This window comes from Holdemanella porci, assembly GCF_009696075.1.
GTDB classification, from domain to species: domain Bacteria; phylum Bacillota_I; class Bacilli_A; order Erysipelotrichales; family Erysipelotrichaceae; genus Holdemanella; species Holdemanella porci.
In genome coordinates, this window is the sequence record NZ_VUMR01000004.1 from 1 (window position 1) to 57,671 (window position 57,671).

At 34.6% G+C, this 57,671-nt stretch carries 56 protein-coding genes, 6 tRNA genes, 1 other RNA gene and 1 other annotated feature (1 of these 64 running past the window's edge); of the genes, 54 read left to right on the forward strand and 9 right to left on the reverse strand.

Going from position 1 to position 57,671, the window contains the following annotated elements; translation table 11 throughout:
• Positions 1-315: 315 nt before the first annotated feature.
• Entirely contained in the window at positions 316-1,659 is a 1,344-nt protein-coding gene (locus FYJ55_RS01420; protein WP_154555320.1) for an RNA-guided endonuclease InsQ/TnpB family protein, read from the reverse strand.
• Positions 1,660-1,826: 167 nt separating this feature from the next.
• Here FYJ55_RS01420 and tnpA point away from each other — a divergent pair, with 167 nt between their 5' ends.
• From tnpA to FYJ55_RS01435, 3 genes are all read left to right on the forward strand, one after another.
• Entirely contained in the window at positions 1,827-2,267 is a 441-nt protein-coding gene (gene tnpA / locus FYJ55_RS01425) for an IS200/IS605 family transposase (RefSeq protein WP_154555321.1), read from the forward strand.
• A gap of 98 nt (positions 2,268-2,365) precedes the next feature.
• Positions 2,366-4,108, forward strand: coding sequence for an ABC-F family ATP-binding cassette domain-containing protein (locus FYJ55_RS01430; protein ID WP_154555322.1), 1,743 nt, complete (start codon positions 2,366-2,368; stop codon positions 4,106-4,108).
• Between the two features lie 13 nt (positions 4,109-4,121).
• On the forward strand, positions 4,122-5,042 hold the full coding sequence (locus FYJ55_RS01435; protein WP_154555323.1) for a DMT family transporter: 921 nt from the start codon (positions 4,122-4,124) through the stop codon (positions 5,040-5,042).
• A gap of 37 nt (positions 5,043-5,079) precedes the next feature.
• Here FYJ55_RS01435 and FYJ55_RS01440 read toward each other — a convergent pair whose 3' ends face one another.
• Genes FYJ55_RS01440 through serC form a run of 3 tightly spaced genes read right to left on the reverse strand, consistent with a single transcriptional unit; the run spans position 5,080 to position 8,097 of the window.
• The gene (locus FYJ55_RS01440; RefSeq protein WP_154555324.1) at positions 5,080-5,856 is read right to left on the reverse strand and encodes a histidinol-phosphatase HisJ family protein; all 777 of its coding nucleotides are present in this window, start codon (positions 5,854-5,856) and stop codon (positions 5,080-5,082) included.
• A gap of 14 nt (positions 5,857-5,870) precedes the next feature.
• Positions 5,871-7,019, reverse strand: a complete 1,149-nt coding sequence (locus FYJ55_RS01445) for a 3-phosphoglycerate dehydrogenase family protein (protein WP_154555325.1) — start codon at positions 7,017-7,019, stop codon at positions 5,871-5,873.
• Positions 7,012-8,097, reverse strand: coding sequence for a 3-phosphoserine/phosphohydroxythreonine transaminase (serC, locus tag FYJ55_RS01450; protein WP_154555326.1), 1,086 nt, complete (start codon positions 8,095-8,097; stop codon positions 7,012-7,014). Before serC ends, FYJ55_RS01445 begins: the two co-directional genes overlap by 8 nt.
• A 219-nt stretch (positions 8,098-8,316) precedes the next feature.
• Between serC and FYJ55_RS01455 the strand changes: the two genes are divergently transcribed.
• The 5 genes from FYJ55_RS01455 (at position 8,317) to phoU (ending at position 12,447) form a co-directional block, all read left to right on the forward strand.
• Positions 8,317-9,192 carry a phosphate ABC transporter substrate-binding protein gene (locus FYJ55_RS01455; RefSeq protein WP_154555327.1) on the forward strand — a complete coding sequence of 292 codons (876 nt, stop codon included), beginning with the start codon at positions 8,317-8,319 and terminating at the stop codon, positions 9,190-9,192.
• Between the two features lie 63 nt (positions 9,193-9,255).
• Positions 9,256-10,149 (forward strand): phosphate ABC transporter permease subunit PstC, encoded by an 894-nt coding sequence (pstC, locus tag FYJ55_RS01460; protein ID WP_154555328.1) that lies wholly within the window; start codon positions 9,256-9,258, stop codon positions 10,147-10,149.
• A gap of 2 nt (positions 10,150-10,151) precedes the next feature.
• Complete coding sequence (pstA, locus tag FYJ55_RS01465) at positions 10,152-11,030, forward strand: phosphate ABC transporter permease PstA (RefSeq protein WP_154555329.1); 879 nt, start codon at positions 10,152-10,154, stop codon at positions 11,028-11,030.
• A gap of 11 nt (positions 11,031-11,041) precedes the next feature.
• Positions 11,042-11,794: a phosphate ABC transporter ATP-binding protein PstB gene (gene pstB, locus FYJ55_RS01470; protein ID WP_154555330.1), complete on the forward strand. Its 753-nt coding sequence runs from the start codon at positions 11,042-11,044 to the stop codon at positions 11,792-11,794.
• Positions 11,794-12,447 (forward strand): phosphate signaling complex protein PhoU, encoded by a 654-nt coding sequence (phoU, locus tag FYJ55_RS01475; RefSeq protein ID WP_154555331.1) that lies wholly within the window; start codon positions 11,794-11,796, stop codon positions 12,445-12,447. The genes pstB and phoU overlap by 1 nt, the downstream gene beginning before the upstream one ends.
• A 45-nt stretch (positions 12,448-12,492) precedes the next feature.
• Here the strand turns inward: phoU and FYJ55_RS01480 are convergent.
• Positions 12,493-12,568, reverse strand: a tRNA-Ala gene (locus FYJ55_RS01480).
• A gap of 64 nt (positions 12,569-12,632) precedes the next feature.
• Between FYJ55_RS01480 and FYJ55_RS01485 the strand changes: the two genes are divergently transcribed.
• The 10 genes from FYJ55_RS01485 (at position 12,633) to FYJ55_RS01530 (ending at position 18,618) form a co-directional block, all read left to right on the forward strand.
• On the forward strand, positions 12,633-13,811 hold the full coding sequence (locus FYJ55_RS01485; RefSeq protein WP_154555332.1) for a CapA family protein: 1,179 nt from the start codon (positions 12,633-12,635) through the stop codon (positions 13,809-13,811).
• The gene (smpB, locus tag FYJ55_RS01490) at positions 13,808-14,266 is read left to right on the forward strand and encodes an SsrA-binding protein SmpB (RefSeq protein ID WP_117571648.1); all 459 of its coding nucleotides are present in this window, start codon (positions 13,808-13,810) and stop codon (positions 14,264-14,266) included. Before FYJ55_RS01485 ends, smpB begins: the two co-directional genes overlap by 4 nt.
• 21 nt (positions 14,267-14,287) lie before the next feature.
• Positions 14,288-14,678: a transfer-messenger RNA gene (gene ssrA, locus FYJ55_RS01495) on the forward strand.
• 86 nt (positions 14,679-14,764) lie between these two features.
• The gene (locus FYJ55_RS01500) at positions 14,765-15,139 is read left to right on the forward strand and encodes a NifB/NifX family molybdenum-iron cluster-binding protein (protein ID WP_154555333.1); all 375 of its coding nucleotides are present in this window, start codon (positions 14,765-14,767) and stop codon (positions 15,137-15,139) included.
• 49 nt (positions 15,140-15,188) lie between these two features.
• Positions 15,189-15,392 (forward strand) — a binding site (T-box leader).
• A 40-nt stretch (positions 15,393-15,432) separates the two neighbouring features.
• The gene (gene thrS / locus FYJ55_RS01505; protein ID WP_154555334.1) at positions 15,433-17,181 is read left to right on the forward strand and encodes a threonine--tRNA ligase; all 1,749 of its coding nucleotides are present in this window, start codon (positions 15,433-15,435) and stop codon (positions 17,179-17,181) included.
• A gap of 147 nt (positions 17,182-17,328) precedes the next feature.
• A tRNA-Ser gene (locus FYJ55_RS01510) sits at positions 17,329-17,419 on the forward strand.
• Positions 17,420-17,439: 20 nt separating this feature from the next.
• A tRNA-Asp gene (locus tag FYJ55_RS01515) sits at positions 17,440-17,515 on the forward strand.
• Between the two features lie 5 nt (positions 17,516-17,520).
• Positions 17,521-17,594 (forward strand) — tRNA-Gly (locus FYJ55_RS01520).
• A 16-nt stretch (positions 17,595-17,610) separates the two neighbouring features.
• A tRNA-Asp gene (locus tag FYJ55_RS01525) sits at positions 17,611-17,686 on the forward strand.
• Between the two features lie 77 nt (positions 17,687-17,763).
• The gene (locus tag FYJ55_RS01530; RefSeq protein WP_154555335.1) at positions 17,764-18,618 is read left to right on the forward strand and encodes a DUF1848 family protein; all 855 of its coding nucleotides are present in this window, start codon (positions 17,764-17,766) and stop codon (positions 18,616-18,618) included.
• Positions 18,619-18,634: 16 nt separating this feature from the next.
• On the opposite strand, the gene FYJ55_RS01535 is transcribed toward FYJ55_RS01530, so the two are convergent.
• Together FYJ55_RS01535 and FYJ55_RS01540 are read right to left on the reverse strand one after the other, a co-directional pair.
• Entirely contained in the window at positions 18,635-19,204 is a 570-nt protein-coding gene (locus tag FYJ55_RS01535; protein WP_154555336.1) for a thioredoxin family protein, read from the reverse strand.
• 73 nt (positions 19,205-19,277) lie between these two features.
• A tRNA-His gene (locus FYJ55_RS01540) sits at positions 19,278-19,354 on the reverse strand.
• Between the two features lie 119 nt (positions 19,355-19,473).
• On the opposite strand from FYJ55_RS01540, the gene radC reads away from it, so the two are divergent.
• The 12 genes from radC (at position 19,474) to FYJ55_RS01600 (ending at position 33,276) form a co-directional block, all read left to right on the forward strand.
• Entirely contained in the window at positions 19,474-20,133 is a 660-nt protein-coding gene (gene radC / locus FYJ55_RS01545) for a RadC family protein (RefSeq protein ID WP_195836632.1), read from the forward strand.
• 47 nt (positions 20,134-20,180) lie between these two features.
• Positions 20,181-21,017: a rod shape-determining protein MreC gene (gene mreC, locus FYJ55_RS01550; protein ID WP_154555338.1), complete on the forward strand. Its 837-nt coding sequence runs from the start codon at positions 20,181-20,183 to the stop codon at positions 21,015-21,017.
• Positions 21,014-21,580: a hypothetical protein gene (locus tag FYJ55_RS01555; protein ID WP_154555339.1), complete on the forward strand. Its 567-nt coding sequence runs from the start codon at positions 21,014-21,016 to the stop codon at positions 21,578-21,580. The genes mreC and FYJ55_RS01555 overlap by 4 nt, the downstream gene beginning before the upstream one ends.
• 59 nt (positions 21,581-21,639) lie before the next feature.
• Entirely contained in the window at positions 21,640-24,216 is a 2,577-nt protein-coding gene (polA, locus tag FYJ55_RS01560; protein WP_154555340.1) for a DNA polymerase I, read from the forward strand.
• Positions 24,216-25,037 (forward strand): DNA-formamidopyrimidine glycosylase, encoded by an 822-nt coding sequence (gene mutM / locus FYJ55_RS01565; protein ID WP_154555341.1) that lies wholly within the window; start codon positions 24,216-24,218, stop codon positions 25,035-25,037. Before polA ends, mutM begins: the two co-directional genes overlap by 1 nt.
• Positions 25,010-25,615, forward strand: coding sequence for a dephospho-CoA kinase (coaE, locus tag FYJ55_RS01570; protein WP_117925056.1), 606 nt, complete (start codon positions 25,010-25,012; stop codon positions 25,613-25,615). Before mutM ends, coaE begins: the two co-directional genes overlap by 28 nt.
• The gene (locus FYJ55_RS01575; RefSeq protein WP_154555342.1) at positions 25,605-26,738 is read left to right on the forward strand and encodes a DnaD domain protein; all 1,134 of its coding nucleotides are present in this window, start codon (positions 25,605-25,607) and stop codon (positions 26,736-26,738) included. Before coaE ends, FYJ55_RS01575 begins: the two co-directional genes overlap by 11 nt.
• A complete protein-coding gene (locus FYJ55_RS01580) occupies positions 26,738-27,640 on the forward strand; it encodes an ATP-binding protein (RefSeq protein ID WP_287717763.1) in 903 nt (300 codons plus the stop codon). Before FYJ55_RS01575 ends, FYJ55_RS01580 begins: the two co-directional genes overlap by 1 nt.
• Positions 27,641-27,718: 78 nt before the next feature.
• Positions 27,719-28,588 (forward strand): class II fructose-1,6-bisphosphate aldolase, encoded by an 870-nt coding sequence (fba, locus tag FYJ55_RS01585; protein WP_117925061.1) that lies wholly within the window; start codon positions 27,719-27,721, stop codon positions 28,586-28,588.
• 62 nt (positions 28,589-28,650) lie between these two features.
• The gene (locus tag FYJ55_RS01590) at positions 28,651-30,504 is read left to right on the forward strand and encodes an alpha/beta hydrolase family protein (protein ID WP_154555343.1); all 1,854 of its coding nucleotides are present in this window, start codon (positions 28,651-28,653) and stop codon (positions 30,502-30,504) included.
• A 90-nt stretch (positions 30,505-30,594) separates the two neighbouring features.
• Positions 30,595-31,863, forward strand: coding sequence for a UDP-N-acetylglucosamine 1-carboxyvinyltransferase (locus FYJ55_RS01595; protein WP_154555344.1), 1,269 nt, complete (start codon positions 30,595-30,597; stop codon positions 31,861-31,863).
• A 45-nt stretch (positions 31,864-31,908) separates the two neighbouring features.
• Positions 31,909-33,276 (forward strand): MATE family efflux transporter, encoded by a 1,368-nt coding sequence (locus tag FYJ55_RS01600; RefSeq protein WP_154555345.1) that lies wholly within the window; start codon positions 31,909-31,911, stop codon positions 33,274-33,276.
• A gap of 30 nt (positions 33,277-33,306) precedes the next feature.
• Here FYJ55_RS01600 and FYJ55_RS01605 read toward each other — a convergent pair whose 3' ends face one another.
• On the reverse strand, positions 33,307-33,531 hold the full coding sequence (locus FYJ55_RS01605) for a Lar family restriction alleviation protein (protein ID WP_117571665.1): 225 nt from the start codon (positions 33,529-33,531) through the stop codon (positions 33,307-33,309).
• Positions 33,532-33,657: 126 nt separating this feature from the next.
• Between FYJ55_RS01605 and FYJ55_RS01610 the strand changes: the two genes are divergently transcribed.
• The 3 genes from FYJ55_RS01610 to FYJ55_RS01620 all read left to right on the forward strand — a co-directional run bounded on the left by FYJ55_RS01610 (position 33,658) and on the right by FYJ55_RS01620 (position 38,087).
• Positions 33,658-33,879: a DUF3955 domain-containing protein gene (locus tag FYJ55_RS01610; RefSeq protein WP_154555346.1), complete on the forward strand. Its 222-nt coding sequence runs from the start codon at positions 33,658-33,660 to the stop codon at positions 33,877-33,879.
• Positions 33,880-33,928: 49 nt separating this feature from the next.
• The gene (locus FYJ55_RS01615; RefSeq protein ID WP_154555347.1) at positions 33,929-37,003 is read left to right on the forward strand and encodes an ATP-binding protein; all 3,075 of its coding nucleotides are present in this window, start codon (positions 33,929-33,931) and stop codon (positions 37,001-37,003) included.
• A gap of 124 nt (positions 37,004-37,127) precedes the next feature.
• Positions 37,128-38,087 (forward strand): helix-turn-helix domain-containing protein, encoded by a 960-nt coding sequence (locus FYJ55_RS01620; protein ID WP_154555348.1) that lies wholly within the window; start codon positions 37,128-37,130, stop codon positions 38,085-38,087.
• Positions 38,088-38,117: 30 nt separating this feature from the next.
• Here the strand turns inward: FYJ55_RS01620 and FYJ55_RS01625 are convergent, their stop codons facing one another.
• A complete protein-coding gene (locus tag FYJ55_RS01625; protein ID WP_154555349.1) occupies positions 38,118-39,353 on the reverse strand; it encodes an MFS transporter in 1,236 nt (411 codons plus the stop codon).
• 210 nt (positions 39,354-39,563) lie between these two features.
• Here FYJ55_RS01625 and FYJ55_RS01630 point away from each other — a divergent pair, with 210 nt between their 5' ends.
• The 21 genes from FYJ55_RS01630 to atpD form a co-directional block, all read left to right on the forward strand.
• Positions 39,564-42,482, forward strand: a complete 2,919-nt coding sequence (locus FYJ55_RS01630) for an acyl-CoA dehydratase activase (RefSeq protein ID WP_195836633.1) — start codon at positions 39,564-39,566, stop codon at positions 42,480-42,482.
• A 2-nt stretch (positions 42,483-42,484) separates the two neighbouring features.
• Positions 42,485-43,741, forward strand: a complete 1,257-nt coding sequence (locus FYJ55_RS11240; RefSeq protein WP_268234124.1) for a 2-hydroxyacyl-CoA dehydratase — start codon at positions 42,485-42,487, stop codon at positions 43,739-43,741.
• Positions 43,738-44,961, forward strand: a complete 1,224-nt coding sequence (locus FYJ55_RS01640; RefSeq protein WP_154555351.1) for a putative ABC transporter permease — start codon at positions 43,738-43,740, stop codon at positions 44,959-44,961. Before FYJ55_RS11240 ends, FYJ55_RS01640 begins: the two co-directional genes overlap by 4 nt.
• A 105-nt stretch (positions 44,962-45,066) precedes the next feature.
• Positions 45,067-45,360 (forward strand): 30S ribosomal protein S6, encoded by a 294-nt coding sequence (rpsF, locus tag FYJ55_RS01645; protein ID WP_117572080.1) that lies wholly within the window; start codon positions 45,067-45,069, stop codon positions 45,358-45,360.
• Between the two features lie 16 nt (positions 45,361-45,376).
• Complete coding sequence (ssb, locus tag FYJ55_RS01650; RefSeq protein WP_154555352.1) at positions 45,377-45,895, forward strand: single-stranded DNA-binding protein; 519 nt, start codon at positions 45,377-45,379, stop codon at positions 45,893-45,895.
• Positions 45,896-45,912: 17 nt separating this feature from the next.
• On the forward strand, positions 45,913-46,143 hold the full coding sequence (gene rpsR / locus FYJ55_RS01655) for a 30S ribosomal protein S18 (RefSeq protein ID WP_003864783.1): 231 nt from the start codon (positions 45,913-45,915) through the stop codon (positions 46,141-46,143).
• Between the two features lie 49 nt (positions 46,144-46,192).
• Positions 46,193-47,047: a YybS family protein gene (locus tag FYJ55_RS01660; RefSeq protein WP_154555353.1), complete on the forward strand. Its 855-nt coding sequence runs from the start codon at positions 46,193-46,195 to the stop codon at positions 47,045-47,047.
• A gap of 11 nt (positions 47,048-47,058) precedes the next feature.
• Positions 47,059-49,029: a GGDEF domain-containing protein gene (locus FYJ55_RS01665; RefSeq protein WP_229771024.1), complete on the forward strand. Its 1,971-nt coding sequence runs from the start codon at positions 47,059-47,061 to the stop codon at positions 49,027-49,029.
• Positions 49,010-49,459: a 50S ribosomal protein L9 gene (rplI, locus tag FYJ55_RS01670; RefSeq protein ID WP_154555354.1), complete on the forward strand. Its 450-nt coding sequence runs from the start codon at positions 49,010-49,012 to the stop codon at positions 49,457-49,459. The genes FYJ55_RS01665 and rplI overlap by 20 nt, the downstream gene beginning before the upstream one ends.
• Before the next feature lies 1 nt (position 49,460).
• The gene (gene dnaB / locus FYJ55_RS01675; protein WP_154555355.1) at positions 49,461-50,807 is read left to right on the forward strand and encodes a replicative DNA helicase; all 1,347 of its coding nucleotides are present in this window, start codon (positions 49,461-49,463) and stop codon (positions 50,805-50,807) included.
• Complete coding sequence (locus tag FYJ55_RS01680) at positions 50,797-51,537, forward strand: MBL fold metallo-hydrolase (RefSeq protein ID WP_154555356.1); 741 nt, start codon at positions 50,797-50,799, stop codon at positions 51,535-51,537. Before dnaB ends, FYJ55_RS01680 begins: the two co-directional genes overlap by 11 nt.
• 132 nt (positions 51,538-51,669) lie before the next feature.
• The gene (upp, locus tag FYJ55_RS01685; protein ID WP_154555357.1) at positions 51,670-52,290 is read left to right on the forward strand and encodes a uracil phosphoribosyltransferase; all 621 of its coding nucleotides are present in this window, start codon (positions 51,670-51,672) and stop codon (positions 52,288-52,290) included.
• A gap of 27 nt (positions 52,291-52,317) precedes the next feature.
• Positions 52,318-52,461, forward strand: a complete 144-nt coding sequence (locus FYJ55_RS01690; protein WP_268234125.1) for an AtpZ/AtpI family protein — start codon at positions 52,318-52,320, stop codon at positions 52,459-52,461.
• A 4-nt stretch (positions 52,462-52,465) separates the two neighbouring features.
• Entirely contained in the window at positions 52,466-52,834 is a 369-nt protein-coding gene (locus FYJ55_RS01695) for a hypothetical protein (RefSeq protein ID WP_195836634.1), read from the forward strand.
• The gene (gene atpB / locus FYJ55_RS01700; RefSeq protein ID WP_154555360.1) at positions 52,827-53,534 is read left to right on the forward strand and encodes a F0F1 ATP synthase subunit A; all 708 of its coding nucleotides are present in this window, start codon (positions 52,827-52,829) and stop codon (positions 53,532-53,534) included. The genes FYJ55_RS01695 and atpB overlap by 8 nt, the downstream gene beginning before the upstream one ends.
• A gap of 19 nt (positions 53,535-53,553) precedes the next feature.
• The gene (gene atpE / locus FYJ55_RS01705; RefSeq protein ID WP_003864774.1) at positions 53,554-53,796 is read left to right on the forward strand and encodes an ATP synthase F0 subunit C; all 243 of its coding nucleotides are present in this window, start codon (positions 53,554-53,556) and stop codon (positions 53,794-53,796) included.
• Positions 53,797-53,814: 18 nt separating this feature from the next.
• Positions 53,815-54,330 carry a F0F1 ATP synthase subunit B gene (atpF, locus tag FYJ55_RS01710; RefSeq protein WP_118114297.1) on the forward strand — a complete coding sequence of 172 codons (516 nt, stop codon included), beginning with the start codon at positions 53,815-53,817 and terminating at the stop codon, positions 54,328-54,330.
• Complete coding sequence (atpH, locus tag FYJ55_RS01715) at positions 54,324-54,851, forward strand: ATP synthase F1 subunit delta (protein ID WP_154555361.1); 528 nt, start codon at positions 54,324-54,326, stop codon at positions 54,849-54,851. Before atpF ends, atpH begins: the two co-directional genes overlap by 7 nt.
• 12 nt (positions 54,852-54,863) lie before the next feature.
• Positions 54,864-56,399: a F0F1 ATP synthase subunit alpha gene (gene atpA, locus FYJ55_RS01720; RefSeq protein ID WP_154555362.1), complete on the forward strand. Its 1,536-nt coding sequence runs from the start codon at positions 54,864-54,866 to the stop codon at positions 56,397-56,399.
• Positions 56,386-57,234 (forward strand): ATP synthase F1 subunit gamma, encoded by an 849-nt coding sequence (atpG, locus tag FYJ55_RS01725; protein WP_118114295.1) that lies wholly within the window; start codon positions 56,386-56,388, stop codon positions 57,232-57,234. Before atpA ends, atpG begins: the two co-directional genes overlap by 14 nt.
• A 12-nt stretch (positions 57,235-57,246) precedes the next feature.
• Positions 57,247-57,671: the start of a F0F1 ATP synthase subunit beta gene (atpD, locus tag FYJ55_RS01730; RefSeq protein WP_117926255.1), read on the forward strand. 976 nt of this gene lie beyond the right edge of the window; only the first 425 of its 1,401 coding nucleotides appear in the window; it begins with the start codon at positions 57,247-57,249; its stop codon lies beyond the right edge, outside the window.

The window sequence follows — 57,671 nt, forward strand, 5'->3', positions numbered from 1 at the left end:
GGTTTAAATATTTTGAAGTTCTTGTCATAAGTGTAGTCTCTCTTTCGTTTACACCTATACAATAAATCTTAAATAGACATCATTAATGTCAGTTATATTAACAAATCACCAATGTATCTGTTAAGCCATGTTTTTTATAAGTTTCATACGTGTCACCTCAAAAAGTATTATATAATGAACTACCGATGCATACAAATAAATCAATATACGTGGTTTCTTATATAGTGTTCTGAGATCAGAATACCTATAAAAGCCTGTCCACAAGGCTTCTATCCGATTGCTTTATACAAGCTATTCGGAATACGTATTTTTTATTTATGCAGCTATCGTAATTTTATGAACATTCTGCAAGCTTTTCGCTGTAAAAGGCGTTTCATCAAAGTGCTTACGATATATATTTGCAGCACCATTGACATCTGCATTCAACAATGTACCATCAGCTGAGTTATACAATCCTCGATGGATACGTTTCCCTGAAAACGAATACTTCTTGTTTTCTTCTTCAGGATTGTAAGTAGGAATCGCATCTTTATCTAGGTAGCTTGCTTTTGAAGTATAACTTTCTTCCTGAAGAATAACTTGAATACCTTCAGCCTCAGCTTTGTACTGAATCAAGTTATACAAACGATTGTGAGGTATCTGAACAAAGTTTTGCGCATTAGTTTTACCAATATTACATTCTTGTTTCCAACCATTGTTAGAGCCTAGAACCAGTATTCCAATTTTGTGTTCGACACAGTAATTGATGATGTATCTAGATACTTTATGTAGATAATCCAGCATCCATAACGAGCGCTTCTTCCAAAGGGTTGTTAGCTGCTTTGAATCCTCATGCTTGGAAGTCTTGTACATCTTGTCAAGATGACTGTTAAGTTGGGAAGCTCGTTTATTGAACCATTGATTCTTGGATTTGATAATTCTGCCATTGATAACCAGACTTTCGTCTTCGGTTACTAGAGTTACAAGATTGTCGACACCTGGATCAATGGATGCTACCTTTGTTAAGGTATGTGGTTTTTCTTTGGTAAACTGTTCATAAACAATTTCCAGTTTGTACGTGTCGTAAAAAGGTACAATACGGACTTCTTTCAGCTTTTTAAAATCAGCTGGAAGATAAGGAACATCCAACAGAATTCCATCTTTTCTTGTGATATAAGGAAGTTTCAGTTTGTATGTTTCATCTGTTTGTTTATATAGCACACATCCCTGATTTGTCAGTACAAATGTCTTTCTATCTGCTTTACAATACTTTGTAAGCTTTGGCTTTCCTGTAAAGGCAGACGGATTCTCTTTGTACTGTTTTAGACTTTCGAAATAGGACTTAATATCATGAACCACAGCCTTTAAACAATGCTGAACACTCTGGTTAGGGAGATTTCTTTTGTAAAGTTCAGATTTGTGCTTACGAATGATTTTTTCAAGCTTGGCATATCCCACAGTCATCTGTGTTCTAGGAATCATCTCGCGAGTCAAAGAGCGCACTTCTTTTTCATTCTCAGAGTACATTCCTTCTGATTTGCCAGATGAAGAAACAAGCTGGCGTTCAATGAACAAGGCTGAGTTGTAAATAGCCTTCGATGTTAGACTCCATTCGTCAAAATAAGAACAGATTACACTTTGTTTCTTTCTATTTAGGATTACGCTTTGGGTTCTATACATTTGATTTCACCTCCTTCTTTACACCTAGATAATTCATCTTAAATTGACGCTATAAATGTCTATTATATTGATTTGTTTGGTAAAATAAACAAAGATACCATATTTACGATATATACATAAGATTTTTAATATATAATATAGTTGGTATAAACACATATATTGAAGAGGTGATAACCATTACTCCTAAAGTCAATGGAATGTACAGAAGCTCATACTCTGTATATCTTCTTCAATATCACATTGTGACAAAATACAGAAATCCTGTATTGCAAGGAAGCGTAAAAACAAGTGTGTACAAAACAATCGAAGATATGCTTGAAATGTTTAATTGCATAATCAAAGAAGTCAATGGAAAAGAAGATTGCATGTATCTGCTTATTGAAACTCTATCAGACATCAAATTACACAGGCTGATACAAACATTAAAAACAAGAAGTGCTCGCTTTGCACGAAGAGATTACCCTGATACAGTAGATAAATACTACTGGAAAAGCTACTTCTGGAACAACGCATATTTTGTTTCAACCGTATCCGAAAATACATTAGCGAACTTCGAAACTTATATACGTAAACAGGGAATGAAAAGCAAAAACAGATTAATTAAATAAAAGGCATTCACCATTAGATATGTAAGCTTTTGCGGAGTAGTCTTATGTTCACATATCTGGTGTACTCTGCCTTAATTCATAGAACACAAGGAGATTTTATGTTAATTTCAACAGAAAGCTTAAAAAAGAATATAAATGACAAATGCATTTTAAAAGATGTGAGTTTTACAATAGAAGATACGGATAAAATTGCGTTGATTGGAGTCAATGGTACAGGTAAAAGTACTTTATTAAAGATACTTGCAGGTATTGAAAATTATGATTCAGGAATCATTATTAAAAAGAATGGAATCAAGATTCATTATTTACCTCAAAATCCAGAATTTAAAACAGATTGTGTATGGGATGAAATTCAATTGGTCAATTCTAAAAATGAGCATCCTGTAGCAGAGTTTGAATTAAAATCGATTCTAACGAAACTGGGTATTACAGATTATCAAAGCGCCATGTCAAATATGTCAGGTGGACAAAGAAAAAGAGTGGCTCTTGCCTTAGCACTATGCACAAGTTGTGATTTGTTGCTTTTGGATGAACCGACAAACCATTTGGATAACGATATGGTTGAATGGTTGGAAAATTATTTGATTCGTTCAAAGAGTGCAATATTTATGGTCACACACGATCGTTATTTTTTAGATCGTGTTTGTACAAAAATGATTGAATTGGATCAAGGCGACTTATATATTCATAATGGAAATTATGAAGTGTATTTAGAAAATAAGGAAACACGTATTGAACAAGAAAAATTAGCAGCCCATAAACACAAGAACTTATATAAAAAGGAATTAGAGTGGGTTAGAGCGGGCGTACAGGCGCGTGGTACAAAATCGAATAGCCGACTTCAAAGGTTTGAAGAATTGCGTCAGAAACGTTTTAAACAGCAAGAAGAGTCATTAAAAATAAATGCGACTATGCAACGATTGGGGAATAAAACAATTGAATGTATGAATTTAGGATTTAATTATCCAGAAAAGTCATTATTTCATGATTTTAACTATGTATTATTACGACAAGACCGAATAGGTATCATTGGAGAGAATGGATGTGGAAAATCTACATTGTTAGATGTTATTGCAGGGTTGAAACAACCAACCTATGGAACCATTGAATATGGAACCACAGTTAAAATTGGATATTTCAGACAAGCGGATCAAGGTGTCGATCTAAATATGCGTGTTATTGATTATATTGAAGAAGTTTCTAAAGTCATTGAATACGATCGTATGACACTAAGCGCTTCGCAAATGCTTGAAAGATTTTTATTTCCAAGAAATATGCACTATACCACGCTATCAAGATTATCCGGTGGAGAAAGAAGAAGACTATATCTATTAAGAGTTTTGATGCAAGAACCAAATATCCTGTTATTGGATGAGCCAACAAATGATTTGGATATTTTGACATTAGACGTATTAGAAGATTATTTAGATGATTTTCAAGGAGCCATTATTACTGTAAGCCATGACCGATATTTTTTGGATCGTGTTGTGGATAAAGTGTTTGTCCATCAAGAAGATGGTACTTTTAAACAGTATAGTGGTGGATATAGTGATTATTTAGTGAAATCAAAAGATGAGAATAAGAAGGTTGTTGTTCAAAAGCCGATTGAAAAGAAGAAAAAATCTCAATTATCTTATATGGAAAAAAAGGAATTGGAGCAACTACCTGAGAAAATGGAATTATTAGAAAGTGAAATGGAAGCTTTAGACCATCAGATGAATGAGTGTCAAAGTGATTTTGCGAAATTAAAAGAATTAAGTGATTTGAGAACGCAGAAAGAAGAAGAACTTGAAACTTTAACAAATCGTTGGATGGAATTAGAGGAAAAAAGGGAAGGATAAGTTTTAATTGGACATGGAGAACAGGGAATTTTTTAAAAAGCCATTACATGTATTTTTACTAGCCATGCTATGTTGTACACTATGGGGAAGTGCGGCTCCCTTTATTAAATGGGGATATCAATTATTTAACATTAAAGGCGTACCAAGCATATTGATGTTTGCGGGCATTCGCTTTGCGTTAGCCGGACTTTTAGTCATATTATTTGGCTCTTTCTTACAGAAAAAAGTATTAGTCGCAAAAAAAGAAAACATGCAAGGCATATGTACATTAGCTGTATTTCAAACGGCTGGACAATACTTTTTCTACTATATAGGACTTTCACATACATCGGGCGTAAATGGTTCGATTATTACCGGTACCAGTGCCTTTATATCTTTATTAGTAGCCAGTTTGATCTTTCATTATGAAAAGCTGACACTAAGGAAAACATTGGGATGTTTTATCGGATTCTTAGGTATTTTATTTATGAATATGAGTGGGGCTAGTGCAAACTTTTCATTTATAGGTGAAGGCTTTGTGTTGATGTCACAATTTTGTGGATCTATATCGGCTGCCTTTATTAAGAAGTTCACACAACATCAAAATGCCGTCCTGTTAAGTGGATATCAATTCTCTCTAGGAGGTATTCTCTTAGCTATAATAGGCTATTTAATGGGAGGGCACATTACATTTGGATTTAATCTAGGCCTTCTTGTATTGATTCACTTAGCTCTTGTATCTGCTATCGCCTATACGATTTGGGGATTGTTATTATCTGTAAATCCTGTTAGTAAGATTGGTGTCTATATGTGCGTAACACCTATCATCGGTGTGATTTTATCAAGTGTTGTATTACATGAATCCAATCAGGCATTCCAACCATCAAGTTTAATTGCATTGTTACTTGTAAGTTTAAGTGTATTTTTAGTCAATAAAGAAACACAGACAGATTAAGTTCTGTCTTTTTCTTTGCCTAAAAAAGATCCTAGGCTTATCTAGGATCTAATAATTCAAAGCAGCGCCCCACATCGTTAGGATAATGAGCATCACTTGCAGTAACAATTTGTACATTATTTTCTTTTAGGATATTTCTAAAATCAGCATTTAAGCCAATATCAGGATGATGATATGAATAATGAGCTTTAGTGTTGTCTTCCATTTTAATGTTGTATTCATTTGCCAGACGAGCGATATGATGGTAGGTAGGATGTAAATCGTAGCCTGGAACAATCGAATACAATTTGATCACATCTGGATGACCCACTTGATCAAAGAGATTGGATTGGATTAGTTTTTCAATAGCGTCATAATAGGACTTATAAATATTAGAAGGATCATTTTTGTTCCAAAGTAATTCTTTAGAAAAGGCATCCATATCATATAGATAACCATCTACAGAGTGCACACTGCCAACTAGAAAGTCAAAATGGTAGTTTTTAAGAATGGAGGATAATAGACTTTCTGTTTCAGGCGTATAACAAACTTCAAGGCCAAAACGTACATCGATGTCAAAAGTTTCCTTTTTTAATGCTTCAATTAATTTTAAATAATCATCTATGGAGTTTTTTTGTTTCTTTAAAAACCACTCTTCTTGTAATTTAGATACTTCACAAACTCTTTTATAACAGTCTTTAAATTCAAAGAATCTATGTGTGTGATCTAATATTTGAAGATGAGTAATCCCTTTTTCTTTGGCAGCATCAATAAACTTATGAACATATTCAATGCTTAAATCACCATTTTCTAAATGTGTATGTGCATCAATCATAGTACCATCCCATCCTATTTCTTATAAGTAGATACTCTAATCATACCATTGATTTTTTCGATTGGAGAAACATCAACTTCTGAATCTAAATCAATAATTGTATACGCAATATCTTTTTTAGATTTATTCATTAAGTTTTCAATATTAGCATCCTTCAAAATATCTGTGATTTGAGAAATCATTTTAGGCTTATTTTCATGAATACAAGTGATTCTAAATGGTGAATTCATATCCATCTTCGCATTTGGTAAATTGACAGAATTTGAAATATTTCCATAAGTTAAATAATCCATCAGTTCCTGAGCGGCTTTTACAGCACAATTCTCTTCACTCTCTTCGGTTGAAGCACCTAAGTGAGGAATTGCGATGACTTTATCATTTTGAATAACTTTTAAACTTGGAAAATCAGTCACATAAGATTCAACTTTGTTGCCATCTAATGCCACCAATAGAGCATCTTCATCAACTAGGCCACCACGAGCAAAGTTTAATAATTTGACGCCATCTTTCATCTTGTCAAAACTGTCTTTATTGATAAAGTTTTTAGTTCCATCATTTAAAGGCACATGAATCGTAATAAAATCACATTGACGATATAAATCATCAATATTTGTGACATGATTTACATATCGAGATAAGTTCCATGCGGCATCGACTGACATATATGGATCATATCCATAAACTTTCATACCAAATCGTAAGGCTAGATTGGCAACCTGGATACCAATGGCACCACAACCGATGACACCTAGTGATTTACCGGTTAATTCATGTCCAGCATATTTCTTTTTTTGTTTTTCAACATCTTTTGCGATGTTCTCATTTTCTTTTTGCGTTTGGATCCATTCAATACCATGATAAATATCACGACTTGCAAGTAACATACCCGCAAATACAAGTTCTTTTACGGCATTACTATTTGCGCCTGGAGTATTGAATACGGCAATCCCTTTTTTAGTACAAGTATCAATATCAATGTTGTTGACACCAGCACCTGCACGAGCGATGGCTTTAAGGTTGGCATTATATTCAATATCATGAAGATTGGCACTACGAACTAAAATGGCATCTTCGTCTTCCATGTTTTCGTTTACTTCATAATCTGGCGTAAACTGATCTAAACCAATTTGCGCAATATTATTGTAGAGTTTTATTTTAGGCATTATAATTCTCCTCTTCAAATTTCTTCATAAATGCAATTAGGGCTTCTACACCTTCAAGTGGCATGGCATTATAAATACTTGCACGCATACCACCAACGGTTCTGTGACCTTTAATATTTACAATTCCTGCTTCTTTTGCTTCTTTAACAAATTTAGTATCTAGATCTTTATCACCAGTCACAAAAGGAACATTTGTATAAGAACGATCTTCAGGCACAACAGGATTTGAATAGAGTTTAGAAGCATCGATATAGTCATATAATAATTTAGCTTTTTGACGATTGATCTTTTCCATGTTTTCCAATCCACCAATTTGTGTTTCTAGCCATTCAAGTACTAAACCACAAATATAGATGGCATAAGTAGGTGGCGTATTGAACATAGAATCATTGTCAGCATATGTTTTGTAGTTTAACATGCTTGGTGTTTTTTCATCAGCTAAACCAATCAAGTCTTTTTTTATGATAACCACAGTTAAACCTGCAGGCCCCATATTCTTTTGGGCACCGGCAAAAATTAAATCATATTTAGAAACATCCGTTCTTTCACTTAAAATACAACTTGATAAATCTGCAACTAATAACTTTCCTTCATGTGGAGGAAGTTCTTTATATTTAGTTCCATAGATTGTGTTGTTCTCACAAATATATACATAATCAGAATCTTCACTTAAATCTTCTTGTTTAATTTTAGGAATATACGTAAAGTTATCTTCTTCACTTGACGCGACTACATTTACTTTTCCAAATTTTTCATGTTCTTTTAAAGCTTTTTTTGTCCATTGACCCGTATTGATCAAATCTACGTTATGTTTTTCTAAATTCAAAGGAATCATAGTAAATTGTAAAGAAGCACCTCCTTGTAAGAATAAAATTTCATATTCATCAGGAATGTTCATCAATCTTTTTAATCTTGCTTTACAAGTATCTATAATATCCTGGAATTCACTGGAACGGTGGGACATCTCCATAACACTCATTCCACTATTATGAGCATCTAACATTTCGCTTGCAGCTTTTTTTAAGACCCATTCTGGTAAGCATGCGGGACCGGCACTAAAGTTATATACACGTGTCATTTTGTTACCTCGGTGAAAATATTTCCACCTTTCCTTTCTTTATGTTTCATGATTATACATTTATTTACATTATATTTCAAGAAATATGTTCATAAATTGAATTCAGGTGTGCTTAAAATTAAAACAAATCATTTAACAAAATCTTAACAGAACCATTTTTTTCGTTTAACAAACATGCATTATGATATGTGTGTCGAAAGAAAAGAGGACAAGGAAAATATGAATAAGTTTTTAAAAGGTGCAATGATCGTAGGATTATCTGTAGCTATGGTAGGATGTAGTTCAAATGTTGCATCCGATGACAGTGATTCAAAAAATGAAAGTTTAAGCGGAACAATTACAGCCGCAGGCTCAAGTGCATTGAAACCATTGGTTGATGTTGCAGCCGAACAGTTTTCAAACGAAAACCCAGATGTTTCAATTACAGTAGATGCTGGTGGTTCAGGAGAAGGTTTAAAACAGGTAGCTGATAAAACAGTTTCACTAGGAAACTCCGATGTGGCAGCTGAAGAAAAATTAGATAAGGATCAAGCTAAAGATTTAGTTGATCACCAAGTTTGTGTTGTAACAATGGCTCCAATCGTAAATAAAGATGTTGGTGTTAAAGATTTAACCAAACAACAATTGATTGATATCTTCACAGGCAAAACAACGAACTGGAAAGATGTTGGTGGACCAAATGAAGACATTGTCTTAGTTACTCGTCCAACTTCATCAGGAACAAGAGCCACATTCCAAAAATATGCATTAGAAGGAAATGAAGAGGCAAGCAACGCTTCAATGGAAACAGATGATTCTGGTGTATTGTTACAAAATGTAACAGATACAAAAGGTGCAATCGGTTATGTGGCATTATCTTACTTAGTAGACAATGACGATGTAGATACAGTCGCAATTGATGGCATTGAACCAACATTAGAAAACACATATAGAGGTGACTATAAAGTTTGGACATTTGAGCACATGTATACAAATGGAGAGCCAGATAAAGCTACAAAAGCATTCTTAGATTACATCATGGGTGAAAAATTCGGTAAGAAAATGGAATCATTAGGCTATGGTGTTTCTAGCAAAATGGAAAAAACAGATCACTAATTGCGAGTTCTTTAACGGACATTGAAATATATGTCCGTTATTCATTTAGTTTGGAGGAATTTGATGAGTCGTAAAAGCATGTTTTGTAAAGAATATTTTTGGCAGATTCTCGTTACAATTGGTGGTCTGTTCGTGATATTTGTAACTCTATTAATTGGAGCTTTTCTAGTTTATAAAGGTTCTGATACATTTTTAAAATTTCAACATACTCTACAAGAGTTTCTTGGCAGTGCAAATTGGGCACCAATGGATAATGCCAGTTCAAAAGGACATGTAGGAGCCTTGATCTTTATTGTTGGATCGCTATGTGTTTGTGGATTAGCCTTATTGATTGCCACACCATTTGCGTTAGGATCATCTATTTTTATGACAGAAATCTCACCTAAGTTTGGTGAAAAATTCTATCGTCCTATGGTAGAAATTTTTGCCGGAATTCCTAGTGTTGTCTATGGATGGGTTGGATTAACGGTCTTGATTCCGTTCTTAAAGAAAGTATTTGATTTGCAGGTAGGACACTCCATACTTGCAGCAAGTCTTGTTTTATCCATTATGATATTTCCATCGATTTCCAGTGTTGCTAGTGATGCGATTCGAGCTGTTTCAAAAGAAACACGAATGGCTGCTTATGGACTTGGCTCAACGCGTTGGCAAACGATATATCGTGTCGTAATTCCTGCTGCATTGCCTGGAGTCATTTCAGGAATTGTATTAGGACTTGCAAGAGCGTTTGGTGAAGCTTTAGCTGTTGCGATGGTTATTGGGCAAACAACAGCTTTGCCTAAGAGTATTTTTTCTACTTCAAAAACACTAACAACGGAAATTGCAGCTCAAATGGGAAATGCGATGGAAGGTGGAGAAATGAAGGCAGCCCTATGGACAATGGCTTTATTGTTGTTCTTGATTTCGCTATTGTTTATTACTGTTATTCATAAGTTTTCAAAACCGAAAGGAGAATAGAGATGGATTCTAGAATTAAAAGAGCAAAAATGATAGATCAATTCATGACAATCGTCTTCTATGGTATCGCCTTATTCTTCTTTTTACTTCTTGTAGGTTTTGCCGGTAAAGTTATTATTGGCGGCTTGCTAGGGGCTAAACCAGAAATGTTTGGCTTTACTCGATCTGGTAGCATTGGAAACCAAGTTTTTAATACGATTTACTTAGTATTTATTTCTTTGTTGGTTTCGGTTCCAATTGGAATATTAGCAGGCATTTATTTGGCGATGTACGCAAAACCAGGGCTTGTAACACACTTTTTAAGAACTTGTATTGAAACATTGTCTTCTTTACCAAGTATTGTTGTAGGCCTATTTGGATATTTGATTTTCTTAGTTGTCATTGGATTATCAAAAAGTTTATTAGCAGGTGCCCTGTCTATATCAATTCTAAGTTTACCTTTGATTACAACAACCACAGAAGATGCTATAAAAGGTTTGCCTGAAGGCTATTATCACGGAAGTATGGGACTTGGAGCAACAAAGTGGCAAACCATATTCCATGTACTATTGCCAGCATGCCTATCACGTATTATGACCGGTGTTATTTTAGCGGCTGGTCGTGGATTTGGTGAAGCTGCTGTATTACTTTATACAACTGGTTCAGGAAGCGATTTGCGTTGGAATAATTTTAGCTTTACTTCTCCAACATCGCCAATTAATGTATTAAGACCTGCTGAAACATTATCCATCCAAATCTGGAACTTACAAACCAATGGACAAGATCGAGCATTGGCTAATTTATCCAGTGCTGTGTTGATGATTTTAGTATTGGCATTTAGTATTGGAGCCAATGTCTGGTCAAGACACATTTCCAAAAAACAAGCTGGATTAGAGAAATAGAAAGGTTACGTATGAATAATAAATTTACAGTGAATGATCTGAATTTATATTATGGTGATTTTCATGCCTTAAAAAATATAAATTTGGATATCAAAGAAAAAGAAATTACAGCATTCATTGGTCCTAGTGGATGTGGTAAATCAACATTTTTAAAAACATTGAATCGAATGAATGACTTGGTGGAAAGTACTAAAATCACAGGTGATATTTGTCTAGATGGAATGGATATCTACAAAAATATGGATGCGATTGAATTAAGACGTAGAGTTGGGATGGTATTTCAACAACCCAATCCATTCCCAAAAAGTATTTATGACAATATTGCGTATGGCCCTAGAATTTTTGGAATCAAAAAGAAAAGTGAATTGGATGAAATTGTTGAAAGAAGTTTAAGACAAGCTGCCATATGGGATGAAGTGAAGGATCGTCTACATAAATCAGCTTTAGGAATGTCTGGTGGCCAACAACAACGCTTATGTATCGCAAGAGCCTTGGCTATGCAGCCGGAAGTATTGTTGATGGACGAACCTACAAGTGCTCTAGATCCAATTTCAACTAGTAAGATTGAAGAGTTAACTTTAGAATTGAAAAAAGACTATACAATTGTTATTGTTACTCACAATATGCAACAAGCTATGCGTATTAGTGATAAAACAGCCTTCTTCTTATTGGGGGATTTAATTGAGTATAGTGATACAGAAACATTGTTCTCTACGCCAAAAGAAAAGAAAACAGAAGACTATATTACAGGGAGGTTTGGATAATGGTTTTACCTACAAAGTTTTTAAAACAAACAAGACAGTTAGAACTGACTATGACACAAATGTCTCAAGACTGTTTAAAAGGATTGTGGTTTTGCAAGCACGCTATTTTAGATGGAAACAAAACTTTAGTTCAAGATGTTTCGCAAATGCATGAAGAAGTGAGTGAACAAGGAAGAGAAGCTGAACAAATTTGTATGAAGATTCTTCTTCTTCAACATCCGGTTGCGAAAGACTTAAGACGTATTACTGTAGCTACAAATACAATTCGTGATCTAACACGTATCATGGATCAGGAAAAAGAAGTTTCAGAACTGATTTGTGCTTTGAATATGGAAGATTTAGTTGTGGATGATAGTATTCAACAACAATTTATCATCGCAAAAGAAATGATTACACTTGCGATTGAAGGTTTTATTCAGAAAGACGAAAAAGCAGCAGATCAAGTTATTAAAATGGATGATCAAGCGGATGCACAATATGAAAAGGCTAAAGAGGTCTATGTTGATTTATTAGCCAGAAAAGAGCATGATACAGGGACTCTAGTGGATGTGTTACTTGTCGGTAAGTACTTAGAAAGAATTTGTGATCATTGTGTAAATATTGGGAAATGGGTTCTTTATCAAAAGTCTGGTATTTTTGAAGCAATTGATTAAAACAAAAAAGCTGTAAGCAAATTTGCTTACAGCGTATTTTTTACTTGGTGGAGCGTATCGGGATCGAACCGATGACCCCCTGCGTGCAAGGCAGGTGCTCTCCCAGCTGAGCTAACACCCCAAGTACCTTTTAATATTACCTAATAATTTTGGAAAATGCAAGCTTTTTTTGGTAAAATTAAATTATGAAAAAGAAATGGACATGGATCATTATATTATGTATATTCAATTTCAGCTTAATGGGCTTTATTTTAACACACCCCACACCAAATTCGAAAGAAGCAACAAAGGTTGTAAAACATGTTTCTACAAAAAAACAGGAAAATAAAAAATCATTTACGTTTGTAGGTGTAGGTGACAACTTGTATCATGGTGCGATGTATTGGTACCCATACCAAAGAGATGGATATTACAATTTTGATTCCTATTATGAAATGACAAATAAATATACGCAAAATGCAGATTTGGCATATATCAATTTTGAAACGTTATGCATTGGAGAAGAGTATGAATTGAGTGGATACCCTACTTTTAATGGGCCTATAGAAATTCTGTCTTCTGTCAATAAGGCTGGCTTTGATTGGTGGAGTTTAAGTTCAAATCACTCTATGGATCGAGGGGCTGAGGGTTTATTAACACAGATTGATTTGGTTCGAAAGAATTATCCAGATGTTATTACGACGGGTTCGCATACGTCTCAAAAGGATAAAAAGCGTACATTAGTAAAAGAAATCAATGGAATCAAAGTAGGATTTCTTGGATATACCTATGGCTTGAATGGATTTAATGTGCCTGAAGATAAGCCATGGCTTGTGGATTTGATTGATAAGGATCAAATGAAAAAAGATATGGAAGCTTTAAGTAAAGTGAGCGATGTCCAATTGGTTTCTATGCATTGGGGTGAAGAATATCAGATGGAGCCGACTGAAGAGCAGGAAGATTTGGCAAATTATTTAAATGAACTAGGTGCCGAGGTTGTGATTGGTTCACACCCACATGTTATTGAACCGGCAAAGGTTATTAAAGGAAAGAAGCAAGATACACTTGTGTATTATTCATTAGGAAATTATACAAGTGCCCAGGATATGGATATTACTATGGTTGGTGGAATGGCGAGCTTTACACTGAACTATGATCCAGATACAAAAAAGACTTCTTTTACAGATACTAAATTTATTCCATTGATTACATGGTTTGATGTAGGGTATAATGCATGGAAGACTTACCCAATCGAAGATTACAATGATTCGCTTGCACAAACACATAACTTAGCTTCGAATTATGATCTTTCAAAAGAGTGGGTGCAACAATTTGTCCAGTCTGTAATGCAAGATTGTGATGGAGTAGAGGTGGTTTTAGAATGAGTCAAAATCAAAAGACAATAGCCGAAAATCGTAAAGCAAGACATGAATATGAGTTGTATGATCGTTTTGAAGCAGGTTTAGTGCTTCAGGGAACAGAAATTAAAAGTATTCGAAGAGGAAAAGTTCAATTAAAGGACAGCTATATCAGTTTTCAAAAAGGGGAAGCTTTTATTAAAGGTATGCATATTTCTCCTTATGAATTTGGAAACCGATTTAATCATGATGAAACGCGTGATCGCAAACTCTTAATGCATAAGCAGGAAATTCAAAAATTGGAGCAATCTGCGCGTGTTAAAGGGTATACGGTTGTACCTGTGAGAATTTATTTGTATAAAGGTTTGGCAAAGTTAGAAATTGCTTTGGCGAAAGGTAAAAATCTTCATGATAAGCGTGAGTCTCAAAAGGCGAAGGATGCGCAAAGAGAGATTCAAAAGGCCTTGAAAAATCAGTATTAATAGATTATACTGATGTTCCTTGGGGATGTTCAGGCATTCGATGAGTAAATGTTTGGATTCAGCCACAGCCACGAAGGATACGTGTAATAACCAACTAAAATTAATTGCTAAAAATAAACTTGCTAATGTATTTGGTATGAACCAAAGCATGGCTTTCGCTGCTTAATTTTATTGCCTACGTTTGGCTTCGCAGCCCCTTTCTGAAATTTCGCTTTCTTATTTCAGACTGAGTGTTAAAGAAAAGAAGATAGAAATAAGCATTGGCTAGCTGCTTATTTTGAATCAACTATAGCTAACCCAAAAGAATTTTTGTTTCCATCCAAAACTTTTGGATAACTAGATGGAAAAAGCTGTAAACGCTGTCTCGTGGGACTTTGCTTAGACAGGAGTTCGATTCTCCTCATCTCCACCAAAGACAATCAACGCCCTTATTTAAAGGGCGTTTTAATTTGTCGTGATGTATTTTTGAAGTATAATAAATAAGAAAGAAGGTATAGTATGAGAATTGCAGTCAGTTATAAAGATGGAGAAGTGTTCCAACATTTTGGGCATAGCTCAGAATTTAAAATCTATGAAACTGATCATAATGAAATTATGAAGAGTGAAGTGATTACAGTCGAAGGACATGGACATGTTAGTGTTTCGAATGCTCTAAAAGAACAAAATGTAAACATTGTACTTTGTGGTGGTATTGGACAAGGGGCTAAAACTGCATTGGCTAGTTTTGGAATTCATTCTTTTGGTGGAGTAACCGGAAATGCGGATGAGGCTGTTAAAAAATATTTAAGTGGGCAACTAGAATTCACAACGGATGTGACTTGTACAAAACATGAATCTGGCGAAAGTCATTCGTGTGGTGGACATTGTCATTAATTCTTGAGTTTTTCTTTTGACACACCTCGTATTTCGGTCTATAATCTAGGCAACAATAGTGATAAGGATATGAATGCATTCTATTCAAATGTAGAGAGAGTGTGGTTGGTGAAAACACTTTGCGAATGTATGTGTTTACTCCCTTTGAATTGCCCTTGAAAAAGTGTGCCGTAATTCTTGCGTTAAAAGGTTTGAGGTGTATACAGTAATTGTATAAACAAAGGTGGTACCGCGTGCGACAGACGTCCTTTGATGGCTGTCGCTTTTTATATGGAAAAATGGAGGAAAGTAAAATGGAATTAGTGAACGTATTAGAAAATGAACATTTATCTATGTTGAACCACTCATGTGCTCATATGATGGCTCAAGCTGTTAAGCGTTTATATCCAAATGCTAAATTCTGGGTAGGACCTGTTATTTCTGAAGGTTTCTACTACGATATGGATTTAGGAGATGTAAAATTAAAAGAAGAGGATTTGGCAAAAATCGAAAAAGAAATGAAGAAAATTGCCAAAGACGGAAAGAGAATTGTTCGTGAAGAAATCTCTAAAGAAGATGCTTTAGAAATGTTCAAGGATGATCCTTATAAAATTGATTTGATCAACGGATTAGAAGATGGAAATATCACAATCTATCGTCAAGGTGAATTTGCGGACTTATGTCGTGGACCTCACGTTGAGACTGTTAAGATGTGTAAAAACTTTAAATTGTTGAAACATTCTGGTGCTTACTGGAAAGGTGATGCAAACAATAAAATGCTTCAACGTGTTTATGGTATTTGTTTCGATACAAAAGAAGAATTGGAAGCTCACTTAGAAGCTTTAGAAGAAGCTAAAAAACGTGACCACAAGAAATTAGGGAAAGAAATGGGCTTGTTCACAATTAGTGAATTTGCGCCAGGTATGCCTATCTTCTTGCCAGATGGAATGATTTTACGTAATATTTTGGAACAATACTGGTATCAAGAACATACAAAAGAAGGATATCAATTCATTAAGACTCCAATTATGATGTCAAAAGAATTATGGGAGTTGAGTGGACACTGGGATCACTATAAAGACAATATGTACACTTCAATGGTCGATGATCGTGAATTCGCAATCAAACCAATGAATTGTCCGGGTGCATTATTAGTATATAACTCAACTTTGCACTCATATAAAGATTTACCATTGCGTTTAGGGGAATTAGGACAAGTACACCGTCATGAAGCAAGTGGTGCATTAAACGGATTGTTCCGTGTGCGTACATTCACACAAGATGATGCGCACTTATTTGTAACTCCTGATCAATTGGAAGAAGAAGTTAAAAAAGTATTACAATTGGTAGATCGTATTTATTCTGTATTTGGTTTACCATATGAAATTGAATTATCAACTCGTCCAGAAAGTGGATATATTGGATCTGAAGAAATCTGGGATGCTTCAGAAAAAGCATTGGCACAAGCTTGTGTTCATGCAGGTAAAGAATATAAAGTAAATCCTGGAGATGGTGCATTCTATGGACCTAAATTGGATATCCATATCAAAGATAGCTTAGGACGTGTATGGCAATGTGGTACTGTACAGTTGGATATGAACTTGCCTGAAAGATTCGAATGTAAATATGTAGATGCGGATGGAACAAAGAAAACTCCAATTATGTTACACCGTGTAGTTTATGGATCAGTTGAACGTTTCATTGGCATCTTAATCGAACACTTTGGTGGACACTTCCCATTATGGTTAGCTCCACGTCAATTTGTTGTAATTCCAGTACACCACGAAAAACATGTAGAATACGCAAATAAAGTATGTGATGCATTAACAGCATTAGGAATGCGTGCAACAGTAGATTCTCGTAACGAAAAATTGGGTTATCGTGTTCGTGAGGCACAGCTACAAAAGGTTACTTACCAAATCGTAGTTGGTGATGGAGAGCAAGAAAACAATACAGTTACAATTCGTCAGAGTGGTAAAAAGGATAGTGTTACATTATCTTTAGATGAAGCTTTAGCTAAATTTAAAGCTGAAGTAGACAACAAAACATTGTTTGGAAAGTAAGAGTTTAGAGGTCAAAAATTGGCCTCTAAATTTTTTTGTCTTTTTTTGAAAAATTTGCTTGCAATAAGTTTTTATCCATGTTATTATAAACGGGCGTTACGGATAACGCAGGTGTTCTAAAAAAATAAGTATTCTGGAAATATTCTTGGAGAAGTACTCAAGTGGCTGAAGAGGTGCCCCTGCTAAGGGTATAGGTCGGGAAACTGGCGCGAGAGTTCAAATCTCTCCTTCTCCGCCATCTTATTTTTGGAAAATTATGGTCCAGTGGTGTAGTGGTTAACATGCCTCCCTGTCACGGAGGAGATCGTGGGTTCGAGTCCCATCTGGACCGCCATTCATGCAGATGTAGTTCAATGGTAGAACACAGCCTTGCCAAGGCTGATACGGGGGTTCAATTCCCCTCATCTGCTCCATTTAAAATTAAATATTGGTCCAGTGGTGTAGTGGTTAACATGCCTCCCTGTCACGGAGGAGATCGTGGGTTCGAGTCCCATCTGGACCGCCATTTAGAAATTTAAGTCATCTTAGGATGACTTTTTTCTTTATATTGACTATTATTTTGTTTCTTAGTTTAATAAAACTATGATTATTAATGCGAGTGGAAGAACAGATATTGTAGCATATTATATGAATTGGTTTGTGAACCGCTGGAATGAAGGATATTTTGATGTAAGAAACCCTTTTAATCCAAAACTTGTCAGTCGTATCTTTGTATCTGATGTAGATATGATTGTATTTTGTACAAAAAATCCATTGCCATTGCTTGATACAATACATTTGTTTTCTGTACCCATTCAGCTACAAGTTACCATCACAGGATACTTTAAAGATATGGAACCTCAAGTACCTGATAAAGGAGAAATCATTGCGTGTGTTCAAAAACTGTCTTCTTATCTTGGAAAAGAAAATGTATGTGTGCGATATGATCCAATCCTTTTGAATTCCAAATATAATGTTGATTATCATATTCGTGCCTTTAATAAATTATGTACAATATTAAAAGGATATGTATCTAAAGTGATTGTCTCTTTTGTGGATGATTATAAAAATGTTCGAAATAATCATTTGGATTATCATGAACCCTCTAATGAGGAATATCTTAAGTTAAAAGAAACTTTTGAAAAGAATGATATGAAGATTGTTAGTTGTATGGAAAATAAATATCAAATTGGTGATGAAAAAGATTGCTGCATCAGCATTAAATATGCCTTTGAAAGAACGGGCAAGCTTTTTAAAGAGTGGAAGGCAAGGGATTGTCATTGCGTGAATATGGTGGATGTTGGTGCTTATAATTCATGTTTACACGGATGCAAATATTGCTACGCCAATTTTGATCCCAAAAAAATTGTGTCAAACTATAAGATGCATGATGTGAACTCTAGTTTATTGATTGGACATTTGAATTTGGATGATCAAGTCAAAATACGAAGAAAATAAAATGAGTGAAGCTAGTTTATTTTGCTTCACTCATTAATTTTATATAGATTTTTGTTAGTTGCTCTTTTTCATCGTTTGTCATTTTTCTTTCGGTCGCATCATGACTTTCTAATGTTCCTTCATGTCCATCAATGACTTTTCCATTCTTTATAACCAACACTAGAGGAACATATAAGGTTAGAACACCTTCATCGTTATTTGACATATAATCTTGGATATATGGTTCAATAATCGCTTTTTGCTCATCTGTATAAAGACGATTCTTTTCTTCATCTCTTACTTTTACATATTGGATGTCGATTCCATTATCTTTTGCGACTTTCTTTAAAATGGGTTTAGCTTCTTTGCACCAAGGACAACTTGAAAATCCGAAATATAAAACACCCGATTTTTCTTGAGTGAAGTATTGAATGGCTTCATCAAAGTTAATTTCATTAAAATTTGTTTTAGTATTGTCTTTTTTGCTGCACTTTTCTTCTTCGCTTGTTACATCACAAGCTTTTTTTGAAGTCGAAGTTGTACTCTTTGTTGGTGCTTGACACGCACATAATGTAAGACTTAAAAGTATGAGTAATAATTTTTTCATGTTCCTAATATACAAATAAATTTAAAAAATGTAAATAAAAAAGCTTCGATTTCTCGAAGCTTAAAAATCTTAGTGGGGCGGCTGACGCGATTCGAACGCGCGCGTGACGGAGCCACAATCCGCTGTGTTAACCAACTTCACCACAACCGCCATGTTTGCTTAACGCTTAAATAATATACCATGTGATTCTGTACTTTGCAAGCAAAAAAGTAAAATAAATTAAAAAAAAGTGTATTTTTTTCGTATAAGAGTATATGAAGGTAAAAGAGATGGAAGTGGAACAGCGCCCACGAGAAAAAGCGCTACGCTATGGCTTAGAATCTTTGAGCGATTTAGAGTTGGTTGCCTTGATTCTTCAAAGCGGGAATAAAAATCGTTCCGTATTCGAAATTGCATCCGATGTATTGAAAGAAAGTGAAGGTTTATCAAAATTAATGTCAATGCATGCAAATACATTGATGCAGATTCAAGGAATACGAGAAGTTAAAGCTTTACAGCTTTTGGCAAGTGTGGAACTCAGTAAACGTGTCATTAGATCAAAGGTGTATCATGCCTCCATTATGAGACCTGAAGATGTGATTGAATGGTTTGAATTTGAGTATGGCTCTTTGCCACAAGAATGTTTTATTGCTCTGTATTTAGATACAAAAAGTAAACTCATTTCTCATCGTGTTTTGTTTAAGGGAACGTTGAATGAAAGTGTAGTACATCCTAGAGAAGTGTTTAAAGAGGCTTTTCTTCAAAACGCAAACTCCGTTTTGATTGCCCATAATCATCCTTCTGGCGATTGTACACCATCCAAAGCAGATTTTGAGGTAACCTATAAAATGGTTCATGTCGCAATGACAATGGGAGTGAATTTAATTGATCACATTATTGTAGGACAAAATCAATATTATTCGTTTAAAGAGCATAAATATCTCGATTGAAAGAAGGAGGGTTTGTCGCTATAATATAAGTTAGTTTGGGGGATATTATGCGCAAATTTACTCGAATTCAAAAAAGATTACTTACGACAATTGTCGTTTTATGTATACTAGCATGTGCAATGTTTGGCTTAAGACAAAACTCCATCACGAATATTGGATATAGCGTATGGACATACTTAAAATATGGATTAATTCAATATCCGCTGTCTTCAATTGGAAATGCAGTTAATGATTTTGCGAATCTTTGGCATGCTTATGATGATAATGAATATTTGTCAAAACAATTGGCAGAACAAAAGAATTATCAGACGGCATATGAAGATGAAAGAAATAAAAATAAACAACTAGAAGGGTTGCTTGAAATGAAAGGCGGATTTGGGGATGCTAAAACAATTAGTGTATCAGTTTTAGAACGTTCAAGTGATTCGTGGTTGCAGACAGTGACAATTTCAGCTGGCAAAAAACAAGGGGTAGAAAAGAATATGCTTGTGGCAACAAGTGATGGTGCCATTGGCTTGGTTGAAAGTGTTCAAACAATGACGAGCATTGTACAATTGTTGACAAGCCAGCATTTAAGTAATGATATTGCGATAAAGATGTCTTTGGAAGATGGTACAAGTGTAGAAGGTGTTTTACAATCGTATGATACAGAAAAAAAGGCATATCGAGTATCTTTATTTGACAATGATGCGATTGTCACAAAAGGGCAAAAAGTTGCGACAAGTGGTAAGGGTGGAAACTATCCGAGTGGAATTTTGATAGGTGAAGTAAAAGATGTATCTTTAAATGATGACTCTATTATTTCAACTGTCTATGTATCACCTGTATCCAATATGAAAAGTTTTGACTATTGTCTTGTGATTGGAAAAGAGGAGAGTAAATGATAAATAAGGAACGTTATTCATTTATTTTCTTAGCCATTCTAGCTATGTTAGATCAATTGATTGCTTCTTTGTTTGGCGTTGATTTTACATATTCCTCACTATCTTTAGTTAGCCATCTATGTTTTTGTGGATGTCTATTAGTCGTGGTTCATGAAAGAAGTTTAAATCGGTTTCTATATGCTTGTTTATGTGGCCTTTGTGTGGGAATGTTTTTTACTTCAGACTGGCTTGTTAAGATGCTTTTGTTTGGCTTGTTTGGCTGGGCTATTGGCTTTTTTCAAGAAGCGATGGATCAAGATCACTGGGTACAATTTGGTATTGTATTCCTAATGATGTTTGCGAGTGATTTAATTTGTTTTTTTGGCGCAAAGATCTTCGGATATCTCACAATGAGCTTTGTGAAATGGTTTATTCACGTTGAAGCTTTGACATTGATTTTTAATGGTGTGGCTATATTCGTGTTGATCTATATTATTACAGTATTCATGCGATATGCGACAATCAAAGATATTCGATTTAAGCGGATGGAGAAGTTGAAAATGCAAAATATTCGAAGGAAATGAGTCAGGGATTCGTTTCCTTCTTTTCATATATGTTAAAATAGAAGAAAAGAGGTACGCGTATGAAAAAACTATTATTATTAGATGGAAACTCCATGCTATTTCGTGCATATTATGCAACGTTATATACACATAGAATGACTACATCCAATGGCATTCCAACCAATGCGGTTTATGGCTTTGTGATGATGTTAAACAAGGCAATTGACATTATTGAACCAGATAAGATTTTAGTGGCTTGGGATGCAGGAAAACCTACGTTTAGACACAAACAATTTGAAGCGTATAAAGGAACGCGGAAACCATTGGATGAAGAATTGATTGTTCAATTTCCAATTGTTAGAGAATACTTGGATGCGGCTGGAATCAAACGTTATGAACAAGAAGGTTATGAAGCTGATGACATTATTGGAAGTATGGCCAAATGCTGCAAAGATGTTCAAACTACAATTCTGACTAGTGATCGTGATTTATTACAGTTGATTGATTCAAGTACACATGTTCTTTTGATGAAAAAGGGCCTAAGTGAAATGGATCTAATGGACGAACAAAATTTAATGGATACGTATGGAATTACTCCAAGGCAAGTTATTGATATGAAAGGATTAATGGGTGATACAGCCGATAATATTCCAGGCGTAGCCGGTGTTGGTGAAAAGACAGCCTTGCGTTTATTGAATCAATATTCCACTGTAGAAAATGTTTATGCTCATATTGATGAAGTAAAAGGAAAATTAAAAGAAAAGCTAGAAAAAGATAAAGATAATGCCTTCATGTCTTTAGAATTGGCTACTATTTATACAAAGATGGAATTGCCATTTGAATTATGCGATTGTGAGTTTACAGGAATTCAAGATAATGTGAATGCATTCTATGAAAAATATGAAATGCGATCATTGGTAAATCGTACTAAACAGACTAAAGAGGAAAAATGGCCTTTAAAAGAAGTGGACCATTTTGAATTTGAAAATATGGATGACGTTATGGTTATGCCAGTATGTACTCAAGAGCCTTATTTAGATCAAAAATTGTATGGTTTTATGATTCCAAAAGATAAAACTGTTTATTATATTTCAGTAGAAAACGCATTAGAGGATACAAACTTTAAAACATTGTTGGAAACAAAAGAAATGAGTACATGGGATACAAAGGAAATGATGCATCTATTAGATCGCTATGGATTTAAATGGAATACTTTTAGTAATGACTTACATATTGCAGGATTCTTATTGAATTCTACCGCAACAGATAGTGATGCAGTCTTAGAAGCACTTCAAATTCATCTTCCAGAATCTTTCCATGATGTATCTAAGAAGACAAAAGAGGGGCCTGCTTATAGTTTGGAAAGAGAAAAGGCGATCTATCATAGTTTGACTCAGCAACTATGTGAAAAAAAGGATAAGCTTCGTGCTTCTTTAAAAGAAGAAAATGTATTGTCTTTGTATGAAGATATTGAAATGCCATTAACACATGTCTTGTTTTCGATGGAACAAGAAGGTATTTCGATTCAAGAAAGTTTTTTAGATGAGTATGGAGCTTTATTAAACGAGAAATTGGATGCTCTTGCTCAAAAAATCTACTCACATGCAGGTATGATTTTTAATATCAATTCACCAAAACAATTGGCGAATGTCTTATTTGATGAGTTGAACTTAAGTTCAGGTGGAAAAAAACGTTCAACATCCGCAGATGTATTAGAGAAGCTTCGTGGAAAACATCCAATCATTGATGATATTCTTGAATATCGAAAAATTGCGAAGGTATCCAGTACATATATTGATGGTTTGAAAAAACATATTCGTTCGGATCAAAAGATTCATACTTCTTTTAATCAGACAATGACGCAAACTGGAAGACTTTCAAGCAGTGAACCAAACTTACAAAATATTAGTATTCGGGATGACTTAGGTAAAGAAATTCGTAAGGCGTTTGTCGCCGAAGATGGATATCACTTATTGTCTGCTGATTATTCGCAGATTGAATTAAGAATGTTGGCACATATGGCCAATGAGGATCACATGATAAAAGCGTTTAATGAAGGTTTGGATATTCATACAAAAACGGCAACTTTAATTTTTGGGTGTTCACCAGAAGAGGTAGATGAACATAAAAGAAGAATTGCCAAGACAGTTAACTTTGGCATTGTATATGGACAAACTGAATTTGGTTTATCTTCACAATTAAATATCACACGAAAAGAAGCGGGTGAATTTATGAAGATGTACTTTGAAAGTTATCCTCAGATTCACGAATATATGAATCAATTGATTGATTTCTGTAAAGAACATGGATATGTCGAAACATTATTCCACAGAAGAAGAGAGATTCCTGAAATCAACGATAAGAATTTTATGACACGAGAATTTGGTAAGCGAGCTGCCATGAATGCACCAATTCAAGGTAGTGCAGCTGATTTGATCAAGATTGCGATGTTGAAAATGGATCAAGCTTTAAAAGATGCCAATGTAAAATCAAAAATGCTTCTTCAAATCCATGATGAATTGATTTTCTTAGTGCCAGATGAAGAATTGGACTTGATGCAAAAACTTGTCAAAGAAACAATGGAAAGTGCAATGGAATTAAAGGTTCCATTAAAGGCAAGTATTAGTGTTGGAAAGTCATGGTATGAGGCAAAATAATGCCGGAAGCACCAGAAGTACAAACCGTATTAAGTACGTTGGAAACACAAATTAAAAATGTTTCAATTGAAGATGTATTGATATATTATCCTAAGATTATAGATAATGTAGAAGTAGAAACTTTTAAAAATCAATTAATTGGGCAAACATTCCATTCATTTAATCGACTTGGGAAATATTTGATTTTTGGTCTGGATGACTATGATCTAGTTGTTCACTTAAGAATGGAAGGTAAATTTTATCTTTATAATATGCTTTGTGAGAATAAACATATTCATATAGTATTTAAATTAAATAGTGGAACCTATATGTCGTATCATGATACAAGAAAATTTGGAAGAATGTATTTGTATCCTAAAAAAGAAGATATTCATGCATATCCGTGTTTTAAAAATGTTGGATATGATTATATGGATGAAAGAGTGAATGGAATGTATTTCTATACCTGTGTTCATTCGTTAAAACGAAATTTGAAATCCTGCCTGTTAGATCAATCGATTATGGCAGGTGTTGGAAATATTTATGCGGATGAGATATGTTTTGCCTCAGGATTAGATCCTAGAAGCCGTGCCTCAAAGCTTTCAAAGAAAGATTGTGAGAAAATAGTTTTTCAGACAAAGCGAATCTTGCAGGGAGCTACACGTTTTGGTGGAACAACCATCCGTTCTTATACTTCAAGTTTAGGGGTAACGGGACGTTTTCAACTCTATTTGAATGTACATGATCAAACACAATGTAAAGTGTGTCATCATGCTATTAAAAAATTAACTGTATCACAAAGGGGGACTTATCTATGTCCAAATTGTCAAAAAAGAAAGTAATAGGAATCACTGGATCTATGGGTTCAGGAAAGAGTGAGATTTCTCGATATTTAAGAAAAAAATATCCTGTTTTAGATTGTGATCAGGTCAATGCGGATTTATTAAAAAAGGGAAATTTGGGTTATCAGAAATTAAATGATTTACGTATTGTTGAATTGGATTCAAATGGACAGATCATTAAGGAAAGTTTAGCTTCATATATGTTTTCTAAGGCAGAACATAGAAAACAAGTGGAAGCCATCTTGCATCCTTTGATTTTTGAACAGATGCATAAATGGATTTATGAACAAGAGAGTTCGATTGTCTTTGTGGAAATGCCAATTTTATTTGAGATTTCTGCACAAGATCATTTTGACTCAATATGGTGCGTTGTGGCTGATTTAGATGTAGCCTTATCGCGTTTACAAACCTATCGCAATTTTACTAGGGAACAAGCTTTGGCAAGGCTTGTATCACAGATGAATCCGGAAGAGAAGATGGCAAAAAGTGATATTGTACTGCAAAATAATGGTACAGTAGAACAGTTGCATAAACAAATAGAAGAAGCATTAAAAGAGGAGAAGGTACATGGCGATTGAAGTGCGTTGCATAGAACATTTATCTGTTGAACAAAGACAATCTTTGCATTTGTTGTATGGTCCTTTGATGGGTAAAAGTTCAATTTGTCTATATGAATTTTTAGGCTCTATTCAAAATTCTGTTGAATTAGAAGACGTATATTTACTGTTGAATATAAATGCTTCACAATTTGATAAGGCACGAAATTATTTAGAGCAATATCATTTAATTGAAACCTATGTTCATGAAGATGACATGTTGATTTTATTGTATGCTCCATTATTACCAGATAAATTTTTATGTCACGATACCTATTCAAGATTGTATTTGGCAAGTGTAGGATCAAAGTGTTTTGATAAAATAAAGGCAATGCTTCATAAAGATAAGACGATTTCTTCTGTATATACCAAAGTAGAAAGTCCTTTGGATGTTTCAATTTTAGATTCGTGGAACGAATCTAAAGAGATTGCGTACGAAAAGGTGAAACCGACAATCAAACAAAAATATGATTTTGATTTTGCAACACTCTTCAAAGGGATGGATCGTGTTTTTCCGGCACGTTATCGAACTAATGAAAATTTAGATCGTATTGCACAGATGGCACAAATATATGGAATTGATGCCAAAGATATGCGTAGATACGTGCAAAGAAGTATTAATCCTTCAACACATGTATTTGATTTGGACAAATTAAAAGAGATGGTTATGCGTAATCGTAAGGTTATGGAAACAAGTAAAGATCCATATCAGATGCCACCTGTTAAATTTTTGCAGAATAAGCAAAATGGAATTCCTGTTGTGAAATCGGATCAGGCATTGATTGAACGTTTATGCACACAATTCCAGCTTTCAGTTGAAGTTGTGAATACTTTGATTGAATATACTTTGCAGCAAACACATCAACAATTTTCTAGAAATTACGTTGAAAAAGTTGCGGCAAGCTGGGTTCGTCTGGGCGTGGATTCTAGGAAGAAAGCATTGGAAATTATCAACCAAGCGCCAACAGAAAATAAAAGAGAGAAAAAAGAAGAAAAGGTTGTACTTGATGAGAAGTTCTATACGCAAAAGGAAGAAAAATCAGATACGCAAATCCAACAGGAGATGTTAGAACTTCAAAAGATGTTGAAAGAAGGTAAGTTGTAGTGAATTTAAATATTAAACTTTCAGAAGAGCAGATGATGGAAAGACAACAGAATATTGCTCGTTTAAAAGAAAATGAATGGATTCAAATATTTCTTGAACAGAATCATTTAGATGCATCTTTTGTAGAAGAAAATAGTGGCGTTTTGTTGCAGTGGATCAAGAGTGTGAGCGCATGTAGAAACTGTAAGGGATTGGATTATTGTGTACAGAAGATTCGTGGGAAGGCTACAAAATTAAAAATTGACGATTCTGGTTTCTTGAATGAATATTACGCTTCTTGTCAGTATGAACAAAAAAGAGATCAACAATTGGCTCATCAAAGTAAATTTCGCTTTTCTCATATGTCTTTAAATGATTATTTAATCGATCTAAATGATGCTTGCTTTTTAAGTGCTGCCAAAGAAAAAGATTATATGGCAGCTTATACCCAAAGTGTGAGTAGCATACCGCTAAATCAAGGTGTGTATTTATATGGAAATCCAGGGACTGGAAAGTCTTATTTAATGAAGGGAATCTGTAATTACTATGCGAAAAATAATAAGAGTGTTTCTTTTGTACAGGTTCCATTATTGATTCAGGAATTGAAACAGTTTATGACAGATAATGATTATCGTCAAAGAGTGATGAACCATTTACGCTACAGTGATGTTTTGGTTTTAGATGATATTGGAGCTGAAAGTATTACGCAATGGACGCGAGATGAAATCTTACTTCCTGTTTTAGATGAGCGTATGAATAAAGGAATGAAAACATACTTTACATCAAATTATTCAATGGAAGAATTAGAACAGCAGTATCGTCTTGTGAATAAACCGAATAATACAATTGCGAGTCTAAGAATTCTAGAAAGAATTCGTACTTTGTCCAAACCTGTTGAATTATCCGGAAAATCACGTCGTTAGTTAATAATTTCACTTTTCAAATTGGGCGTTATGGAGTAGAATAGTTATGACAGAAATGTTTAAAGGAGGAATAGAGTAATGTTAGTATCTGCTACTGAAATGATCAACAAAGCTCACGAAGGGCACTATGCGATTGGTGCTTTCAACATCAATAACTTGGAATGGACAAAAGCTATCTTAGCTGCTGCTGAAGAAGCTAAATCACCAGTTATGTTAGGAGTATCTGAAGGTGCTGCTAAATACATGTGTGGTTTCAAAACAGTTGCTGCTATGGTAAAAGAAATCCACGATGCAATGGGAATTACAGTTCCTGTAGCTTTACACTTGGACCACGGTTCATATGAAGGTGCAAAAGCTGCTATCGAAGCAGGATTTACTTCTGTAATGTTCGATGGTTCTCATTATGCATTCGAAGAAAACTTAGAAAAATCAAAAGAAATGATCGCCTTAGCACACTCAAAAGGATTATCAATTGAATGTGAAGTTGGTGGAATCGGTGGAGAAGAAGACGGTGTAGTATCTGCTGGTGAATTAGCTGACCCTGAAGAATGTAAAACTATCGCTGACTTAGGTGTAGACTTCTTAGCAGCTGGTATCGGAAATATCCACGGTAAATATCCTGCAAACTGGGCTGGATTAAACTTTGATCGTTTAGGAGAAATCCAAAACGCAACAAACGGAAAACCATTAGTATTACACGGTGGTTCAGGAATTCCTCGTGAACAAGTTCAAAAAGCTATCACATTAGGTGTTTCTAAAGTTAACGTTAATACTGAATGTCAGTTAGTATTTGCTGAAGCAACTCGTAAATACATCGAAGCTGGAAAAGACCAAGAAGGAAAAGGATACGATCCACGTAAATTATTAAAACCAGGTGCTGATGCAATCACAGCATTATGTAAAGAAATGATGGAAAACTTCTTTGGTTCTGCTGGAAAAGCTGAATAATTAAAGTTTTTAAATAAAGCAGGTTTTAAGCCTGCTTTTTGCATAATTTGGAGGGGAAATATATGAAGTCAGTTGAAATTAATGATTTATTGTCTTATCACTTTTATGGAAATTTAAAAGTGAAAGATGGAGTAAAAGTTTTTGTTGATGGAGTAGCAGCAGAAAAGGAAAATGCTTATGAATATACTTTAAAATGCGTAAAGGACGATAAAGTATATGATTTAACTTCTTATGGAAAAGAAGCAGGGTTTTATATCGAAAATGAAAATTCGATTCTATTCTGTGGAAATCGTAAGAATATTGAAAAATCTACATCTTTATATCGTTTGGCATTGAATGGTGGAGAAGCCAAAGAAATTGCTCGCTTTGATAAACCAGGAATGAATGTTTTGGGATATTTAAACGAGAATACTTTGGTTTTGATGACGAAAGAAAAACTTGTTGAAGAAGAAAGTGATTATGAAGTGTTTGATGAGATTCCTTTCTATATGAATGGTCAGGGAATCACCAATAAACATCGTACGCATTTATATACATATAATTTAGACACAAAAGAACTTGTTTGCGTTACAGAAGGTACTTTTGATGTGTCAAACGCAAAGATTCATGATGGTGCTTTGTATTATACAGGACAAAATTGGACAAGAAAACAAGCTTTATATGAAAATCTTTATAAATATGATGGTTCTGTAAGTACAGTTGTAGATGCTAAGGAAAGAAGTATTCAAAGTTTTGATTTTGTGGATGGTAAATTGGTTCTTATCGCAAGCACACATGAAAAATATGGCTTGAATGAGAATCCAAAATTCTTTGATCAAGACTTTAATTTAATTGCTGATTGGCAAGAATGTGTTGGAAACAGTGTAGGTACAGATTGTGCTTTAGTTGCAGGTAATGCGACTCTAGTAAATAAAGATGCGTTATATTTTGTTTCTACGATCTATGATCACAATAATTTGTATAAATTAGAAAATGGAAATATTGAACTTGTATTTGAATGGCCAGGAACAATTCAATCTTTCGCATTTGAAGATGACACATTATATTTTATTGGAGCTGATGTGGCAAGTCTTCAACAATTGTATAAAGTTGTAGATGGTAAAGCCGTTCAATTATCTGATTTTAATAAAATGGAAGATACATATGTGGCAAATCCTGTAGAAGTTAATTTTGGTGAAAATTTAACAGGATGGGTATTATTGCCTAAAGATTATGATGGAACAAAAAAATATCCGGCTATTTTAGATATTCATGGTGGACCTAAAACAGTATATGGAAAAGTGTTCTATCATGAAATGCAAGTATGGGCAAGTAAAGGATACTTTGTATTCTTCTGTAATATTCATGGTTCTGATGGACGTGGCAATGAGTTTATGGACATTCGTGGAAAATATGGAACGATTGATTATGATGAATTGATGCAGTTTACAGATAAAGTCTTAGAAACATATCCTCAAATTGATTCAAGCAGAGTTGGTGTAACTGGTGGAAGCTATGGTGGATTTATGACAAACTGGATCATTGGTCATACGGATCGTTTTGCGTGTGCTGCTAGTCAAAGAAGTATTGCCAACTGGATCTCATTCTCTCAGACAAGTGATATTGGGCCATACTTTGCACAAGATCAACAATCTGCTACATATGATGAAAATCCAGAAAAATTGTGGTGGCATTCACCATTGAAATATGCACGTAATGTGAAAACACCAACATTATTTATTCACTCTGATGAGGATTATCGTTGTCCACTTTGTGAAGGCCTACAAATGTTGAATGCTTTATTAGATCAGAATATTGAAGCTCGCATGTGCTTGTTCCATGGTGAAAATCATGATTTATCACGTACGGGACTTCCTCAACATCGTTTGCGTCGTTTAAATGAAATCACAAATTGGATGGAAAAACATTTAAAATAGATGGCTTTTGGAATTTACAATATTTTTCTAGATTATCCGGATTGAATAGGCTATAATAGATAGGCATTACCTTGAAATGGGGGAAAATGAATGGAAAAAGTCATTAAAATTGAAGGTGGACATGATTTAAATGGAACAGTACGTATTAGTGGTTCAAAGAATGCGACTGTGGCTTTAATTCCAGCATGTGTTTTAGGGAATGAGCCGGTTACAATTTATGGTGTACCTAATATTTCAGATGTACAGTCTTTGATCGTTTTATTAAATGAACTTGGTGTTTATGTTGAAAAACGAGATGAAGAAACATTATATATAGATCCTACTCATATGGAAAATATTCCTATGGTATCTAAAGCTGTTTCTAAATTAAGAGCAAGCTACTATTTTATGGGAGCTTTGTTAGGAAAATTTGGGCATGCAGAAATTAAGATGCCTGGTGGATGTTACTTAGGTCCAAGACCTATTGATTTGCACTTAAAAGGGTTTGAGGCTTTGGGTGCAAATATTCAATATGAAAATGGATGTTATATATTGGATGCGAAAGAATTAAAAGGAACAAATATTTTCTTAGATATTTCGAGTGTAGGAGCTACAATCAACATTATGATGGCAGCTGTTTACGCAAAAGGTAGAACGGTTATTGAAAATGCCGCACGTGAGCCTGAAATTATCGATATCGCAACATTATTAAATAAAATGGGTGCTAGAATTCATGGCATGGGGACAAGTACTCTTGTGATTGATGGTGTTGAATATTTAAAGGGCTGTATTCATGAAATCATTCCAGATCGTATTGAAGCAGCAACTTATGTGATTATGGCAGCCGCTATGGCCAATGACATGCGCATCGAAAATATTATTCCTCAACACTTGGAAGCCATTGTTATGAAACTTCAAGAAGTGGGAATCAATATGGAAGTTGGTTCGGATTTTATTCATGTATTAAAAACAGATAAACCTTTAAAACGTACAGAAATTTTGACAAAACCATATCCAGGCTTTGCCACAGATGTTCAACAACCATTTACTGTATTATTAACACAATGTGAAGGCCAATCTGTAGTAACAGAAACAATTTATACAGAACGTTTCAAACATTGTGCAGAGTTAAATAAGATGGGTGCTGACATTGATGTACACACACCAAGTGCGTTTATCAACGGAAAGACAAAGTTACATGGTTCTAAAGTAACTGCAACAGATCTTCGTTGTGGTGCTGGACTTGTCATCGCAGCTTTAATGGCTGATGGTGTGACAGAAATCCATGATATTTATCACATTGATCGTGGTTATGATAACTTGGACGGAAAGTTAGCTCATTTAGGAGCCAAAATGTGGCGTGAAGAGGTAGAAGATTAAAAGGTGTATGGTGACATACATCTTTTTTCTTTGTATAATCATCTTATGAACATGATGGAAATAACGGCGCAGATGCGCGAAAATAAAAAAATAGAATTCAAAGATCAATTAAAAATTGTCGTTTTATTATCTGTACCTGCAATATTAGAACAATTAGTTGGAACGGCCATGAGTTATATTGATACAGCTATGGTTGGGTCACTAGGTTATAAGGCTACGGCAGCCATTGGTGTGGTTGCCAGTACAACATGGCTTTTTGGAGGAATTTGTGCAGCTGCGGTATTAGGCTTTTCAGTGCAGGTAGCTCAATATTTAGGGGCTGGTAAAAATAAATTGGCTAGACAGGTAGTATGTCAGTCGATTCTCTTTAATATTATCTTTGGTTTATGTATGGCATTGGTTGTGGTAACATCCAGTTTTTATTTGCCAAAATTATTGGGGGCAGCCCCATCAATTTGTAGAGATGCCACTTTATATTTGGCTATAGTAGGTGCTTTTATTCCATTTAATATGATGGCGATGTTACATTCAGGAATGTTAAGATGTTCAGGGAATGCCGTGCTTCCAAGTCTTATGAATATTTCAATGTGTGTATTTGATGTTATTTTTAACTATTTCTTTATTTATATACTAAATTTAGGCGTTGCCGGAGCTGCACTAGGAACGGGAATGGCGCAGTTGATTGTAGGCTTTATATTAATGTATATTGCAGTCAAAAAGGAAAAATCATTACGACTTCTAGGTGATGAATCGTGGAAATTTGATAAAGATATCTTGAAGAATGTAGTGAATCTTTCAATTCCAGCAGGTCTTGAAAGAGTGACACTATCTTTAGCTCAAGTTGTGATGACGGGTGTCGTTTCAGGGATGGGTGCAATCAGTGTAGCTATTAATTATGTGGCTGTTTCAGCAGAAGGATTATGTTATTTGCCAGCTTATGGAATTGGTGGTGCTGCAACTACATTGGTTGGACAAAGTATTGGAGCCAATCGAAAGGATATGGCAAAACGATTTGCGTATTTAACAACCTTATTATCTTTTGTTCTAGTGATATTTATGAGTGTTATCATGTTTGTGCTTGCACCATTTTTGGCTTCAACACTAACGAATAGTCAAGAAGTTATTGATGGAGCTAGTGAGTGCTTAAGAATTGTTTCTTTTTCTGAACCATTATTTGCGATTAGTATTGTAGTAATGGGGGCATTACGTGGTGCTGGAGATAGTAAACGTCCTTTTGTCTTAAATGCTTTGAGTATGTGGGGAATGCGTGTTTTACCAATTATTATTTTCACAAAACGATATGGTGTTATTGGTGTATGGGCCACAATGACTTTCGAGCTGGTATTTAGGGGTATTATATTCTTTATTCGTATGGTTCGAGGTAAGTGGTTAGATCAAAATTCAGTTAAATAAAAAAATTGAGTGGAATTTCCACTCATTCTCTTATTCACCAGGATTTGATTTTAATACTTTACCTGTATTAAATAATTCAGCGGCTCTTTTAGCAGCTTCTAAACGATCTTCTTCGTTTTTATAATCAACATGAACTGTATAGCAGCCACAATCCATGCATTGTGCATAGAATCCGTTTCCTTCTTCTTCTAGAATCGAACCACCTTCACATAGAGGGCATTCGTGTAAATCAACTAATTCATCAATGTTTTGCATAAGAATCCTTCCTTCTTTTATTCTTATCCATTGTACAATCAAATGCTAAGAAAGTTAAGAGAAATTTAAGATTTAATAAAGGAATGAAATGATATAATACATCGGTAACAATAAGGGGATGTTATTATGGATCAAAAGGATCGTGTATTTACACCTGCATTTGTTGCGAATTTATTTTTGATTGCAGGAACTGTTTTCTTGCTTTTAAAGGGGAAAATAAACGCATATGTAGGAGTAGATGGTTTAAAGCATGAAGGGATGGCTTTGGCACTCATTGGATTTAGTTTCATGGTTGTCGGAATGTGCATATGGATTGTAATATGGATTAGTCGCAGGATGAATAAATGAATTCATCCTTTTTCTTGTGATAATTTCATTTTCTTAATACAATAATAGTATGAAGAATAAGAAAAAGAATCATTTCTCAAAAATAATACGTTTTCTAATGACGGCTTTAACCAGTCTTTTGATTGTACTGATTTTAATCATCATTTTGATGGTATCACGCATTCAAGGGACGGCTCGTGTTGTCAATTATGCAGGATTAGTACGTGGAAAAACACAGCAAATTATTAAATTGGAAGATGCAGGAATGCCGCAAGATGAAATGATTGCGGATGTGGAAGGCTATATAAAAGGACTTCGTTTTGGTAGTGAAGAACTAGATTTAGTATCTTTAGATGATAAGGCTTTTCAGGCAAAGATGGAAGAATTAGATGCGTATTTTGATACTTTAAAACAAGAAATTGATCTTGTTCGACAAGTTGGATATGAGAATACGAATATTATTCAAAAGAGTGAAACTTTCTTTTCTCTATGTGATGTGGCCACAGGGCTTGCAGAAACATATGCACAAAGAATCGCAACACGCTTAGGACAATTTGAAGCGTTGACAATCATTGATATTGTAATTCTCATCTTTATGATTTTGTATGAGCTTATCAAGGCTTTGCGTTATGCCAAAGTGAATCGTGAGTTAAAGACCAAAGTTTATTTAGATGAAGCAACGGGATTGCCAAATAAAAATAAGTGCGAAGAGATTTTAACTTTAGAAGCTGAACAAAATATGGCAATCTGTGTTTTTGATTTAAATAATCTTAGAATCATCAACAATCAACAAGGACACGAAAGAGGTGATTTATATATCAATTCGTTTGCGAAAAGTCTTCGTAAAGGTGTGGATGAAAATCAATTTGTAGGTCGCTGTGGCGGTGATGAATTCATTGCCTTCTTTAAAAATGTGACAAAGGAAGATGTAAAAAGAAATTTAGAAAATATCAAAAAAGAATGTGCTAAATGTTCAGAAATTCCATTAAGTTATGCGGTTGGTTTTGCGTATTCAAATGATTTTTCAATATTAACAATGCGTGAATTGTTTTGTCAGGCGGATAAAAATATGTATATTGATAAAAACCAGGCAAAAATCAATGAAGCTACAGAAAAACGTGATTTGATTCTTCGTGTTATACAACAATTAAAAGATAAAGGGTATAATTTTTCGGATTGTATTTATTGTGATGCCAAAATCGATGCATATTTTACTTTACGGGCTAGCTATTCCTTTTTCTTAGCAGAAGATGGCATCTACTCGGGAGCAGTTGAGCAAATTCTAAATGAATTGTTTGAAGAGAATAAGAAGGAAGAGTATCGTCATGTGTTGCAGCTGGACTATTTAAATGAGTGTCTCACAAAGGAAAATCCTGTATTAGAAATTTCATATTGTCATCAAATTAAGCGTACAAAATTAAAAGGGAAAATTATAGCCGTTTATTTAGACAGCGATGAAAAGAATCATCTGCATCATTTTGCGTTAGGTTTTAAAATTTATTATGACACAATTGAAATGGATGAGAAGCAACAATTGATGCGTTATTATGATCAGTTGAAACAATCTATTTTAGAAAACGATCATTATATTGAAGCTTTGATGGCAATGGCACAATCAATTTTCTCGGTGAATTTAACGCAGAATCAAATCGATGGTATTTACGACAATTATATGTGTGCAGATAAAAAACCAAATTTACCATGTGATTATAATGCATATGTTAAACAATTAAAAGCGAATGTGTTAGAGGATTGTTTGGGAAGCTTTAGCGTTGTTGAATCGAGTCAAAGCCTTTTAAATCGATATAGAGCAGGGGATAAACATGTTACGGTTGAATATCAGATTCAAATACCACATCAAGGTGTGATTTGGATTCAAGAAATGATATTGATGAGTGAAGATGTTATTTATGATATAGATATTCAAAAGGAACGTAATATAGTACGTGCTATTATTTTGTTCAGAAATACATCGGCATTTCATGAGAAAGAAGATAGAGAAAAGAAAAAGTTACAATTAGCATATCAAAAAGTAGATTTAGAAAGTAAAGCTAAAACTGATTTTATAAATCGTATGAGCCATGATATTCGTACGCCAATCAATGGTATTTTAGGTATGATGCAGATTATACGTAAAAACTGGGGTGATATGGATAAGTTGGATGATTCTTTAAATAAGATGGAAGTTTTGACAAAACACTTAAATGAATTGGTTGAAGATGTTTTGAATATGTCTAAATTAGAATCAGATCATATGGAGATTGTGAATGAGCCATTTGATTTAAATTATATGGTTGAAGAATTGAATAGTTTGATTGATGCCCAAGTATCCCTTCAAAATATTACATATCACAAGCATATGGAGAATGTAGTCCATACGCATTTAATTGGAGATGCATTACAACTTAGAAGAATTCTCGGAAACTTATTAACGAATGCCATTAAGTACAATAAGTCAAATGGCACGATTGATACGTATGTCAGAGAAATATCGAGTGACGATTCAAAAGTTACATTTGAATTTGAAATCAAAGATACGGGAATTGGTATGAGTGAAGATTATATTGGAAATCACTTGTTTACGCCATTTTCACAAGCTAAACAAGATGCCAGAACAAGATATGAAGGAACTGGTTTAGGTATGTCGATTGTGAAAGGTTTAGTGGATAAGCTTGGCGGAAGTATTGAAGTCAAAAGTGAAGTGGGTGTAGGTACACAAATTAAGGTCATTCTTTCTTATCAATTGGATACATCCAATACTGCAAAACAAGATACTTCAAAATTGGATTTAAAGGATAAAAGAATTCTTTTAGTAGAAGATAATGAAATCAATATGGAAGTGGCAGAGTTTTATTTAAATGCCGTACATGCCAATGTAGATAAGGCATGGAATGGATTAGAAGCAGTTGAAAAAGTTAAGGAACAACCAAATAAGTATTCTTTGATTTTGATGGATATTATGATGCCAAAAATGAATGGGGATGAAGCTGCTAAATGCATTCGTAAAATCAATCCATCCATTCCAATTGTCGCCATGAGTGCACAATCAGAATATAGTGTGAATCAAACGATTATGAATGATTCGATCTCAAAACCAATTGATGAACAAAAGCTTAATCATATATTAAGTAAATATGTTGCATAGATAAAGACTTGATTTGAATTCAAGTCTTTTCTAGTATATGCAACTGTAAATTGATAAATTGACAAGCCAGGTTGGTGGAATGTAATCGCAAATTTTAGTAAACTTTGGCTAAGGAGGAAGAACTATGATTCTAGCTAATAAAATAATTGAAGAAAGAAAAAAGAATGGATGGACACAAGAAGATCTTGCACAAAAACTAAGTGTATCCAGACAATCGGTTTCAAAATGGGAAAGTGCAGGAGCTATTCCAGATTTAAAAAAGATTATTCAGTTAGCTGACTTATTTGGAGTGAGCACAGATTACTTGTTAAAAGATGAAGTTGAAAAAGAAAATACAGAGACAATATGCGATACAGATTGTGAATTACATCGTGTGAGTATGGAAGAAGCGAATGCATATATGGATGAAAAGAAAAAAGCAGCACCTATGCTTGCGAATGCGACAACATTATGTATCCTAAGTCCAATTCCTTTATTTCTAGTTTCAACTTTCAATAATGGCTTAGCCATTGGAATTGCATGTGCCATATTATTAGGTATGGTTGCACTTGCAGTATTTATCTTCATTAAAATAGGAATTAAATTGAGTCCTTTACAATTTTTAGAACAAGAACCCTTTGAAACAGAATATGGCGTAACAGGACTTGCCAAAGAAAAGAATCAAAGCTATCAAGAACATTATTCCTTTTCGTTAGCTTGTGGTGTTGTTCTATGTATTTTGTCTGTAATTCCGTTGATTATTGCAGGTTGCATGGAAGCATCTGATTATGTGTGTACATTATGTTTAGCTATATTATTAATTTTGGTTTCCGTTGGTGTGAATATTCTAATTCGTGTTTCCACAATAAAAAGTAGCTATGATACATTGCTGCAAGAAGGTGATTATACGAAAAAAGAAAAGCGTGCAAAGAAGAAAACTGAAACATTCACAGGTGCATATTGGTGTCTTGTAACAGCTGTTTATCTTGGTTGGAGCTTATGGACAAAACAATGGGATATCACCTATATGATTTGGCCTGTTGCTGCCGTCTTATATGCAGCCATGCATGGAATTATAAAAACGATCATGAAATTAGATAAATAAAAAGATTGTACGTTACTTGTACAATCTTTTTCAGTCGTCCATTTTAGATACTTTATTAAAAATTAGGTATCCAATCACAAACATGATGGAGAGAGCGGCAACACCTAAGTTTTGTTTACCCGTAATCTGTGTTACAACACCAATCAACATAGTTCCTAAAAAGCTAGCGCCTTTACCGCAGATATCAAATAGTCCGAAGTATTCACCACTGGCATTTTCTGGAATGATTTTTGCGAAGTATGATCTAGATAAAGCTTGAATACCACCTTGGAAACATCCAACCGCAACCGCTAATATCCAGAATTCCCATTGTTTATCCAATTGTACGGCAAATAAAGCAATTAAGAAGTATGCGATGATCGCAACCTTAATCAATGAAGCCGTATCTTTTGTTTTGGATAATACAGCGAATGTTAAACTTGCAGGGAAGGCAACAATTTGAGTCAATAATAAAGCCAATAGAAGACCAGTTGTATTTAATCCTAAACTTGTTCCGTAGGCGGTAGCCATATCAATAATTGTATAAACACCATCAATGTAGAAGAAGAATGCGAATAAGAATAAGAAGACTTTCTTTTGTTCTTTTGCCTTTATTAAAGTGTCTTTTAAACGAGCAAACGTATCTAATACAGGATGTGCTTCTGGTTCAATATAGAATTTTTGTTTGTAGCTTTTTACTAAAGGAAGTGTAAATGCTATCCACCATACAGCATTTAAGATGAATGCAATCATCATGGCTGTCTTTAATGTCATTCCCATTTTGTCATACATTAATACGAAGACTAAACTAATAATAAATGGAACAACACTAGCGATATAACCCCATGCATATCCTTTTGAACTTACGGCATCCATTCTTTCTTCTGTAGTAATGTCTGTAAGCATTGAATCATATACGATCAAAGATAAAGAATAGGCAACTTTGGCAGCAATAAATAGGACTAGAAATGCAAACCAAGAAGTTGGAATCCAAAAACAAGCTAATGCTAGTGCACCTAGCATTGCACAAGTTAAGAAGATTTTTTTCTTGTGATCTTTATAGTCAGCCAGTGTTCCAAGAATTGGACCAGCAAGTGCAACAATTAATGTTGAAAGACTTGCTGCATAGCTCCAATAACTTAGGTAGTTGTGTTCGGCTACCCCTTGCGAGCTTGAAAGATAATTAAAATAGATAGGAAGAATTGTCGCGACTAATAAAATAAAGGCAGAGTTTCCCATGTCGTAACAAATCCACTTGAATTCAAGTTTTGTTAATTTGTTTTTCATTTGATTTACCAACTTTCCAAAAATAATTATAACAATCCCATGTATTGAACATGTTAACTATTCGTTAATTTAATGATATATGTTTTGTCATGAATAATCTACAACAAAGTGAACATATTTTGTAAGTTGTCGTTATTTTCATTTGAATACATGAAAATAAATGAAAAATGGGTATAATAATACTAATAATAAAAGAAAATGGAGGAGATTATGGGTTATCGTATAGGATTCGACATTGGAAGTACAACAATCAAAGCGGTTGTTTTAGATGAAAATAACCAAATCTGTTATAAAAGTTATGAAAGGCACAAGGCGCAAGTGCGTCAAAAAGCTTTAGATAAATTAGTAGAATTAAAGAAATATACAAAAGAACCATTTAAATTCGCAATCAGCGGATCAGGGGCTTTAGGATTAAGCGAACAAGGAGAATTGCCTTTTGTTCAAGAAGTATTTGCGAGTGCGACTGGAGTTAGTAAATTATACCCGGAAACAGATTGTGCTATTGAACTTGGTGGAGAAGATGCGAAAATTCTTTTCTTTCAAGGAAGCGTAGAACAAAGAATGAATTCAACTTGTGCTGGGGGTACAGGAGCTTTTATTGATCAAATGGCCACCTTATTAAATATGTCTTTGGAAGAAATGAATGAAGCCAGTTTAAACTATCATCGTTTATATCCCATCGCATCTCGCTGTGGTGTGTTTGCGAAAACAGATATTCAGCCATTGATCAATCAGGGTGTGGATAAATGCGATTTATGTGCCAGTATTTTCCAGGCGGTAGTAGATCAAACCATTACTTCACTAGCACAGGGAAGAAAAATTGAAGGAAACATTCTGTTTTTAGGCGGACCACTTTACTTTATGAGTGGATTAAGAAATCGATTTGTTGAAACTTTAAAATTAAGTGATGTACAAGTGAATTGTCCTGACACAGCCATTAACTTTGTGGCTTTAGGAACTGCCATTTGTGCAGATCAAGAATATACATATGATGAATTGTATAAGGTTTTAGAAGATTTGGTGCATGCACCGGCTAAATTAACTGAATCAAAACCTTTGTTTGAAAGTGAAGAAGACTATCAAAAATTTATTGAACGTCATAAATCACATGATGCGAAGTATGCAGATTTAAAAAATTATGCAGGTAAAGCTTATTTAGGAATTGATTCGGGTTCAACGACCACAAAACTCGTTTTACTCGATGAAAATGATGCAATTCTATATGATTCTTATACATCAAATAAGGGAAATCCATTAGATGTTGTATTAGGGGATTTAAAGAAAATTTATGAAACAAATCCAAATATTAAAATCTATGGATCCTACGCGACAGGTTATGGCGAAGAATTAATGCGTCATGCTTTCCATTTGGATGGTGGAATCGTTGAAACAATGGCGCACTATACAGCTGCTCGATCTTTCAATCCAGAAGTAGACTACATTCTAGATATTGGTGGGCAGGATATTAAGTGTTTTAAAATTCGTGATGGACACATTGATGATATTGTATTGAATGAAGCTTGTTCAAGTGGATGTGGTTCATTTATTGAAACGTTCGCAAAATCGTTGGGATATGATGCAAAAGAATTTGCGACACTTGGATTAAAATCGAAACACCCTGTTGATTTAGGAACTCGTTGTACAGTGTTTATGAATTCAGGGGTTAAACAAGCCCAAAAGAATGGGGCAAGTATTGAAGATATTTCGGCTGGACTTTGTAAATCTGTTGTAAAGAATGCGTTATATAAAGTTATTCGTGCAAAAAATAAGGACGATCTTGGAAAGCATATCGTTGTGCAAGGTGGAACTTTCCAAAATGATTCTGTACTTCGTTGTTTTGAACAAGAACTTAGACTTGAAGTCATTCGACCAAGCATTGCACCTTTAATGGGTGCTTATGGAGCAGCTTTATATGCGAAAAAATTACATCGAACAAGAAGCAATATTTTGAATTATGAACAACTAGTTAAATTTACGCATGAATCACAATCTGTTGCTTGCCAAGGCTGCAACAACCATTGTTCATTGACAATTAATACATTCAATGATGGAACACGCTTAGTTGCAGGAAACAAATGTGAAAAAATGGCGCACAATTTAGATATAAAAAAGGAAGAATTACCAGACTTATACAAAATCAAAACGGACATGTTGAATGCGCAAAAGAAAAAATTTAAACATGATAAAAAAATTGGTATGCCTTTAGTTTTAAATAACTATGATTTATTGCCTTTCTGGACGCGTTTCTTTGATAGTTTAGGCTACGAAATTGTGTGGTCAACACCTAGTACTAAAGAAATGTATCATTCAGGACAACAAAGTATTCCTAGTGATACGGCATGTTTTCCTGCTAAAGTTGTGCACGGACATATTCAACAATTGATTGATAAAGGTGTGGATGTAATTTTCTATCCATGTATGACCTATAATATAGATGAACATCAATCGGATAACCATTATAATTGTCCATTGGTTGCCTACTATCCAGAAGTGATTGCGGCCAATATGGATCTTGATAAGACAAAAATTGTATATCCATTCATTAATTTTGATCATGATGCGACTTTTGCAAAGGCCATTCGTATGCATTTTGAAAAGGTGGGTATTCATTTTAGTGAAAAAGATATTATTATTGCGAAAAATGCAGCTACAAATGAGTATGAAGCATTCCATGAACAATTAGTAAAGGAACATCAAAAAGCTGTAGCGTATGCACGCGAAAACAACCATCCAATTATTGTGCTTTGTGGACGCCCATATCATTTAGATCCACTGATTAATCATCAAATGAATCAGTTGTTAACACAACTTGGCTTTGTGGTTGTTAGTGAGGAAAGTGTCCCTCGTCAAAAGAATCATAAAGTGAATGTTTTAAATCAATGGACGTATCATGCAAGACTTTATCAAGCAGCACATTATGTAGTTGAGAATAAAGATATGAACTTAATTCAACTTGTAAGTTTTGGCTGCGGTATTGATGCCATTACAAGTGATGAGGTTCGAGATATATTAAAGGATGGAAATAAATTTTATACTCAAATCAAAATTGATGAAATTGATAATTTAGGTGCGGCAAAAATTCGTTTGCGTTCGTTGAAAGAGGCGATTGGCCAAAAGAAAGGAGTATAAAATTGAGTTTAGAATATACATTATTTAATTCAGATATGAAGAAGGATTATACGATTTTAGTTCCTTCTATGCTTCCTATTCACTTTCGCTTATTGACACCTGTCTTTGCGAAAAGCGGATATAAATTAGAAGTTTTGACAAATGAAGGGGAGCAAGTACGTGAAGAAGGTTTAGCACATGTGCATAATGATACTTGTTATCCAGCGTTGTTGGTTATTGGACAGATGATTGATGCGTTAAAAAGCGGAAAATATGATATGGATCATGTAGCCTGTGCTATTACACAAACGGCAGGAGGATGTCGTGCAAGTAATTATCTTTCTTTATTGAGAAAAGCTTTGGCTATGGAAGGATGGCAACACATTCCTTGTTTATCTGCCAATGCGAATGGTCTAGAAAAAGGTAGTAGCGTTGAATTTACAATGCCTTTGATTCTTCGCATTCTTAATGGAGCTTTATATGGTGATGCTTTAATGTGGTTAAGCAATCAGGTGAAGCCTTATGAACTTGAAAAAGGAGCTACAGATAAGGCGGTAAATCAGTTTATTGATGAATTGATTCCGATGTTTGAACATGGATCTTATAAACAATCAAAGCGTATTTATAAAAAGATGTTGGAAATGTTTAAGGCGATTCCACAAGATCGTACTCAGATAAAGATTCGTATTGGAATTGTTGGGGAAATTTATATGAAATATTCTCCATTAGGGAATCAACACTTAGAAGATTATTTAATTGAAGAAGGCTTTGAACCAGTACTTTCTGGTGTTATGGATTTTGCGCTATATTGTGTAGAAAATTCAATTATTGATTATGAATATTATCATATGCACGAAAAAAATCACTATATATACAATATAGTAAAAGATGTGATTATGCGTATGCAGAAAACATTTAGAGATATAGTAAAAAAAGATGGAACTTTTATTGCACCAGACGATTTTAGTGAAGTCATTGGTAACGGAAAAGCATTTATTAATCCAGGTGTAAAAATGGGTGAAGGTTGGCTTTTAACAGGTGAAGTTGTTTCACTTATTAAATCTGGCGTCACTAATGTGATTAGTGTACAGCCATTCGGTTGTCTGCCAAATCATATCGTTGCCAAAGGTATGGTTCGTAAGATTAAGGATGAATATCCGAAAGCGAATATTGTTGCGATTGATTATGATCCTAGCGCATCAAAGGTAAATCAGGAAAATCGTATTCGATTGATGTTGGCAAATGCCAAGTTAAGTGAAGAAATGAAGGCAAGTATATGATGGAATTTGTATATGCCTATGCTTACTTTGTTTTGTACGCCTTTTTAGGTTGGGTTTGTGAAGATTTATATTGTGGAATTCCCGCAAAGAAATTTATTAACCGAGGCTTCTTTTATGGTCCGTATTGCCCAATCTATGGAGTAGGTGCTTTACTGGTTTTATATCCTTTATTGTTTGTGAAAGATTATCCTATACTTGTGTTTGTTTTGGGTGTCATTATTACGAGTGCTTTGGAATATATTACAAGTTGGGTAATGGATATTTTATTTAAAACAAGATGGTGGGATTATTCGGAAAGATTTATGAATATTAACGGGCGCGTATGTTTGTTGAATTCCACTTTATTTGGCATTATGTCTATTGTGGTGGTTTATATCATTCATCCTGTAATTCAAGATATCGTAATGGATATTCCTTTTACGGCATTGATGAGTTTTTTATCGGCTTTTACAATTGGATTTGGTATTGACTGTGTATTTACTGTACTTGCCTTACTTCGTCGCAAACAAGTATTCCAGAAAGTGCAAGTTCAAATGGAAGCTTTCAAAAAGGATTTCGAAGCCGAAAGTCAATTGCGTGTTCAAGAAGCGCAAGAAGCTTTCCAAGAATGGATGTTGTCTCGTCCTGATTTATCCGAACGTATAGAAGAATTTCAAAGCAGTTTGGACAATTTCTCTTTAGAAGCAAAAAAACATATTTCAAAAGCTTTCCCAGAACGTCGTATTTCTACAGAAATTCGTAATATTGTAGCGGATGGTAAATTAGCACTTGAAAGAAGACGATTAAATGTGAATAAGCAAGCTGAATATTGCGAATTAACAAATATGGTTATGATTCAGGATGAAAAGGGTAATGTGTTAGTTCAAAATAGCAAAAATCCAAATGGATACACATTGCCAACTGGTCATATTGAACTTGGTGAATCATTTGTACAATCAGCAATGCGTGATGTGAAAGAAAAAACTGGTTTAAATGTTGAACAGTTATGTTTGTGTGGAACAAAACAATTTATCTCGAGTGATAATTGCAGACATATTGTTTTTTTATATAAAACAAATGTGTTTAATGGAATCGAAAATGAAGAATCAAAGTGGATTCCACTGTCAAATATTCATGATTATAAGTTGATTTCAGGTTTAAATGATGTTCTAGAAGTGTTTGAAGGAACAAAATATAATGAGCTTTACTATAATGCTCAATATCAATTAAAAAAATATTAGACTTTGTGGTTTACAAGCAAAGTCTTTTTTTGTTATAATAGCTAAGCAGGTTTATGCCTGTTCTCTGCTTCGTAAGAAGCCAAAAGACCAAAGGGAGGTGTACACATGAAAAAATATGAAATTATGTACATTGTGAATGCATCTTTAGATGATGCAGCGTTCAAAACAGTTTCAGATCGTTTACATGCAACAATCACTGAAAACGGTGGTTCAATTGATAAAGTAGATGACTGGGGTGTGAAAGAATTCGCTTACGAAATCGATCACATGAAAAAGGGACACTATGTAGTTATCAATGTAACTGCAAACAATGCAGGAGTTTTCGAATTCCAACGTTTGTCTCGTATCAGCAACAATGTAATTCGTGTTATGGTTGTTAAAACTGAAGGCGAAAAATAATCGAGGTTAAATAAATATGATTAATCGAGTAGTATTGGTTGGGCGTTTGACACGTGATCCTGAATTACGTAAAACGCAAAGTGGAACAAGTGTTTGCTCATTCACAATGGCAGTTGGTCGTCGTGTTTCAACACAAGGACAGCCAGATGCAGATTTTATTAACTGTGTTGCTTGGAATAAAACAGCTGATTTAATGACACAGTATTTACACAAAGGTTCATTGATTGGTTTAGAAGGACGTATTCAAACTCGTTCTTATGACAATCAACAAGGACAAAGGGTATATATTACAGAGGTCGTCGCAGAAAGTGTTCAATTCTTAGAACCTAAAAATGCACAATCAGGTTATTCAGCTCCAAGCCAGGATTATGGAATGAATCAAGGTTTTGCTCAAAATACATATGCTGCTCCTGTACAGAATGGATATAATCAAAATCCATATTCAAATCCTGTGCAGAATACAAATAATGCATTTGATTCAACATTCAATGCAGATGATTCACTAGATATTGCTAGTGATGATCTACCATTCTAGAAAGGAAGGACTTACTTATGGCATTTAAAAAACAACGTATGGGTCGTAAAAAAGTTTGTTACTTCACTAAGAACAAAATTAAGGAAATCGACTACAAAGACGTAGAATTATTAAAACGTTTCATCAACGCTAACGGAAAAATCATTCCTAGACGTGTGACTGGAACTCGTGCAAAATACCAAAGAATGCTAGCAACAGCTATTAAACGTGCTCGTCAAATGGCTTTGTTACCTTACGTGGTTGACTAATTAGACTTCATATATTGAAGTCTTTTTTTTAATTTTATATAATAGTCGTATGATAAAAACGAAACAAATCACTAAAGGCGCGATGGTTTGCGCTATTTATGGAGCTTTATTATTTTTAAATCAACAGAGTGCATTGATGATTGAATCCAGTGCTTCTTGGATTTTTGCATTTCCTGTACTTATTTATACAGCCATGAGTGGTGTTAAAATGGGTGCATTGGTTACCATATGCATGGGTTTGATGACGATGTTTTTTGGTGGCTTTACAACCTGGTTTTATAGTTGGACCTCATTATTAATTGGATTTATATATGGGGTGGGCGTGTTTAAACATGCTAAGAATATGACTAATTTTATTATTTGCTTTATTCTTTCTATTATAGCTAATTTATGCATTATTCTATTGTGGAGTACTTTGTTTGGCATTGATTTCTATGAAGATTTCCGCTTGATTTCACAATACATTCCTTTCATTAGCTTAAAAGTATTTACATACTTGATGATAGGGTTACTAGGTCTATTACAGGCATTATGTATTCATTTAGTGGCATTAATGGTGTGTTTACGTATGCATATGGACATTATTCCGCCACAACCATTATCTAAGGTACAAAGCCCAAGATGGGTAGGCATAGGTTCTGTTGTGGTGTGGATTGCGTTCTTTTTTGTTCAAAATGTGATAGAATGTCCAACGGGGATCGTTGATTTAGCACAAGTTATTTTCTTTGTGGATTGTATCTTGTTATTATATTTTGGAGTTGTTTATTTTATGAGTTTATGTGTCAAATACCAAAAGAAGAAATGGTCATTTCTTTCTATTTTTGGTGCGTTTGTGCCTGGACTTAATTTATTGTGGATGTTTATGGGAGAGTTGGACTGTCTTTTACAGTTACGAAAAGAATAGAGGTTTTCTATATGAAACAGTTTGAAAAGTGGCGTAGTCTATGCATTACAGGTCTAGCTTTGGGCTTTATGCTATCAATCCTTTTGTTTTTAAAGAAAGAGTATATATATATGATTGCCGCTTTGATTGTATGGATTGTTTTTATCTGTGCTTTCTTTGGCTTTTGGAAATCTTTAAAAGAACATGGAATGAAGACGGAAGTAGATATTTCAAGAGTTTTAGGTAAAGATGCCAAAGATGCTTTGAATTTTGGGGATGTGGGTATCTTAACTTATAACGAAGAATACATTGTAACTTGGGCTTCACCTTTCTTTAAAGAGAAGGGTATTACGTTGACTAATAGTAAATTAACTAGCTGGATCAGTAATATTCGTACTTTGTTTGATGACGATGTGGATATGGTTATTGGAAAATCGGAAGGTCGAATTTACGAAATCACGAGAAAAAGAGATGCTCAAATTTTATATGTGAAGGATATTACAGATTACTATAATATGCGTCAGCAGTATTTGGACAATGAAATAGTGATTGGGTTATTGCAGTTAGATAACTATATGGAATATCAGTCTTATGAAAATGAAGAAATCATGGCCCAAATCAATACACATTTAAGAGCTGCTTTAGTAACGTGGGCTAAAGATAATAAGATGTTTGTTAGACGTTTACGTTCAGATCGTTTTTTGGTGATTTTGAATAAAGAAATCTTAACGGAAGTACGGAAGCAGAATTTTACTATTTTACAACTTATTAAGGATGAGGCAAATAAATTAGATGTTTCAATTACGTTAAGTATGGCTTTTGCGTATGGATCAAATGATTTTACGGTACTAGATGATATGGTCAATGAATTGATTGAACTCGCACAAAGTCGTGGTGGAGACCAGGCGGCTATTCGTTCAAGTGGAGGAACGGTTCAATTTGTGGGTGGAAACTCCGAAACAAGTTCAACACGTTCTAAAGTTCGTGTACGCATTATGGCACAATCTATTCAAGAAGCTATTATGGAATCGAATCGTGTCTATATTGCAGGGCATGTTATGAGTGATTTTGACTGTATGGGAGCATGTCTAGCTTTATCTAGCTGGGTACATGCGTTAGGCAAGGAAGTATTTATTGTTTTAAAGGATGTTCCTAGAGATGAGCAGCTTCAAGAAATGATGAATTCATTTGTTACTGTCATTCAAGAAAGACATACTTTGATTACTCCAGATGAGGCGATGGATTCTATAGATTATAATAAAGATTTATTGATTATGGCTGATCATGGTATTCCTGCAATATCAAGTGTCAAAGAATTTGTGGATCAATGCAATCGTATCCTTGTGATTGATCATCACAGACGTAGTGATGCGTTTGTTAAGAATACTTTGTTGACATATGTTGAAAGCAGTGCAAGTTCAGCGTGTGAATTAATTGTTGAATTGCTTCAAAATATTCCAAATCATATTCCTATTTATGAAATGGAAGCGACGATTATGTATTTGGGTATTTTAGTGGATACAAATCGTTTTAAAATGCATACGGATGCCCGTACGTTTGAAGCAGCAGCTGCCTTACAAAATTGGGGGGCTAATACAAGTCGTGCTGAAAAAGCTTTGTGTGAAGACTATTTGTATTTCTCTATGAAGAATGCATTGATTCAGCAGGCAAAACCTTACTACAATCATTTTATGATTGCAGCGATTGATGATGAAACATTAGATAAGACGATGATGGCTCAGGTTTCACAAGCCTTATTATTGATTAAAGGCTGTGTTGCTAGTTTTACCATCGCAAAGGTAAAGACAAATCCGAATGCCGTTGCGGTAAGTGCTCGTAGTGATGGGTCTTATAATGTTCAAAAAATTATGGAAAAATTAAATGGTGGTGGCCACTTTAGTGCGGCTGCTGTCGAAAGAGAAGGTGTATCCGTGCAACAGATGAAGGATATGATCTTAAATTGTATAGAGGAGGAACTTAAAAATGAAGGTAATATTGCTTAAAGATATTCGTAAATTAGGAAAGAAAGATGATGTAGTTGAGGTAAGTGATGGCTACGCAAGAAATTTCTTATTTAAGAATAAATCGGCGATTGCGTATACAAAGGGTTCTGCCAAAGTTTTAGATAAACAAATGGAAGAAAGAGCTGAACATGAGGCTGAGTTAAAAAAAGAAGCAGAAGCTTTGAGCGAAACTTTAAAGGGTATTACTTTAGAGTTTACTTTGAGTACAGGTAAAAATGGAGCTACTTTTGGTTCTGTTTCTAGTAAACAAATTGTGGAAGCTTTATCTAAAAAAGGGATTCGTGTAGATAAAAGAAAAATTCAATTGGAACAATCTATCGCATCTTTAGGTGTGACTCGTGTTCCTGTGGATTTATATCGTGGACAAGTGATAGGTGAAATTGTTGTTCATGTAAGTGAAAAGGCATAATATGTCGCGTGAAATGCCTAACGCAGTTTCCTTAGAACAATCAGTGCTTGGCTCTTTGATGGTATATCCTAAAGTCATTCAAGATTGTCAGGAACTCGATCTACATGCAGAAGAATTTTATTTGCCTTCTCATCAGCAGATTTATCAAGCTATCTGTACAATTCATGAAAATGGTCAGCCTATTGATATGAATACGGTGGTCAATCGTTTACAGGAAACAGATCAGTTAGAGTCTAGTCAAGGAGCAGATTATATTATTCGTTTGGCAGACTCAGCTATTTCGAGTGCAACATCAAGATCTTATATTGAAACGATCAAAAACAAGGCACAGCTAAGAAGGTTGATTTATGTTGCGGATAAAATTAGTGAAGAAGGCTATTCATCTGGCGAAGATATTGACACAGTTTTAGATGATGCGGAACGTTTAATTATGGATGTAACTAGACATCGTAGGGGAAGCGAATTTGAATCAAGTGAAGAAATCGTTACTCGTGTCATTAATGAATTAAAAGAGCTTCGTACGATGAAAGGTATAACTGGAATTGAAACGGGTTATGTCTTATTGGATCGTATGACGAATGGTTTTCAGCGAGGCGATTTAATTATTCTTGCAGCCCGTCCTGCCATGGGAAAGAGTGCCTTGGCTTTAAATTTTGCAGCTCAAGTTGCGAAACGGAATGAAGGAGCTGTTGCAATATTTTCACTGGAAATGCCTAGTGATTCGATGATGAAGCGTTTAATGAGTTCGGAATCTCAGGTATATTCGGATAAGCTTCGTAGCGGTAAATTGACAAATGAAGAAATGTCTCGTTTATATGAGGCAGGTTCACATTTGAGTGAAAGAAAGATTTATATTGATGACACAAGTAGTATCAAGGTATCTCAGATTTTCTCGAAGTGTCGTAAATTAAAGAGTGAAAATGGCTCTATTTCTTTAGTTGTAATTGACTACTTGCAGCTGATTACGGGAACACGCGCAGATTCTCGTCAACAAGAGGTTAGTGATATTTCGCGTAATTTAAAGATTTTGGCAAAAGAAATGGAATGTCCAGTTATTGCGCTTTCTCAGCTTTCTCGTAAGGTTGAAGAAAGAACGGATCATGAACCGCAATTGTCCGATTTACGTGAGTCTGGATCAATCGAGCAGGATGCCGATATCGTAATGTTTCTATATCGTAGTAATTATTATGAGAAAGATAAGGAATCGCAAGAAGAAACAGAAGTTGTTGATTTATCTTTGGCAAAACATCGTAATGGTGGCATTGGTAAGATTCAATTGGCTTTTGAAAAGAATATATCTCGTTTTACAAATTTAGAAGCTTCTGGAGATGATATTTATGCGCATTGATTTGTTGTGTAGTGGCTCAAAAGGCAACAGTTGTTTGATTCGTCATGAAAATACGCAATTGTTGATTGATTGTGGTTCAACAAAAAAGTATTTGATGGAAAGCTTTAAAAAGGTTGGAGCTTGTGTTGATGATACAAATGGTGTCTTGATTAGTCATGCTCATTCGGATCATGTTTCGCAGTTAAAACATTTTAAGCATTTGGATGTGTATTCTTATTGTGATTTAAAGGATGCGTTAGATAAACATGATGTAGTACCGAATCAAAAGTTGATTATCAAAGATTTGAGCATTCAATTTCTAGGTTTGTCTCATGATTCGCCACATACAATTGGTTTTGTGGTAGAGTCGGATAAAGAAAAACTTGTGTATGTAACAGATTCAGGTTATGTACCTAATCAAATCAAACCGTATATTGCGAATGCAGACCATTATATCTTTGAAAGCAATCACGATGTGGATCGTTTGATGCATACCAATCGTCCGATGTTTTTAAAACAGCGTATTTTGAGTGATAATGGGCATTTGAATAATGAAGATTCAAGTTTAAATTTAACTTCCTTGATCAATGCGAAGACAAAAAATATTGTTCTTGCGCATTTGAGTGAAGAGGCGAATACGCTAGATCTAGCATTGGATACATTTTCGAATGTACTATTACGAAAGGACTTACATCCTTCTGGAATTGATGTAAGAGCGGCAAAGCAATTTGAAATTTTGACAATTGATTAGAATTGTTTAATGATAAAAAGCAGAATATTCATATAATATAACACTGGAAGTTTTGGAGTATTCCATTTCTTTCAGTGTTTTCTATTATGGACAAGGATGGTATAATTATGGCTATAAAGGTAGGTAATTTAAATGTTAAAAGTTATTGATCATCCGTTGATTAAGCATAAATTAACAGTTATGCGAAAAAAAGAAACGGGAACGAAAGATTTTCGTCAAAACTTAGATGAAATTGGAGGATTAATGGTTTATGAAATCACTCGTGATTTGCCTTTGAAACCAATTGAAATCGAAACACCAATTTGTCAGTACACAGGTTATGAATTGGCTAAAAAAGTCGTGATTGTGCCAATTTTACGTGCTGGACTAGGTATGGTAAATGGAATTCAGGATTTGATTCCAACCGCAAAGATTGCACATGTTGGTATGTATCGTGATGAAGAAACGCTAGAGCCACATACTTATTTTGAAAAATATCCAAAGAACTTAGAAGAAGCAATCACAATTGTTGTGGATCCAATGCTCGCAACTGGTGGTTCAAGTGTAGCAGCAATCGATATGGTTAAGAAGCAAGGAGCTACAAATGTGAAGTTGGTTTGTTTGGTTGGTGCACCTGAAGGTGTTAAAGCAGTTGAAAAAGCACATCCAGATGTAGATGTTTACTTAGCTTCATTAGATGACCATTTAAATGAACATGGATATATTGTTCCTGGTTTAGGAGATGCTGGAGATCGTATTTTCGGTACGAAGTAATTGATGAAACCTTATGCTTTTTCGGGAATGCTATGCACAAGCATGCTCATATTTGGACTTATTGGTTATAATATTGATGGCTGGTTACATACTACGCCTTTATTTGTGATTATAGGTTTAATGTACAGCATTATTGGAAGTATTATTTTATTAATAAAAAAATCGAGGTAAAGCAATGCAGCAAATGAATAAAAAAATAGTAAAGTATACTTTGATATTTAGTTTATTTTGCTCTTTGGTTTGTGCAGTGATTTTTCATTCTCAAATGATTCAAGTATTTATAGCGGTTTGGATAGGTTGCCTTACAGGTTTAGTGGGGTATCGTAAGATTGTTCAAATGGCTTTAAATATTCCAACAGATGAAATAGCTGGAAAAAAGACAGGTATACAAGAATATATGAAACGATATCTTATGTATGGTCTAGTTTTAGTTATTTGTCAATTAATGGAGTTGCCAATTTTGGCAGTTTTTGTTGGGCTTATGTGCAATAAAGGAGCCATTCTTTTATATGCACTAAAAGAAAAGGAGGATTTCCATGAGTGATGTAAGTGCAATTATCATTCACATTGGAAAGTTCTCTTTACAGATTCAACAATCTATTCTTGTATGGCTTGGAATTTGTGCTTTCTTTGCGTTTTTCTTCTACTTTGCGGGGAAGAAAATTGAAAAACAAGATCCTTCAAAAGCTAGTAAAGGGATTGTGTATATTTGTGAGGAGATCTACAACTTAGTGCTTTACGTAATTAAAGATAACTTAAGGGAAACGACAAAGAAATATATTCCTATGTTTGGCACTTTGATTGTGATGATGATTGTAAGTAACTTGATTGGTTTGATTGGGCTTCAAAATCCAACGAGCAATGTAAGTTTTAATGCGACATTGGCTGTCACAATGTGGTTGATGATCCAAGGTAATGGTATTAAAAAAGGTGGATTATTAGCACGAATGAAAGAGTTGACAGAGCCGATGTTCTTGTTGACACCATTGAATGTCATAGGAGAGTTGGCGTTGCCTATCTCATTAACAATGCGTTTATTTGGTAATATTTTGGCAGGATATATCATTTCTATGTTGGTGTATACATTGATTAAAATGTTGATGCCAATAGGATTGTTAGGATTATTAGTAACGCCATTTTTACATATGTATTTTGATATATTCTCAGGTGTAATTCAGACATATATCTTCTTTACACTAAGCTCGTTCTTCTTAGGACAGCAAGTGGCGATTCAAGAAGATTAATAAATAGGAGGAAAATAAAATGTTTAATGAATTTTTCGTACGTGGTATGGCTTGCTTAGGTGCAGGTATTGCGATGATTGCTGGTTTAGGTCCTGGTATTGGTCAGGGTATTGCAGCTAGTAAAGGTGCAGAAAGCGTTGGTCGTAACCCAGATGCAGCAAGTAAAATTCAATCTATCATGGTATTAGGTATCGCCTTAGCCGAAACAACAGGTATCTATGCTTTGATCATTGCGATTTTATTGATTTTCATCAAAGGTTAATGATTAGGAGAATCGGTAATGATTGACTTTAATATTGACAATTATTTGCGAATTTCATTGACCGATGTTGTTTTAGTTTGTATTTCTACTTTTTTGATTGTAATGTTTGCCAAAAAATTCTTTTGGGAAAAATTACTAACATTAATTCAAAAACGACAAGATTTAATTCAAGAAAATATCGATTCTTCAGTAGCTATTAAAAAGCAGGCTGAAGATGTTAAAGAACAGTATGATGAAAAATTGCGTAATGTGTCGCAAGAAGCTCATACCATTCTCGTTTCAGCTAGAGCACATGCGGATCAAGAAAAACAGCAGATTATAAAAGAAGCAAATGACGAAGCTTTGCGTATTAAGAAAAACGCAAATGAAGATATCGAACGTCAGAAGCGTGACGCTCAAAAAGAAATGAAAAAAGCAATTAGCGATGTCGCATTAAGCGCAGCTAGTCAGTTGATTAAAAAAGAAATGGATGAAGAAACACAGAAGCAGTTTGTGGAAGATTTTATTGAACAGGCAGGCGATAAACAATGGTAGATTACACGCCTTATGCCCAGGCTCTATTTGAATTAGCACAAGATTCAAAGCAAGAAATGGCTTGGATGTCGGAGCTAAAGCAAGTAGCGCAAGTGATTACTTCAGTACCAGAATTAAGCAAGATTCTAGCACATCCAAGTATTCCTCGAGTAAAGAAAAAGGAAATCATCCAAACAGCTTTCGAATCTGAATTAGATGCAACTGTATTTCGTTTCTTGCTTGTGCTAAATGAGCATAATGAACTTTCTCATCTTGATAAAATCAGTGATGCGTATGAAGAGTGTTATCGAAAGAAACATAGAATTGAAATCGTTAAAGTAACGAGTGCATCAAAAATAGATGAAGATCAATTATCAAGATTGAAAGAGATGTTAGAGAATAAAATGAATAAGACACTTGAACTTGAAGTGCAAGTGGATCCAGCTTTGATTGCAGGTATTAAAGTACAGGCAAATGATTTAGTGATGGATAATACGGTCATTGCGAAGATTGACGCAATGAAGGAAGCAATTAATAGATAAGCAGGTGATATGATGAGTTTAAATCCAGCAGAGATTTCAAAATTAATCAAAGCTCAAATTCAAAGTATCGACCAGGATCTTGAAATGAATGAAAGTGGTACTATCCTAACAGTAGGTGATGGTATCGCAACGGTATATGGATTGAAAAATGCCATGATGAGTGAATTGTTGTTATTCCCTCACGATGTATATGGTATGGTCATGAACTTAGAAGACGAACAAGTAGGTGTCGTATTACTAGGTGATAATTCCGATATCAAAGAAGGAGACGTCGTAAAACGTACAGGTCACATCATTGAAGTTCCAGTTGGTGATAGTTTGATGGGTCGTGTTGTCAATGCATTAGGACAACCGATTGATGGTTTAGGTGAAATCAAAACAGATAGAACACGTCCAGTAGAACGTGTGGCCCCAGGTGTAATGACAAGAAAGAGTGTATCGGTTCCATTGCAAACGGGTTTAAAAATTATTGACTCTATGATTCCAATTGGTCGTGGACAACGTGAGTTGATCATTGGTGACCGTCAGACTGGTAAAACAGCAATCGCAATCGATACGATTTTGAATCAAAAAGGTCAAAATGTAAAATGTATTTATGTAGCGATTGGTCAAAAGGCAAGTACTGTAGCTCAAATCGTTGAAAAATTAAAACAACACGGAGCTATGGAATATACTACGATTGTAGCGGCTACTGCATCTGAAGCAGCGCCATTACAATATATTGCACCTTATGCAGGTTGTGCAATGGGTGAAGAATGGATGGAAAACGGAGAAGACGTATTAATTGTTTATGATGACTTATCAAAACATGCCGTAGCTTACCGTACACTGTCTTTACTTCTTCGTCGTCCTCCTGGACGTGAAGCGTATCCTGGAGATGTATTCTACTTACATTCACGTTTATTAGAGCGTGCTGCACGTTTAAATGAGAATTATGGTGGTGGATCTTTAACAGCTTTACCAATTATTGAAACACAAGCCGGAGATATCTCTGCCTATATTCCTACAAACGTAATTTCAATTACGGATGGACAGATTTTCTTGAAAACAGATATGTTTAATGAAGGCGTTCGTCCAAGTGTAGATAGTGGTTTAAGTGTAAGTCGTGTAGGTAGTGCTGCACAGACAAAAGCTATGAAACAGGTTTCTGGTTCATTAAAGCTTGAACTAGCTCAATATCGTGAAATGGAATCTTTTGCGAAGTTTGGTTCAGATTTGGATACGAGTACAAAAGATGTATTGGATCATGGTGCAAGATTAACTCAATTATTGATTCAAAAACAATATTCACCATTAACAGTGCCTGAACAAGTATTATCTTTGTATGCTGCAAAAAATGGATATTTAAAACCTGTTGAAGTGGACCAAGTTGGTGAATTTGAACAAGGAATGTTGGAGTATGTACATCGTGAATATCCTTATGTTTTAGATCAGATTGAAATGAAAAAGGCAATTGACGATGAATTAGACGCGGATATTAAGAAGTCTTTGGATGCATACGCAAAACAATATGCACTAGAAAAGGGTGCGCAACATGGCACAGAGTAGACAGGCTATTCAGGCCCGAATCAGTTCCGTTAGTTCCACTAAAAAAATTACAAAAGCAATGCAGCTGATTGCTTCAAGTAAATTAACTAGACAAAGACAAATTATGGAAGAAAACCGTAGTTATGCACAAGGTCTTCAAGAACTGTTCACAATGGTACTTCGTAGTGCTGGAGATGATTCTATGTATTTAAATGAGAATCAAGGAAAGCCAAGCTTTATCTTTGTGATCACAAGTGATATGGGACTTTGTGGTGGCTACAACGCAAACGTGTATCGTATGATACAAGATGAGTTTTCTGAAAAGGATCATGTAGTTATGATAGGGATTCGTGGTTCTGCATGGATTTCAAAAAGAAACTACAACGTTAAAAATGTATTAAGTGATCTTGACGAGGATGATGTATATGATGCTTTATCGAAATGTATGCAGGATGCATTAGACTTGTTTGAAAAGAAAGAAATTTCAAAAATTCAAATTTTATATACGCACTATAAGAACACATTGACATTTGTTCCTACTTTAGAAACGGTTTTACCTGTTTCTAAGCCTCAGGAAGAAAAGAAGTCAGGTATGCATGCGGATATGATTTTTGAACCAGATAAGGAAACCATGTTACAAAACATGATTCCTATGGTGACAAAATCAATCCTTTATTCTCGTTATCTAGAGAGTAAAACAAGTGAACAGGCTTCTCGAAGAATGGCAATGGAGAGTGCAACTGACAATGCAGAAGAATTGCAGGATAATCTTGAACTTGCATATAACCGTGTACGTCAAGGAGCTATCACGCAAGAAATCACTGAAATTGTCGGTGGTGCAAATGCACTTTCATAAAGGAGGGTAAACATGAGTCAAAATATTGGAAAAGTCGTTGAGATCATTGGTCCGGTTGTGGATATTCAATTTTCACAAAATAATTTACCAGATTTATTAACGGCAATTGAAATTGAACGCCCAAATGAAGAAAATCTAATTGTAGAAGTCGAACAAGATATCGGTGCTGATAGAGTACGTTGTATTGCGATGGGAAGTACAGATGGTTTGGTTCGTGGTATGGATGCCATTGATACTAAAAAACCAATTCAGGCTCCTGTCGGAGAAAATGTATTGGGTCGTATGTTTAATGTTTTGGGTAAACCAATTGATGGTTTAGGTGATGTAGATGCTCAAACTATGCCAATTCATAGAAAGGCACCAGCATTTGATGAACAAAGTACAACAAGCGAGCCATTGGAAACAGGTATTAAAGTTATTGACTTACTATGTCCTTA

What these genes read in the sequence shown, in the direction of transcription:
- FYJ55_RS01420 (WP_154555320.1), bottom strand. Translation starts at nt 1,659, where the DNA reads ATGTATAGAACCCAAAGCGTAATCCTAAATAGAAAGAAACAAAGTGTA.
- FYJ55_RS01430 (WP_154555322.1), top strand. Translation starts at nt 2,366, where the DNA reads ATGTTAATTTCAACAGAAAGCTTAAAAAAGAATATAAATGACAAATGC.
- FYJ55_RS01435 (WP_154555323.1), top strand. Translation starts at nt 4,122, where the DNA reads ATGGAGAACAGGGAATTTTTTAAAAAGCCATTACATGTATTTTTACTA.
- FYJ55_RS01440 (WP_154555324.1), bottom strand. Translation starts at nt 5,856, where the DNA reads ATGATTGATGCACATACACATTTAGAAAATGGTGATTTAAGCATTGAA.
- FYJ55_RS01445 (WP_154555325.1), bottom strand. Translation starts at nt 7,019, where the DNA reads ATGCCTAAAATAAAACTCTACAATAATATTGCGCAAATTGGTTTAGAT.
- serC (WP_154555326.1), bottom strand. Translation starts at nt 8,097, where the DNA reads ATGACACGTGTATATAACTTTAGTGCCGGTCCCGCATGCTTACCAGAA.
- FYJ55_RS01455 (WP_154555327.1), top strand. Translation starts at nt 8,317, where the DNA reads ATGAATAAGTTTTTAAAAGGTGCAATGATCGTAGGATTATCTGTAGCT.
- pstC (WP_154555328.1), top strand. Translation starts at nt 9,256, where the DNA reads ATGAGTCGTAAAAGCATGTTTTGTAAAGAATATTTTTGGCAGATTCTC.
- pstA (WP_154555329.1), top strand. Translation starts at nt 10,152, where the DNA reads ATGGATTCTAGAATTAAAAGAGCAAAAATGATAGATCAATTCATGACA.
- pstB (WP_154555330.1), top strand. Translation starts at nt 11,042, where the DNA reads ATGAATAATAAATTTACAGTGAATGATCTGAATTTATATTATGGTGAT.
- phoU (WP_154555331.1), top strand. Translation starts at nt 11,794, where the DNA reads ATGGTTTTACCTACAAAGTTTTTAAAACAAACAAGACAGTTAGAACTG.
- FYJ55_RS01485 (WP_154555332.1), top strand. Translation starts at nt 12,633, where the DNA reads ATGAAAAAGAAATGGACATGGATCATTATATTATGTATATTCAATTTC.
- smpB (WP_117571648.1), top strand. Translation starts at nt 13,808, where the DNA reads ATGAGTCAAAATCAAAAGACAATAGCCGAAAATCGTAAAGCAAGACAT.
- FYJ55_RS01500 (WP_154555333.1), top strand. Translation starts at nt 14,765, where the DNA reads ATGAGAATTGCAGTCAGTTATAAAGATGGAGAAGTGTTCCAACATTTT.
- thrS (WP_154555334.1), top strand. Translation starts at nt 15,433, where the DNA reads ATGGAATTAGTGAACGTATTAGAAAATGAACATTTATCTATGTTGAAC.
- FYJ55_RS01530 (WP_154555335.1), top strand. Translation starts at nt 17,764, where the DNA reads ATGATTATTAATGCGAGTGGAAGAACAGATATTGTAGCATATTATATG.
- FYJ55_RS01535 (WP_154555336.1), bottom strand. Translation starts at nt 19,204, where the DNA reads ATGAAAAAATTATTACTCATACTTTTAAGTCTTACATTATGTGCGTGT.
- radC (WP_195836632.1), top strand. Translation starts at nt 19,474, where the DNA reads ATGGAAGTGGAACAGCGCCCACGAGAAAAAGCGCTACGCTATGGCTTA.
- mreC (WP_154555338.1), top strand. Translation starts at nt 20,181, where the DNA reads ATGCGCAAATTTACTCGAATTCAAAAAAGATTACTTACGACAATTGTC.
- FYJ55_RS01555 (WP_154555339.1), top strand. Translation starts at nt 21,014, where the DNA reads ATGATAAATAAGGAACGTTATTCATTTATTTTCTTAGCCATTCTAGCT.
- polA (WP_154555340.1), top strand. Translation starts at nt 21,640, where the DNA reads ATGAAAAAACTATTATTATTAGATGGAAACTCCATGCTATTTCGTGCA.
- mutM (WP_154555341.1), top strand. Translation starts at nt 24,216, where the DNA reads ATGCCGGAAGCACCAGAAGTACAAACCGTATTAAGTACGTTGGAAACA.
- coaE (WP_117925056.1), top strand. Translation starts at nt 25,010, where the DNA reads ATGTCCAAATTGTCAAAAAAGAAAGTAATAGGAATCACTGGATCTATG.
- FYJ55_RS01575 (WP_154555342.1), top strand. Translation starts at nt 25,605, where the DNA reads ATGGCGATTGAAGTGCGTTGCATAGAACATTTATCTGTTGAACAAAGA.
- fba (WP_117925061.1), top strand. Translation starts at nt 27,719, where the DNA reads ATGTTAGTATCTGCTACTGAAATGATCAACAAAGCTCACGAAGGGCAC.
- FYJ55_RS01590 (WP_154555343.1), top strand. Translation starts at nt 28,651, where the DNA reads ATGAAGTCAGTTGAAATTAATGATTTATTGTCTTATCACTTTTATGGA.
- FYJ55_RS01595 (WP_154555344.1), top strand. Translation starts at nt 30,595, where the DNA reads ATGGAAAAAGTCATTAAAATTGAAGGTGGACATGATTTAAATGGAACA.
- FYJ55_RS01600 (WP_154555345.1), top strand. Translation starts at nt 31,909, where the DNA reads ATGAACATGATGGAAATAACGGCGCAGATGCGCGAAAATAAAAAAATA.
- FYJ55_RS01605 (WP_117571665.1), bottom strand. Translation starts at nt 33,531, where the DNA reads ATGCAAAACATTGATGAATTAGTTGATTTACACGAATGCCCTCTATGT.
- FYJ55_RS01610 (WP_154555346.1), top strand. Translation starts at nt 33,658, where the DNA reads ATGGATCAAAAGGATCGTGTATTTACACCTGCATTTGTTGCGAATTTA.
- FYJ55_RS01615 (WP_154555347.1), top strand. Translation starts at nt 33,929, where the DNA reads ATGAAGAATAAGAAAAAGAATCATTTCTCAAAAATAATACGTTTTCTA.
- FYJ55_RS01620 (WP_154555348.1), top strand. Translation starts at nt 37,128, where the DNA reads ATGATTCTAGCTAATAAAATAATTGAAGAAAGAAAAAAGAATGGATGG.
- FYJ55_RS01625 (WP_154555349.1), bottom strand. Translation starts at nt 39,353, where the DNA reads ATGAAAAACAAATTAACAAAACTTGAATTCAAGTGGATTTGTTACGAC.
- FYJ55_RS01630 (WP_195836633.1), top strand. Translation starts at nt 39,564, where the DNA reads ATGGGTTATCGTATAGGATTCGACATTGGAAGTACAACAATCAAAGCG.
- FYJ55_RS01640 (WP_154555351.1), top strand. Translation starts at nt 43,738, where the DNA reads ATGATGGAATTTGTATATGCCTATGCTTACTTTGTTTTGTACGCCTTT.
- rpsF (WP_117572080.1), top strand. Translation starts at nt 45,067, where the DNA reads ATGAAAAAATATGAAATTATGTACATTGTGAATGCATCTTTAGATGAT.
- ssb (WP_154555352.1), top strand. Translation starts at nt 45,377, where the DNA reads ATGATTAATCGAGTAGTATTGGTTGGGCGTTTGACACGTGATCCTGAA.
- rpsR (WP_003864783.1), top strand. Translation starts at nt 45,913, where the DNA reads ATGGCATTTAAAAAACAACGTATGGGTCGTAAAAAAGTTTGTTACTTC.
- FYJ55_RS01660 (WP_154555353.1), top strand. Translation starts at nt 46,193, where the DNA reads ATGATAAAAACGAAACAAATCACTAAAGGCGCGATGGTTTGCGCTATT.
- FYJ55_RS01665 (WP_229771024.1), top strand. Translation starts at nt 47,059, where the DNA reads ATGAAACAGTTTGAAAAGTGGCGTAGTCTATGCATTACAGGTCTAGCT.
- rplI (WP_154555354.1), top strand. Translation starts at nt 49,010, where the DNA reads ATGAAGGTAATATTGCTTAAAGATATTCGTAAATTAGGAAAGAAAGAT.
- dnaB (WP_154555355.1), top strand. Translation starts at nt 49,461, where the DNA reads ATGTCGCGTGAAATGCCTAACGCAGTTTCCTTAGAACAATCAGTGCTT.
- FYJ55_RS01680 (WP_154555356.1), top strand. Translation starts at nt 50,797, where the DNA reads ATGCGCATTGATTTGTTGTGTAGTGGCTCAAAAGGCAACAGTTGTTTG.
- upp (WP_154555357.1), top strand. Translation starts at nt 51,670, where the DNA reads ATGTTAAAAGTTATTGATCATCCGTTGATTAAGCATAAATTAACAGTT.
- FYJ55_RS01690 (WP_268234125.1), top strand. Translation starts at nt 52,318, where the DNA reads ATGCTATGCACAAGCATGCTCATATTTGGACTTATTGGTTATAATATT.
- FYJ55_RS01695 (WP_195836634.1), top strand. Translation starts at nt 52,466, where the DNA reads ATGCAGCAAATGAATAAAAAAATAGTAAAGTATACTTTGATATTTAGT.
- atpB (WP_154555360.1), top strand. Translation starts at nt 52,827, where the DNA reads ATGAGTGATGTAAGTGCAATTATCATTCACATTGGAAAGTTCTCTTTA.
- atpE (WP_003864774.1), top strand. Translation starts at nt 53,554, where the DNA reads ATGTTTAATGAATTTTTCGTACGTGGTATGGCTTGCTTAGGTGCAGGT.
- atpF (WP_118114297.1), top strand. Translation starts at nt 53,815, where the DNA reads ATGATTGACTTTAATATTGACAATTATTTGCGAATTTCATTGACCGAT.
- atpH (WP_154555361.1), top strand. Translation starts at nt 54,324, where the DNA reads ATGGTAGATTACACGCCTTATGCCCAGGCTCTATTTGAATTAGCACAA.
- atpA (WP_154555362.1), top strand. Translation starts at nt 54,864, where the DNA reads ATGAGTTTAAATCCAGCAGAGATTTCAAAATTAATCAAAGCTCAAATT.
- atpG (WP_118114295.1), top strand. Translation starts at nt 56,386, where the DNA reads ATGGCACAGAGTAGACAGGCTATTCAGGCCCGAATCAGTTCCGTTAGT.